Origin of the sequence: Streptomyces oryzae, from assembly GCF_017676365.1 — a bacterium.
GTDB classification, from domain to species: Bacteria; Actinomycetota; Actinomycetes; order Streptomycetales; family Streptomycetaceae; genus Streptomyces; species Streptomyces oryzae.
In genome coordinates, this window is sequence record NZ_JADKMA010000024.1 from 1 (window position 1) to 51,631 (window position 51,631).

A 51,631-nucleotide genomic window follows, 5' to 3' on the forward strand; every position below is an offset into this window, starting at 1 on the left:
GGAGCCGTGTGCGGCGGTCAGGTGAATCCGGAGGGTTCCGCGCTGTATGCGCGGCAGCCGGGGCAGATGCCCGTGCATGCCAGCGAAGAATTTCCCACTCCCCGCCCGTAGTGCCCAGCTGCCGACACTCGCGCTGCTGTTGCTGTTCGGCCTCGCCGAAGCCGTACCCTCCCAGGCGCTCGCCCCGCGCCTGGCGGGGGGCGGCTCGGAAAGAGCAGCCGGGTGCTCCACGAAGGCCGGGCCGCAGCAGGGGGCCGTCGAGCGGTATCTGGGCCTCCCGGTGGACGGCCGGCAGTCGCCGAAGGACTGCGAGGCGATCCGCAACTTCCAGGAGCAGGAGGGTGTGCTGCCCGCGGACGGCTACGCCTCTCCCGCCACCTACCGGGCCCTGTACGTGCGCTGGGCGGCGGGGCACCCGGAGAAGCTGCTGGCGGACAAGCACTGTCCGCCGGCCCGCGGCCGGGTGGCCTGTCTCGACCTGACCCATCAGGTGCTGTGGCTGCTCAAGGGGCGCAAGGTCGTCCTCCGTGCGATGCCGGCCCGCAGCGGCGCCCCCGGGTACGAGACGCGTACCGGACGGTTCCGCATCCAGCGCCGGGTGCGGCACGACTATTCGGCCCCGTACCGGCAGAAGATGCCGTTCAGCCAGTACTTCAGCCGTGGCCAGGCATTCCACGGCACGCAGAAGAACATCTACAGCCCGCCCGGCTCGCACGGCTGCGTCAACCTGCGCTACGACGACGCGGAGAACCTGTGGCGGTGGATGCGGATCGGCGACACGGTCCGGATCTGGGGGCGCAAGCCGCCGACGTGAGGGCGTCTTCCCGGGGGCGGGGGGCTCGCGCACTTGACAGCAGGTGACTCAACTTTTATGCAGGAAGGAAGGGCAGACGAGTCGCGGCGACGGTGGGACCGCAGGAGAGGAGATTGAGGTGGCACGCGCAGTCGGTATCGATCTCGGTACGACCAACTCGGTGGTCTCCGTCCTGGAGGGTGGCGAGCCCACCGTCGTTCCGAACGCGGAGGGTGCCAGGACGACACCCTCTGTGGTGGCCTTCGCCAAGGGCGGCGAAGTGCTGGTGGGGGAGGTCGCCAAGCGGCAGGCCGTCACCAACGTGGAGCGCACGGCACGCTCGGTGAAGCGGCACGTGGGCGAGTCGGACTGGCGCTTCCCGGCGTCCGGCAGCATCGACGGCAAGCAGTACACCGCGCAGGAGATCTCCGCGCGGGTGCTGCAGAAGCTCAAGCGGGACGCGGAGGCGTTCCTCGGGGACGACGTGACGGACGCCGTCATCACGGTGCCCGCCTACTTCAACGACACCCAGCGCACCGCCACCAAGGAGGCGGGGGAGATCGCCGGGCTGAACGTGCTGCGGATCATCAACGAGCCGACCTCGGCCGCACTCGCCTACGGGCTGGACAAGGAGAACGACCAGACGGTCCTCGTCTTCGACCTGGGCGGCGGCACGTTCGACGTCTCGCTGCTGGAGATCGGCGAGGGTGTGGTCGAGGTGAAGTCGACCTCCGGCGACACCCATCTGGGCGGTGACGACTGGGACCAGCGGATCGTCGATCACCTCACCAAGCAGTTCAAGAACAACTACGGCGTCGATCTGTCCCAGGACAAGATGGCGGTGCAGCGACTGCGGGAGGCGGCCGAGAAGGCGAAGATCGAGCTGTCCGCCACGACGGAGACCACGGTCAATCTGCCCTACATCACCGCGTCCGCCGAGGGCCCGCTGCACCTGGACGAGAAGCTCACCCGGGCCCAGTTCGAGCAGCTGACCTCGGACCTGCTCGAACGGTGCGAAGGCCCGTTCCACAGCGCGGTGCGGGACGCGGGGATCAATGTCTCCGACGTCGACCATGTGATCCTGGTCGGCGGTTCGACCCGGATGCCCTCGGTGACGGAGCTGGTCAAGAACCTCACCGGCAAGGACCCGCACAAGGGCGTCAACCCCGACGAGGTCGTCGCCATCGGCGCCGCGCTCCAGGCCGGGGTGCTCAAGGGCGAGGTCAAGGACGTGCTGCTGCTGGACGTCACGCCGCTGTCCCTCGGCATCGAGACCAAGGGCGGCGTCATGACCAAGCTCATCGAACGGAACACCACGATCCCCACCCGCCGCTCGGAGATCTTCACCACCGCGGAGGACAACCAGCCCTCGGTGAACGTGCAGGTCTATCAGGGCGAGCGGGAGATCGCCGCGTACAACAAGAAGCTCGGCATGTTCGAGCTCACCGGGCTGCCGCCGGCGCCCCGTGGCGTGCCGCAGATCGAGGTCGCCTTCGATATCGACGCCAACGGGATCATGCACGTCTCCGCCAAGGACCAGGGGACGGGCAGGGAACAGAAGATGCAGGTCACCGGCGGTTCCAGCCTGCCGAAGGACGAGATCGACCGGATGATGCGGGAGGCCGAGCAGCACGCCGAGGAGGACCGCCGGCGGCGCGAGGCCGCGGAGACCCGTAACCAGGCCGAGGCTCTCGTCCACCAGACCGAGAAGTTCCTCGCCGAGAACGAGGAGAAGGTCCCGGCGGACACCAGGTCCGAGGTCGAGGAAGCGGTCGCCGGACTGAAGGAGAAGCTGAAGGCGGAGTCTTCCGCCGACGGTGACAACACCGCGGCGATCCGTGCTGCCGCGGAGCGCGTCAGCACGGTCAGCCAGAAGTTGGGCCAGGCCATGTACGCGGGAGCCCAGTCCGCGCCTGGCCCGGACGGTTCGGAGCCGGCCGGCTCCGGCGCCGCCGGTGCGGAGGATGACGTCGTGGACGCCGAGATCGTCGACGACGAGAAGCGCGGGTCCGGCTGATCTGCCGGTGAGGGGGTGTCCCTTGAGGTTGTTTGCGGGCTGTGGGGCCGTTTGTGGCTGTGGGGGCGCCCCCTGCTCGAAGAGCTCGGGGGAGCAGTTCCCCGCGCCCCTTCGGGGCGCGCTCACGCGTCGACGGCCAGCCTGACGCCGAGCCCCACCAGCACCGCGCCGGAAATCTGTTCCATGCGGCGGCGGACGGACGGCCGCCGCAGCACGCCGCCGACCCGCCCGGCCAGGGCAACCAGCGGCAGGTACCAGATCAGGTCGGCCACCACCCAGATGACCGAGAAGGCGAGCAGCATCGCAAGGACGGGGGCGCCGTCCGGCACGAACTGCGGCAGGAAGGAGACCGCGAAAACGCCCGCCTTCGGGTTGGCGGCGTTGGTGACCAGGCCCTGCCAGAACGCCCGCCGGTTCGAGACCGGAGCCGTCTGTGCCGGCTCCCCCGCCTGCCCCGCGACCCGCCGCGCCCGCCACAGCGCCCGCGCCCCCATCCACACCAGCACCGCAGCGCCCGTGATCCGTATGACGTCGTAGGCGAACTGCGAGGCCAGCAGCAGGACCGACAGCCCGAACGCCGCGGCGAGCCCCCACAGCAGCACCCCGCACTCGTTGCCCAGCACCGCGGCCATTCCGGTTCTCCGGCCGTCCACCACTGCCCGGCGCAGAATCACCACCGTGCTCGGCCCCGGGACCATGGCGATCAGAAAAGCCGCACCGACGAACGCGGCCAGTGAAGTCAGCATCGGGTCAGCATCGCCAAGCGCGGCCGGCCGCCACAAGCCATTTGCCGGCCCGTCCGGCGGCCGGGAGCACGCTGTCACATCGGGGCGCGCCGACGCCGTACCCCTCCTTTCCGGCCCCCGCGGCGGCGGGTTCCGCGGATTGTCCAGCTCTGCACGTGATGGCCGAACAACGGGCCACCGTAGACGACGAAACCCACGCCGATGAGCCATGACTCGACGATCAGAAGAGTCCCGGCAGCGCCGTAGGAATGGGTGCTGCTGACGAGCAGCGGCGAGAAGACGAAATACGAGAAACCGCGCAGCCCCGCGAGCCCCACCATCGTGGCCACCGCTCCCGGGAGAAGCGCGGGCCACGGCACGCGGCCCACGAGCAGAAAGTGCTGCGCCCACCAGAAGAAGAGCAGTCCGGAAACCAGCGTCAGCGCCACCCGGCCCACACCCTGCGCAGCGCCGTTGCGCAGCACCTCCTCGCTCTCCACCTCGGCGAAGAGGAATCCGGTGAGGACGGCGAGCCATACGGCCTGTCGCCAGACCTTGTGGCGGGTACGGCTCGGCGGAAGGCCCCAGATCTTTTCGTAACCCGTCTGGACGCTCGCTGCGAAAGTCACCCCGAACAGGGCCAGCAGCACGGCGCTCAGCACACTGGTCGTGTTGATGACCTGGCGCGGTGTGGAGAAGAGATCGCGGACGCTCTCCGCCGCTTCGGGGTTCTCCAGGCCCATGCCGTTGACGATCCACCGCTCGAATCCGGCGCTCTGGATCGGGTCGATCGCGGCAACGACGACCAGCAGCGGAACCATCGCGACGAAGGCCAGTACGGCAAAGCTCATGGCCCGGCTGAGCAATTCGAATTCGGTGCCGTGCCGCCACACCCGCCCACCCGCGGACGTGGCCACACGGTGCCTGAGCACCCCCCATCGGCTGGGCACCTGATGACCTCCCACCCAGGCGGATCGGTAAGTCGCCGGGGCACTTCAAGGGGCTGGGTCCGCGGTTCATCCCCGAGACGCGGAACCAGCCCACTGCAGTCAGTATCACAATAAAAGAAGCCGTATAGCTGCATTCCGCACCGAGTAATACCGAGTAATTCTGTTCGGCGGTCACCGAATCCCGGAAGCCGAGCGGCCAGGAGGCGAACAAAGGTGCCCTTGCGACGAAGCGCTGCGAAGAGAACCGACCCCGGGCCGCCGTGGGTGGCCGGGGTCAGGCTGCTGGTGCTGAGCGCCTTCGCGCTCACGGTGGTCGGCCTGGTCGGCGGTGGTGTCGGCTGGGTGTGGCTGACCACGGCGCTGGGTCCGACGGCGTACCTGCTGCTGGCGCACCCGGAGAGCGAGGGGTCCCAGCTCCGCAGCGCGGTGCTGGCACACGCGGCCGCAATCGCGTGCGGGCTCGCCTGTCTGGCGGCCTTCGGGCTGTGGAACCATCCCTCGGTCGCGGAGACGCACCGGGAGAGCCTTCGGCAGACGGGGGCCCAGGCCCTCGCGGTGGGCGTGACGCTGCTGCTGCTGACCCTGCTCCGCGCGCCCCATCCGCCCGCCGCCGCGACCGCCCTGCTCATCACCTCCGGCATCACCCGGCCCGGCAAGCCGCTGTACGGCATGCTGGCGGGACTGGCGCTGGTGATCGTTCTCTCGGCCGTGCTCGCCCGCGTCCCCGGCGCCCGCCCGGAGCGCGGGACGAGCTCGGCCGGCCCGTAGCCAGGAGTCCTCAGGACTGCTGACGGACATCCGCTCCCGCTGCTGTGCGCTGCAGGGCGACCACCGCCGCGTCGTCGCCGAGGCTGCCGCCGCTGTGGGCGATCAGGTCAGCCTTCAGCCGCCGCACCAGCGTCTCGGGGTCGTCGCCCACCCACCGGGCGAGCCGCTCGCCCAGCGGATAGAAGACCCCTGCCTCGTCGCGGGCTTCGATGACGCCGTCCGTGTACAGGAGAAGCAGATCGTCGTCCTCCAGCGGGAAGGCGTCGCCCGGATAGGTGGACGAGACGAACTCGCCCAGACCCAGCGGGGCCTCCTGAACCTCGGACAGCAGTGGCGTGACGCGCCGTTCCCGTCCTCGCCCCCGTACCAGCAGCGGCGGCGGATGACCGCAGTTGACCAGCCGGACCATCCGCTCGTCATCGGGGAGCTCGACGAGCGCTGCGGTGATGAAGTCCTCCTCGATGCCGCGGTCGGCCTCGACGAGTTCGTACAGGTCACGGCTGACGCTCTGCTCCAGATAGCGGGCGAGGGTCGGCAGGTCACCGCGCTGGTGCGCCGCCTCCCGGAAAGCGCCCAGCAGCAGCGCCGCGTCGCTGACCGAGCTCAGCCCTTTGCCCCGTACATCGCCGACGATCACTCTGGTCAGTCCGTCGGTACGGGCTGCGGCGAACAGGTCACCGCCGACCTGGGCCTCCTCCTCCGCCGCCACATAGAACGAGGCGACCTGCAGCGGGCCCAGCCGCGGGGGCAGCGGACGGAGCAGCACACGCTGCACGGCCTCGGAGACCGAACGCACCTGGGTCATCTCGCGCTGCTGACGCTCGCGCAGGTAGACGAAGAGGGCGATCACGGCGGTGACGATCACCAGCGCGAGGATCTGCATCTGGTGATTGAGCGTCAGCCATCCCCGACGGGTCACCCCGATCGCGAGTTGCGCCGCGGTGGCCACCGCTCCCACCGCCACCACCAGCCGGGGTCCGCCCAGTGCAGCGGTGACGGCCGGCGCCGCGACAAGCACGGGGCCGAGGTGAACGTCGGGAGGGGCCAGGAGGTCCACGATCACCACGACGGCGATCAGCCCGAGCGGGAGCGCCAGCAGCACATGGCGCGGCTGCCATGGCCACGCCGTACCCCAAAGGCTCTGCAGACGCACAGTCCCTGTATAACCCCCGTCGCTCCCGACTCCTGCCCCCACACACCGACGCGACGCCCATGCGTACCCGGGCTCTCCGTGGCCGGTGCCGGAGTCCCGCTCCGTTCCCGGGTGCCTCAGATGTGCGCGGGCGCTTCCGTGCCGCGGATCGCCGTGTGGGCAGCGGCGGCGAGCGTCCGCCTGTCCGTGAGGGGGCGCAGCAGGGGATGGGCCATGACGCACACGGTGAGCTCGCGGGCGCTGATCACCCGGTGCAGGGAGGAGCCGAAGGAGTCGTCGCCGACGAACGCCGCCACTGTGCTGGGCAGGCCGCGCTGCCGGTAGCTGACCGTGACCGGCCGGACGGGGGCACCGGCGTCGATCGCCGCCTGGAACATCGCACGCCGGAAACCGCTACCGGACTCGGTGCACCAGGTCGTCCCCTGGGGGAAGACCACCACCGAACGGCCGCCGCGCAAAGTGGCCGCCACCTGCGCCACCGTGCCGGGAAGGGTCCGCAGCCGGTCCCGGTCGATGAACCGCACACCCGCCTGCCGGGCCAGCGCCCCGAACAGCGGCCACCGCGCCACCTCCCGTTTGGCGAGCGTGGTCGCCGGTTCCACCGCGAACAGCGCGAGGGCGTCGAGCCATGAGATGTGGTCCGCCACGATCAGCGCTCCGGGCTCGCCGGGGCGGCGCGGTCGGCTGAAGGCGGCCGTCGAGGTCTCCAGCCCCAGTCCCAGAGCCCGTATCACTCCGCGGGCCCGTACGCGCAGCACTTCCTCCCGTGCCAGCCGCGGCCCTGCCGCCACCCCGTGGGCCAGCGTGGCGGCCAGGGCCGCGTACCGGCGCGCCCGCACCGCAGCCGTGACCGGTGGCAGCCGGTGGCCGGCGCACTGCGCCGTACAGGGCGAGGAGACGGCCCAAGGGCTCACCGCGACTGCCCGAGGAAGTAGCGGCGATAGCGGTCGTCGAGCTCTTCCATGTCGAGGACGACGAAGAAGTCCGCGACGCCGAACCGAGGGTCATGGGCCGGCGGGCCGCACACCCAGGCACCGAGCCGCAGATAGCCGCGGAACAGCGGCGGAAGCTGCGCGTAGCCGGCTGCGGCTGTCCCACCCGTGGACTGCGGTCCGGGTTCCCAGGGGTGCCGGGGGGAGACCGTCAGGCCGGGAGGCGGTGAGTGCCGGGCCGAACACAGCGACCAGGCGTTCGCGGCCGCACGTCCGCCGTCGGCCAGGGGCACCGAAGCACAGCCCGCGAGGTAGCGGTGCCCCGAGAGCAGCACATAGCGGGCGAGCGCGGACCACATCAGGTTGACCACGGCCCCGGAGCGGTGATCGGGGTGCACACACGAGCGCCCGGCCTCGATCAGCGAGGGGCGGATACCGTCCAGCGCACTGAGGTCGAACTCGGCGTCCGAGTACGAGCGCTGGACCCGGCCCGGCGGCAGGAGACGGTAGGTTCCCACCACGTCGCCTGTCGAGGTGTCCGTGACGATGAGGTGGTCCGCGAAGTCGTCGAAGGCGTCCACGTCGTGATGTGCCACGGGGGAGTCGAGGGTCGCGCCCATCTCCTCGCCGAAGACCTGGTGGCGGAGCCGCTGCGCGGCGCGTATCTCGGCGGTGGAATCGGCGAGTGCAGTGACGTATGCGACGTCGGCCTTTGCGATGGATGGAGTCGTCATGGCTGGTCGTGCCTCCTGGCAGGCTCGTGCCGGACTCGTCTCGGGGGCTCGGGGAGCCTCGGGGCCCGATGAGCCTCGAAGACCCGGGAGCTTCGGTGCGCCGCCGATCGTCACAGCGCCGGCCGACGAACGTGTGAGCTGCTCATGAAGCGCATACGACCAATGGCCGATGCGCGGCGGGCAGCCGCCGGCCGGCCGACCGCCGGGCAACGGGGGACCTACGGGGCGGTTGACGTCAGCCGTCGTCCGGGCGTCGACGCCTGCCGGAACGGGAACCGGCACCGGCACCGGCACCGGAGCGGGAACCGACCGGCGCCCGCACCGCACTGGCACCGGCGCCGGCTCCGCCCGGGGCAGCAGAGGAAGCCGAGCCGCTCACCGCACGACGAGGACTTCCAGCGTCCGCGGTCCGTGCACGCCCGCCACCCGTTCCAGTTCGATGTCGCTGGTCGCGGAGGGGCCGGAGACGAAGGTCAGCGGCCGGAGCGGGTCCAGCCGGGACAGCGCTTGTGGAACGGACGCCACCACCTGGTCGGCACGCAGGACACACAGGTGGAAGTCCGGCACCAGGGTCACCGCCCGGCGCCCCTGACCAGGTCCGCCGTCCAGCACCAGGGTGCCCGTTTCCGCAATGGCCAGGGCCGCGGTGGTGACCACGGCGTCGACCGCGTCCAGCTCATCCACCGACAGCGGCGGCTCATCGCTCCGCATCCCGGCGGCGGCCAGCTGGGCTGACCACGCGGGAGGGAACCAGCGCGGCACCACCAGCCGGCTCGCGCCCCGGGAGGCGAGCGTCCTGGCCACCTCGGTGGCGGCACGGCCCGAGCTCACCGTACGCACCGTGGCGCCGTAGTCCGCGAGCCGTTCGGTGAACAGCGCCACGGTCTCCGGTGCGCTCCCCGGCTGGTCACCGCCGGTTGCGTACGCCCGCTTCACCGGGACATCGGCAGGGCGTTCGGATTCCGGGACGTCGGCGAGCGCCGCGCGGACCCGGGCCAGTATCTCGTCGCGTGCGGTGCTCACCTGTGCGTCCTCTCCCACCACTGACGGAAGGGTTCCCCGGCCGGGGCCGGTGCGTCCCGGGCGTCGGTCCAGCCGGCGAGCGGTCCCGGCAGCCGGGCGATCCGCCCCCGACGGGCCACCACGCGGCTGCCCAGGGCCGCGAGGCGCTGCGCTGCCGAGAGCCGCGCCGGGGAGGAGAACACCCAGCGGGCGGCGCGCATCGCCACCGCTTCCGGCGTCGGTGTGTGCCGTCTCCCGCCGGTCTCCTCCACCACCCGGGCGCGCAGATGCACCAGCACCTCGGGGATGTCGATCTTCACGGGGCACACCTCGTAGCAGGCACCGCAGAGGGTGGAGGCGAACGGCAGCGAGCGGTCCGTCTCCGTTCCGGTGCCGCGCAGCTGCGGGTTGAGCACCGCGCCGATCGGCCCCGGGTAGACGGAGCCGTAGGCGTGCCCGCCGGTGCGCTCGTAGACCGGGCAGACGTTGAGGCACGCCGAACAGCGGATGCAGTTCAGCGTCTGGCGCCCGATCCGGTCGGCGAGGGTGTCGGTCCTTCCGCCGTCCAGCAGCACCAGATGGAAGCCGCGCGGGCCGTCGCCGTCCTGCGTCCCGGTCCAGGTGGAGGTGTAGGGGTTCATCCGCTCACCGGTCGAGGAGCGGGGGAGCAACTGGAGGTAGACCTCCAGGTCCTGCCAGGTCGGCACCACCTTTTCGATGCCGACGACGGAGATCAGCGTCTCCGGGAGGGTCAGGCACATCCGCCCGTTGCCCTCCGACTCCACCACCACGGCCGTTCCGGTCTCCGCGACCAGGAAGTTGGCGCCCGAGATGCCCACCTTGGCCCGCAGGAACTTCTGCCGCAGATACCGCCGTGCGGCCTCCGCCAGTTCCGCCGGGTCGTCCCCCACCCCTTCGGCGTCCGGCATCGTGCGCCGGAACAGCTCCCGGATCTCCGCGCGGTTGCGGTGGATCGCCGGCACCAGGATGTGGGACGGCAGGTCGTCGCCGAGCTGCACGATCAGCTCGGCGAGATCCGTCTCGTAGGCGGTGATGCCCGCTGTCTCCAGCGCTCGGTTGAGGCCGGTCTCCTGGGTGGTCATCGACTTGACCTTGACCACTTCCCGCTCGCCGGTCTCCTGGACGAGGCGCGTCACGATCCGGTTGGCCTCCGCCGCGTCCCGTGCCCAGTGCACCTGCCCGCCGGCCGCGGTGACCCGCTCCTCCAACTGCACCAGGTAGTGGTCGAGATGGCGCAGCGTACGCTCCTTGAGTGCGCGGCCGGCCTCCCGCAGCTCCTCCCAGTCCGGCAGCTCTCCCACCACCTCGGCACGCTTGTGGCGGATGGTGCGGGTGGCGCCGGCGAGGTTGCGCCGCTGCTGGGTGTCGGCCAGCGCTCGCCGCGCGGCCTGGGGGAAGGGCGGCATGCCGAGGAAGGCCGAGCTCATCGCGGACCCCCTCCCGTGGCGACGGCGTGGGAGGGGGCGCCCGTGGCGGTCGTACGCTCCGTCGCGGTCGTGGGCTCCGTCGCGGTCGTACGCTCCGTGGCGGCGAGGATCTCCGCGAGGTGCATGGTCCGCACCCCGGTGCGCAACCGGGAGAGCAGACCACCGATGTGCGTCAGACAGGAGTTGTCTCCCGCACAGAGGACCTCGGCCCCGCTGTCCAGTACGCCGCGCACCTTGTCGGCGCCCATGGCCACCGAGGTGTCGGAGTTCTTCAGCGCGAACGTGCCGCCGAATCCGCAGCACTGCGTGGCGTCGGGCAGTTCCACCAGGTCGATGCCCCGCACCGCCCGCAGCAGGGCGAGCGGCCGGTCGGCGACGCCCAGCATCCGCAGCGAGTGGCAGGTGGGGTGGTAGGTGACCCGGTGCGGGAAGTAGGCGCCGACATCCGTCACTTCGAGCACATCGACCAGGAACTCGGACAGCTCGTAGACCGGAGGCGCGGTACGTACGGCCTCCAGGAGCCCCCGGTCACCTGCCACTTCGGCCACTCTCGCGTGGTGGTGGCGGATCATCGCGGCGCAGGACCCCGAGGGTGCGACCACGGCGTCGTAGCCGGCGAACACCTCGCCGAACCGGCGCACCAGCGGTATGCAGTCACGCTGGTAGCCGGTGTTGAAGTGCATCTGTCCGCAGCAGGTCTGCCCGGCGGGGAAGTCCACCGTGCAGCCGAGCCGCTCCAGCAGGGTCACGACCGCACGGCCCGTGGCGGGGTGCATGGTGTCGTTGAAGCAGGTGATGAACAGCGCGGTCCTCATGTTCTCTCCGATCGCGCGAGGGGATTCGGGGGTACGGGGATACGGGTGCGCGGGCGTCGCCGGTCGCCGGTGCGCAGGGTCAGGGGAGCATCCAGGCCAGGAGGTTGGACTGGAGAAAGACCAGCAGGCACATCACCAGCAGCAGGAGCAGACTCCACTTGATCGCCTTGCGGAACAGCTCCGCTTCGTGTCCGAGCAGACCGACGGCTGTGGCGGCGATGGTGAGGTTCTGCGGGCTGATCATCTTGCCGACCACGCCGCCGGAGGTGTTCGCGGCCACCAGCAGCGCCGGGTCGAGCCCCGCCTTCCCGGCCGCGGTCTGCTGCAGCGTGGCGAACAGCGCGTTGGCCGAGGTGTCCGAGCCGGTCACCGCGGTGCCGAGCCAGCCGAGGATGGGGGAGAGGAAGGCGAACGCGGCGCCGGTGCCGGCGATCCAGGAGCCCATGGTGATGGTGAGCCCGGCCAGGTTCATCACGTAGGCGAGCGCCAGCACCGAGGCGACCGTCAGCATGGCCCAGCGCAGCTTGACCACGGTGCCGGCGAACTCGCGTACCGCGACCGAGGGCCTGACCCGGTAGACGGCGGCGACGACGACTCCGCTGAGCAGCAGCAGGGTGCCGGGAGACGACAGCCACGGAAGGACGTACTGCGTGGTGCCGGAGACCTCTCCGCCCGTGGTGAGCAGCTTCCCGTCGATCCCGGGCCAGGGGATCGATACGTCGGTGGAGGCGAGGAACTCCTTGACCGGGTCCCAGAGTTTCGCCACCGAGAAGACGGCGATCACCACGAGGTAGGGCGCGAAGGCCATCGCCACTCGGGAGTTGCTGATCCGCGGCGACGAGGCCAGGGCGTCGCCGTACGCGGACGGACCGGAGCCGGCTGCCTCGGAGCCGTCCGGGGTGGAGCCGTCCGGGCTGGGGCCAGTCGGGGCGGAGCCCTCCGTCGCGTGGGTCTCCGTTTCCGCGGCGCGCTTCAGGTCGGCACGTACCTGCTCGCCGCCCAGCGGGTGCCAGACCCTCAGGAAGAGCACGACGGTCACCAGCGCCACCAGCGAGGCGATGATGTCGGTCAGCTCCACCGACACGTAGGTCGCGCTCACGAACTGCGCCGCCGCGAAGGTCCCGCCGCAGACCAGCGCCACGGGCCAGGTCTGGCGTATTCCGCGTATGCCGTCGACCAGCGCCACCAGCAGCAGCGGGACGAACAGCGCCAGCAGCGGCGTCTGGCGGCCGACGTAGGCGCCCAGATCGGTGTAGGGGATGCCGGTGAGGTTGCCCGCGGTGATGATCGGGATGCCGATGGCGCCGAAGGCCACCGGCGCGGTGTTGGCGACGAGCACCGTACCGGCAGCGCGGAGCGGCGAGAAACCGAGCGCCATCAGCATGACGCCGGTGATCGCCACCGGGGCGCCGAAGCCGGCCAGCGCCTCCAGCAGCGCGCCGAAGCAGAAGGCGATGATCAGCGCCTGCACCCTCAGGTCGCTGCTGACCAGGTTGAAGGAGCGGCGCAGGTCCTCGAACCAGCCGCTGACGACGGTGAGCTGGTAGACCCAGATCGCCGTGAGGACGATCCACATGATCGGGAACAGGCCGAACGCCGCGCCCTCCGAAGCGGAGAGCAGCGCGTAGCCGACCGGCATGCCGTACGCGGTCACGGCGACGGCGACGGCCACGCCCAGCGCGGCCAGTCCGGCCCAGTGGGCCTTGAGCCGCACTCCGCCCAGCAGGACGAACAACGTCAGCAGCGGCAACGCCGCTATCAGCGCCGACAGGGCCAGGCTGTCCAGAACCGGGGAAAGATCTGGCTGGAACATACAACCCTCCGCCTTTGGGGGCTTGGTCAGACCATTGACTGGGCGCTCAAGGTACGGAGCCGGCCACGCGCTGTCCAGGGTTCTGACAGCAACAATCTGCTTGGTCGGACCAAACAATCCGCTGACGGGCTACGATGAACGGGTGCCGAGCTGGCAATCCGCCCGCCGCGAGCTGCACTGATGACCCAGAGTGAAAGGCCGGTCCGTGTCTGAGCCGATAGCCTGGGAGCCGGTTCCGCGCTCCCGTACCTTTGAGCTCGTTCTCGCACGGATCGAGGAGCAGATCCTGACCGGCAACCTCCGGGTCGGCGACCGGCTGCCGCCGGAGCGGGAGCTGGTCGAGCTGCTCGGGGTGAGCCGGGCCGCGGTGCGCGAGGCGCTGCGGGTGCTGGAGGCGCAGGGCGCCCTGCGTCCGCGAGTGGGCACCGGGCCGGCCTCCGGCAGCGTGATCGCCGCGATGCCCAGCGCGGGCCTCACCCAGTTCCTGCGCCTGCACATGGCGCTGGCACACTTCCCCTTCGCCGACGTGGTGGAGGCGCGCGCCACGCTTGAACGCTCCAGTGCCCGACTGGCCGCCGCACAGGCGACCCCCGAGCATCTCGCCGCGATGCGGGAGCAGTTGGACCGCATGGACGATCCCCGGCTGAGCCTGGAGAAGTTCAACGACTGCGACACCGAGTTCCACGCGTCGATCGCCGAGGCCGGCGGGAACCGGCTGATCGCCGATATGACCATCGCGGTGCGCAACGCCGTCCGGCACACCCTGCTGAAGGTCTTCCACGAGCTCGACGACTGGGAGGCCACCGCGGCCCGGCTCCGCTCGGAACACCACGCGATCTACGACGCCATTGCCGCAGGCGACTCCGAGCGCGCCGGGGAGCTCGTGGAGGCCCATATCCGCGGCTTCCACCACGACTTGGTCTACGCGGTCCTGGACGAGCCGGAGCGCGGCGCGGAGCCCGAGAGCGGCACCGGGTCTTAGCGCCGGCGAAGTCCCGCCCCGGCCGCGGTCGGTGGGCCGCTGTCGGGTCCGGCCGCACGTGGTGACAGGATGGGGCGAATGACGGCGAATCGCGATGTTTGCTCACATTCCCCGGTGTCCGAGACCGAGACCGGGCTCTGGTCCGGCCCTGGCCCGGTCCACGCCGACCTGCTCGCCGCGAAGAGGCTGGTCTACGACCCGAACGGGTTCATATGCTCGCAGCCGGTGGCCGAAGCCGAAGGCGCCGAGTACGGGGCGCACGAGCTGACGGTGGACGGTCTGGCGGTGCGGTTCCGCGCCGCCAAGACCACCCCCACCAAGGCCGGCCAGTTCGTCACCGTGTGGCAGAGGTCGGTTCAGGGACCGATCCGGCCGTTCGACGCCGACGACCCCCTCGACCTCATCGTCGTCAGCTGCCGCGACGGTCACCACTTCGGACAGTTCGTCTTTCCGCGGGACGTGCTGTGCGAGCGGGGAATCGTCTCGCGAGGCGGTGTCGGCGGGAAGCGCGCGTTCCGTGTCTATCCGCCCTGGGTGACCACCACAGCCCGGCAGGCCCGCAGCACCCAGGCATGGCAGGTGAACCACTTCCTGCCCGTTCCTGACGGCGGCCCTGCCGATTCCGCCCGTGCCCGGGCGCTGTACCACCCCTGAAGAAACCCCGCACCGGCACACCCCGACCGGAGAGCCGCTACGCGAGCCTGATCGGCTTCAGCTCGTCGAAGCGGTCGCCCGGGCCCGGGTTTGCCGCGCTGGTCTTGCCGCCCAGCTGGGTCATGACGCCCCAGACGGCGTTCAGGCCAGTCGTGACCGCGCCCTCGGCCCAGCCGCCGGTCCAGGACACGTCGTCGCCCGCGAGGAAGATTCCGCGGTGTGCGGGATCGAGGCCGTCCTGCATGAAGTGGGTGTAGAGACGCTCCTGGTAGCGGTAGTGGCCGGGCAGATTGTCGCTGAAGGCGCCCATGAAGTCCGGGTCGTCCTCCCAGGAGATGGTCACCGGCTCGCCGATGATGTGCGACGCGATGTCGACGTTCGGGTAGATCTGCTTCAAGGAGTGCAGCATCAGCCGCACACGCTCGTCGACACCGAGCGGCAGCCACTTGAGCGCGTCGTCGTTCCAGGTGTACGACAGGCAGATCAGCGCCGGCTTGTCAGGGCCGTCGTCCAGCAGATACGTGCCGCGCGTGAGCCGGTCCGTGAGCGTGGTGCTGAGCACATGCCGGCCGGTCCCGGCGTCGACGTCCTTCCAGAAGGGCCGGTCGACGGCGACGAACGTCTTGGACGACTGCATGTAGTGCGTCCGCTCGATGGCAGTCCACAGCTGGTGGCTGAAGAGTGATTCGTCCGTGTCGATCCGGGCGGACAGCAGCCACGACTGGCAGGTGGCGATGACCGCTGGGTAGGACGATGTCCTGCCCCACCGGTCCGTGACCTCGATATGGCTGCTCCCGCCGGCTGCCCGCCGTATGCGCCGTACCGCTCCGCGCGGAGAGCCGCCGTGCAGCGAGGCGAGGCTGGTTCCGGCGGGCCAGTGCGCGAGCTGCCCGGGGGCGTGCTGCCACAGGAGCTGGGGGAGGCGCTGGGCACCGCCGAGTATCCGCTGCTGCTCGTCCTCGGCGCCTACGTAGACCACGCGGAGGATCTCGAGCATCGAGTCGGGGAAGTTGGTGTCCCAGCCACCCGTGCCGAAGCCGACGAGCCCGAACGCCTCGCGGTAGGCGAAGGGGAGGGCGGAGAACGCCTTGGAGGTGGCGAGGTAGTGCGAGAAGGACATGTCGTCCAGCAGCGGCACCAGCTCGTTCCAGAGCTTCTTGACCGTGGCGTGGTCGCGGGCCGCGATCGCCTGCCGCATGGCGCTGAAGTGGGCGCGTTCCTCCAGGCAGTCCTGCCAGGCCGCGGCCACATCGTGGAACATCTGCGGCAGGTCGGCGGGGGTCTCGGCGTAGTGCTTGCGTCCGGCGATCTCGATCACGGTGCTGTCGGACGCCGGGGTGAGGGGGTTCGGGAACGGCTCGGTGCCGAGGCCGAGGAGGTCGATGTAGTGGAAGAGAGCACGGGCGGACAGCGGGAACCGCATGCCGCCGAGATCGGCCACCGGGCGGTCGGTGCCGGGCGGGACGACACCGCGCATCCTGCCGCCGAGTTGGGCGGACTCGTACACGACCGGCTTCAGCCCCAGCTTCATCAGTTCGTACGCGGCGACCAGTCCCGACATGCCGGCGCCGACGACGGCGACCTCCGTGCCGTGGTGCTCGGGCGGGATCGAGCCGAGCCCGTCGGGGTGGGCCAGGTAGTCGTCGTAGGGGAAGGGGAAGTCCGGGATCAGCATGCTGATGCCGCGCTGCGGGGTTGTGTTCACGGGATGTCCTGAAGGGCTCGTGCCGGGAGGGCCCGGCGCGGGTCGGTTGTGCGGAAAATGAGGGGTCGCTTCAAGGCGGGCCGGGCCGGTCAGCGGCGCGGAGAGGTGGCCGTGGCGGGTTCAGCCGCGCAGCGCGAGGTAGTCGGTGTCGCGGCGTGCCGCCTGCAGGAGGTTCCGGCTGACATCGCCCACCACCAGTTCCTCGCGCGTCTCACCTGCTGCGACGCGCCGGCCGTAGGGATCGCTGAGGCAGCTCAGTCCGGCGAAGCCGGGTCCCGTGTGGTTGGCGTAGGCGATGAAGATCTGGCTCTCCAGCGCCCGGGTGGGCACCACCATGCCGGGGACGAGGCGGGTGTCGAACGGCGCGGGGCGCCCGTCGGCGGGTGGGCGCAGCGGAACCGCGGTGGGCACGCACAGCAGCTCGGCGCCGGACAGCGCCACCGCGCGGGTGAACTCGGGGAACTCCACGTCGAAGCAGACGCCGAGCGCCACGCCGACACCGTGCAGGGGAACGACCCGGGGGCGTTCCCGGCCGGGCGTGAAGTACGCGTTCTCCACCGGGCCGAAGAGATGAGCCTTGTGGTATCTGGTCAGTTCGCATCCGCTGCGGTCGAAGAGCGAGGCGCTGATGAACCGTTCGCCACCGTGGCGGTCGACGGTCGAGGCGACGATTGCCACGCCCGCGGACCGTGCCAGGGCGGCGAGCCGCTCGCGCTGTCCGGCTCCGTCGTCGTCGGCGACGGCCGCGGGGTCGTAACCGCTGACGAACAGCTCGGGCGTCACCAGAAGCTGCGCCCCACGCGCCACGGCCTGCCGGGTGAACCTCTCGACGGTCGCAAGGTTGCGGGTGGCGTCCCCGACCACGCCGGTGGCCTGCAGGACCGCCACCCTCAGAAATCCGGGCTCAGTCATCGAGCGCGCCTTCGCACAGCCGTCGTACCACCTCGGTCAGCACGTCGACTCCGGCACACAGGTCGGCGTCCTCGGTGAACTCGCCCTCGTTGTGGCTGACCCCCTCGCGGCTCGGGACGAACAGCATCACCGTCGGTACGACGTCGTTCATGTTGATGGAGTCGTGTCCGGCCAGCGTGTGCACCGGCCGGCTGCTCACCCCGAGAGAGTCCGCGCACGCGCGGGCCAGGCCCACTCCCGCGGTCGGGTACGGACGCACCCCCCACGCGTGGGAAGTGTCGGCCTCGATCCGGACGTTCACCTCGTCCTCGATCACCTTGATGCCCTGCTCCAGCAACTGCTTGGCCTCGGCGAGGACTTCTTCGTCCGCTGAGCGGAGATCCATCGTCAGATCGACCTGGCGGGGGACGACGACAGGAGAGTTGGGCAGCACCGTGAGCTGTCCGACGGAGGTGTGCAGCACCCCGTCGGGGTAGCGGTCGGCCAGCTCGCGCAGCAGGACGACCAGCCGGGACGCGCCGAGGAGGGCGTCGCGGCGGTCGGCGATGACGGTGGATCCGGTGTGCGCCTGCTCGCCGTGCACGGTGACGGTGAACTTCTCCGCCGCCCAGCAGGAGTGCACGAGCCCGATCGTGGTGCCGGACTCCTCCAGGGACCGCCCCTGCTCGATGTGGATCTCGGCGCACGCAGCGGCCACCGGCCCGGCCCCCGAACCGGTGTGCCCGATGGAGGCCAGGGCCTCGGCGACCGTCACTCCGTCCGCGTCCCGGGTGGCGAGGGCGTCCGCCGTCTTCATCTTTCCGGTGAAGACGGAGCTGCCCATCATGGAGGGCGCGAACCTGGACCCTTCCTCGTTGAACCAGTCCACCACCGCCAGGTTGTACGTGGGCCGGTGCCCGGCGGCGCGGCCCACGGCCAGCCGGCGGCCCGCGTGCAGGGCGGCCGCGACACCGTAAGCCCCGTCGAACTTCCCGGCCAGCGGCTGGCTGTCGAGGTGGGAGCCCACCAGCACATACGGCGCTCCGGGATTCCACTCCAGGAGCCCGAAGACGTTGCCGATCGCGTCGACCTCGACAGTGAAGCCGTACTGGCCCAGCAGGGTCGTGAACCAGGCACGTGCCTGGGCGTCGGCGACGGTTGCGGCCTGCCGGTCGACGCCTCCGCCGGGCGTCTCACCGATCCGGCTCAACGAGCGGAAGTCCCGCAGGAACAGGTCGGCGTCGGAACGCGTGGTGAGGTGCTCGCGCATCATGTGCGTAATCTCCTGAGAAGTGGGGTCAGTCGAGTGGGGAAGGAGAAGGAGCCGCCCCGGCTGTGGCGCGGTCGTCGGCGAGCGCGAGAACCCGGCCACGAACGCCGTACCAGCCGATGACGAGTGCCGGGACGATGAGGACCAACGTGCCGACGGTCCAGGTCCCGACGGGGTAGTCGAAGAGCATGAGAACGAGGACGCCGAGCAGGAAGACGAGCGTCAGATACGACGTCCAGGGCGCGCCGAACAGCCGGAACGCGGGCCGGGGCACCCTGCCCTCCTGTGACCAGCGGTAGAGGCGCAGCTGGCAGAGCACGATCGTCGTCCAGGTGCAGAGGATCGCCAGCGCCGTCGCGTTGATCGCGATCTCGAACGCCCTCTCCGGGACGACCGCGTTGAGCCCTACGCCGACGAGCGCGAGCACGGCCGTGAAGAGGACACCGCCGTACGGCACACCCTGCCGGCTGAGGCGGCTCATGAACCGGGGCGCCGCCCCGGTGCGGGCCATCGAACGGTAGATGCGTCCCGTGGAGTACAGACCCGCGTTCAGGCTGGACAGCGCCGCGGTCAGCACCACCAGGTTCATCACCCCGCCGGCTCCGGGGACGCCGATCTTGGCGTAGAAGGTCACGAACGGCGACTCCTCCGGCTTGTAGGAGTCGTACGGGAGCAGCAGGGCCAGCAGGGCGGTCGAGCCGACGTAGAACAACGCGATGCGGACGATGACGGCGTTGACGGCCCGCGGCATCACCTTGGCCGGGTTCTCCGTCTCACCCGCTGCGACGCCGATCAGATCGATGCCGGCATAGGCGAAGACGACGCCCTGCACGATGATCACCGCGGGGAGCAGTCCGTTCGGCAGTACTCCGCCGTGCTCGGCCACCACCGATGCGCCCGCCTCATGGCCGTCCACCGGGAATCCGGCGGCGAGGACGACGCCGCCGACGACGAGGAAGACCACGATCGCGGCAACCTTGATCAGGGCGAACCAGAACTCCAGCTCTCCGAAGAGCCGGACGGAGACGAGGTTGGCGCACGTCACGACGAGGAGCGCGGTGAGGGCCAGCAGCCACTGCGGCACGCTGGTGAGCGCCGGCCAGTAGTGGAAGTACGTGGCGACCGCGGTGATGTCGACGATGGCGGTGAGCGCCCAGGAGACCGAGTACACCCAGCCGGTCACGAAGGCGGCCTTCTCGCCGAAGAATTCACGCGCATAGGAGACGAAGGAACCGGAATTCGGCCGGTGCAGAACGAGTTCGCCGAGCGCCCGGAGAATGAAGAAGGCGAAGAGGCCGCAGAAAGCATAGACGATTGCCAGGGCCGGACCCGCAGAGGCAAGCCGCCCACCCGCACCGAGCAGAAGACCCGTACCAATGGCGCCGCCGATACCGATCATCTGTATCTGGCGATGGGAAAGCCCCTTCCGGTATCCGGGCTCCGCCACATCGGAACCACCCGGGTGCGTTGTTTCCGTGCTCGCTTCCACAGTCACGAGCTCCTCCTTTTTCCGGCGCCGAGGGTGCGCAACCGGAAGATTGGCAGCGGCCCGGTGAACGAACAATGAAAAGTTGCACTGCGCACAGCGGCAAAAATTTGGCGTCTGCACAACGCCGCGGCCTGCGAGAGGGGGAAGGGAGGGCGGTGCCCGGTGTCCAAAGGACCACGTAGAATTCCGGGGCTTGCGCCGGAAGGAAGGAGGCACGCGTGTCCGATGAGCAGGACTGGCGATGGGACGACCTCATCGAGCGGACGCGCGGTCGTTTGGGCGCGATGGTGGAACAATTCCTCGCCCGGACGATGGCGGACCCTTCCTACGCCGATTCCGGCCTGACGGCGGAAGATTTGCGGCGGGCGAGTGTGGAGTCCTTCTCGGCGCTACTGGACAGTCTGCGCTCGGACGGAACCCCCAGCAGACTGATCTCCATCGCCGAGTCGGTGGGCACCCGGCGCGCCCGGCAGGCCGTTCCGCTGGAAAGTCTGCTGCGCGCCGTCCGGCTGGACTTCACGGTGCTGTGGGAGCACCTGGCGGAGCCGTCCTGCGACGCGGACCCGGCCCTGCTGGTGCGCAACGCCGGGCGCGTGTGGAGCACGGTGGACGAGTTCGCGGCGCATGTGCAGGAGCACTATCTCGCGGAGCAGCTGGCCATCGAGCAGGCCAACGCCGATCTCCAACGCCAGTACCTCTCCCAGCTGTTCGCGCCGACGAGGCCGGCCGAAGCCGCCCTGGAACGGATAGCCGGAGCGCTGCGCGTCTCGCCGTCCGGCAATTTCTGCGTGGCCGCCGTCTCCCGGGACGACGGAGTCGTGGTGCGCCGGCGGTTCCGTGGCGCCGCCCGGTGCGCCCACGCCTTCTTCGCCTACGACATGGGCCACCACACCCTGTTCATCTGGCCGACGGACGAGGTGGCACTGGGACGGCTCTCGCCTCCCATGAAAGACCTCTTCGCCGACGTGGCGGTCGCGGTCGCACCGGTGGCCAGAGGGCTGGCACGCGTCCGGGAGTCCGCGGCCGCCGCCCGGGAGATCATGATCGATCTGCCGATGGACAGTTCGGAGGTGGCCACCCTGTCGGACCGCTGGCGTTCGGTGACCCGGCACCTCCTCGCCGGGGTGGGCTGCGACCTGGGCCAGATCGTCTTCCCGTACCTCGAGAGGTGTACGGACCTGGAGCGCAGGAAGATCCTGGAAACCGTCAGCACTTACCTGGAGACGGGCAGCCTGGGCGACACCGGCCGCGTGCTGAAGTGTCACCGCAACACCGTGCTGAACCGGCTGAACGCGTTCGAGAAGTACACCGGCCTCGACGTACAACGGCCCTACGACGCGGCCGCCGTGATCATCGCCCTGGAGTGGCAGGGCACCCGGCCCTGACGGAGGGCGGACGAGCCGACCGGCCGAGCGGCTGACCGGCGGCAACCGGCCAACCGGCGTGGGCGCCGACTGGACTGGGGGGCTTACGACGCAGTGGCGCGGGCCCGGTGTTCGCGGATCTCCTCGTAGTGGTCGGAGGCCCAGCGGACGAAGGACATCGCGATCTCGTGGAGACCGCGTCCCAGGGGAGTGAGGGCATACTCCACGCGCGGCGGAACTTCCGCGTAGGCGGTTCTCGTGATCAGTCCGTCCTGCTGGAGCTGGCGCACGGTGAGGGTGAGCATCCGCTGCGAGATGCCGGGGACCGTGCGCAGCAGGTCGCTGTAGCGCAGTGGCCCGCTCTCCAGTACGGCGATGACCAGCAGGCTCCACTTGTCGCCGACGCGGTCCAGCACCTGCCGGATGAAGCTCATCTGCTCGGCGGGAATCCCGGCGCACGGCCCCCGGTCTGCTGCTGGGCCTGATCCGGCTGCGGCATCCATGGCGCACATTCCTCTCCGGCACACACAGCGATGTGCCTTTTGTACGGCCTTCCATACTGCCCCATCCTGGGGGCACGCACAAAGAGTAGGAATTGGAAGGAGCCCCCATGTCCAAAGTGATCGCGATCTTCGGAGCCGGTCCCGGCCTCGGCGCCTCCGTGGCCCGCCGGTTCGCCCGCGAGGACTTCCGCGTCGCCCTGGTCGCACGCCGCAGGGACCGCTTGGACGCGCTCGTCGAACAGCTCACCGGTGACGGCATCGAGGCGGCCGGCTTCACCGCCGACCTGTCCCGGCCCGCCGAGGTGCCCGCTCTGATCGCGGCCATCCGCGGACGCTTCGGCCGCATCGACGTCATCGAGTACGGCCCGATCAGCGGCGACCAGGGCTTCTCCCCGGCCACCCGGCTGGACGCGGCCACGCTGCAGAAGGACAGCCCGCTGCTCCTGCTCACCCCGGTGGAGGTGGTCCGCGCCGTGCTGCCGGAGTGGACCGAGCGTGGCGACGGCGCCTTCCTGATGACGACCGGTCACACCGCCGTGGTACCGAGGCCGTACCTGAGCGGCGTGGGCCCGCTCATGTCGGCGGCCCGCAACTGGCTCTACTCCCTCAACGGCGAACTGGCCGAGGTCGGCGCCTACGCAGGCACCCTCTCCATCGCGGCCTTCATCGCCGGCAGCGAGGTGGGGGAGCTGGCCGCCACAGCGATGCCCGACGGGTTCGGCCCGCTCGTCGACCCGGACGACCTCGCCGCGCACTACTGGGAGATGTACACCAAGCGCGACCGCGTCGAGCAGGTCCACCCCGAGCCGTCGGCCGACTGAGAAACCTGTCCCGCGGGCGTGCTGACTTCTTGAGCTGCGCTTCGTCCAGGCGGTGATCGGCGATGCTCGCTCGGCTCTTGCATCTCTGTATGACTGTATAGCAGAGTGACTGTCTTGCTCGGCCGACGACATCGCCATTCACCGAGGAGGAAGCCATGTCCGAGATCCGCTGGGCCACGTTCGACTGCTTCGGGACGCTGGTCGACTGGCGGCACGGCATCAGCAACGGCATCGACCTGCTGTTCCGGGGGCAGGGGGCCCGGCTGCTGGAGAACTACAACCGGCACGAGGCCGCGGTACAGGCCGAGATGCCCGACCGTCGCTACCGGACCGTGATGACCGAGGCGCTGCGGCGTACCGCACGCGAGGCCGGCCTGTCGCTGCGCGAGGACGACGCCGCAGTCCTCGGCGCCACGATCCCGTACTGGCCCGTGTTCGACGAGGTCCAGGAGGAGCTCACCAGTCTGCGGGACGCGGGCTGGCGGATCGCGCTGCTGACCAATTGCGACCAGGACGTGATCGGCGAGAGCCAGCGCCGGCTGGGGGCAAAGGTGGACGCGGTCGTCTCTGCCGAGATGGTCGGGGCCTACAAGCCCCGCCACAACCACTTCAACCGGTTCGAGGAGAGCTTCTGGGTGAGCCGCAACAACTGGGTGCACGTTGCGCAGAGCTACTTCCACGACATGGAGCCCGCACACGAACTGGGCCTCGCCCGGGTGTGGATCAACCGGCTCGGCGACCCGGACCCTCGCTCCATCGTCAAGCACCAACTGCCGGACCTGCGCGGTCTGACCGACGCCGTCGAGGCGGCACACGCGGAGCGCCTCGCAGCCCGCTGACCGACGGCCGGGAACGCTTGCGCGCTCACCCGGGCATCGCGTACGGCCTGCCGGTTCCGGGGCGGATCACGCCGGGGGAGTGCTGCGCCCGCTGGCTAAACTGTCATACAGCCGAGCTGTTGCCCCGCCGCCGGGAGGACCACCGTGCCGCCGCTCCAGACGACGACGACACGCGACGCCTTGGTCGCCGAGATCCGTCGAGAGATCCTCAGCGGGGATCTGGCGCCCGGAACCAGCCTGACCGAGGTCGGGCTGGCCGGTCGCTACGAGGTGGCGCGGCCGACTGTGCGCTCTGCGCTGCAGGAACTCGGCCGGCGGCACCTTGTCGTCTCCAACGGCGGCCGGTCGCCGATCGTGCCCGTGATGACCGACGAGGACGTGCGTGATCTCTTTTTCGTCCGCCGTCCGCTGGAACTCGAGGCAGTGGCCCGGATCGTCGCCGACGGACGTGACCTGGGCGCGGCCGAGCAGCGGCTCGAGGACCTGCGTCGCCTTCCTGGGGACGCGAGTTGGGGCGAGCGGGTCGAGACCCACACCGCTTTCCACATCGCGCTGATCGACTGCGCCGGCAGCGCGCGCCTGAGCAGGGTGTATCCCGGCTTGCAGGAGGAGATGCAGCTGTGCCTGGCCCAGCTGCACGCCTCGTACCCGGGCTCGCAGGATCTGTACCGTGAGCACCGGGTCCTCCTCGACGCGATCCGCTCCGGCTCCCGCGAGGACGCCCTCGCCGAGCTGAATCTGCACCTCGACCGCGCGCTCGGGAAACTTTCCGACGTCCAGCAGCGCTGACCCAGGTAAGCCCTGGTTCGCAGGGAGCGGCGAACGCACTGCAACCGCAACGAGGAGGGTCCATGGCCGGGCAGCCCAAGATGATCAGCACCGCCGACTACCACACCGCAGGCGAGCCCTTCCGGATCGTGCTCGGCGGTGTACGCGCGCCGCAGGGTGCGACGATCCTCGACAAGCGCGACGACGCCATCGCCCGCCTCGACGGCATCCGCAAGCTGCTCACCCTGGAGCCGCGCGGCCACGCGGACATGTACGGCTGCTTCGTCACCGAGCCCGACGACGCCGGCGCCGACCTCGGCCTGATCTTCTTCCACCGCGAAGGCTTCAGCACCGCCTGCGGCCACGGCTCCATCGCCGCCGCCGTGTGGGCCGTCACCACCGGCTACGCCGCTCCGCGTGAGGATGGCACCCTCGTCCTCGACGTCCCCTCGGGCCGGGTGACCTGCCACCTCAGCGACGAAGCCGGCCACCCCCGGGTCCGCTTCGTCAACGTCCCCTCCTATCTGCACGCCCGGGACGTCGAGGTCGCCACAGCAGAGGGCGCCACGCGCGCCGACATCGCCTACGGCGGTGCCTTCTACGCCATGGTCGACGCCGGCAGCGTCGGGCAGCAGGTCACCCCCGCGCACCTGCCCCGCCTCATCGAACTCAGCGCCCAGATCAAGGCGGACATCCTCGCGCGGCACCAGCTCGCCGGACCCGAGGACGACCGCGTCAACGGCCTGTACGGGGTGATCTTCTACGACCGGCTGGCCACCGAGGCCGGACGGATCGAAGAGCGCAACGTGGCCGTCTTCGCCGACGGACAGGTCGACCGTTCCCCGTGCGGCAGCGGCACCTGCGCCCGCTTGGCCACTCTCCATGCGCGCGGCGAGCTCGGGGACGGCGAGCTGGTCAACCGCAGCGTCATCGGCACCGTCTTCACCGGCCGCGTCGCCGGAACCACCACTGTTGCCGGATACCCGGCGGTCATCCCTGAGGTCGCGGGCACCGCCCGTCTCACCGGCTACCACACCTTCGTGGCCGAGCCCGGCGACGAACTGCCCCACGGCTTCCTGCTGCCCACCACCGCGGCCGACCGCTGAGCCACGAGACCACCCTTCTCTCCCCGGGTTCAGCGGGCGAGCCAGCCGCCGTCGACGGTGAGGACGTGGCCGCACACGTAGTCCGAAGCCGGGGCGGCCAGGAACACCGCGGCTCCGACCAGGTCCTCGGGGGTGCCCCAGCGGCCGGCGGGGATGCGGGACCTGATCTCCGGTTCGCGCACCGGGTCGGAGCGCAGGGCCCGGGTGTTGCTGGTGGCGATGTAGCCGGGGGCGATGGCGTTGACCTGGACGCCTTTGCCGGCCCATTCGTTGGCCAGGGCGCGGGTCAGGCCCGTCACGGCGTGCTTGCTCGCCGTGTATCCGGCGACGTTGATGCCGCCCTGGAAGGACAGCAGCGACGCTATGTTGATGATCTTCCCGGAGCCGCGGGCCAGCATCCGGGTGCCCGCTGCCCGTGCGAGCGTGAACACCGCGTCGAGATTGGTGGTCAGGACGGCTTCCCAGTCCTCGTCCGCCATCTCGGTGGCCGGGGACCGGCGGATGATGCCCGCGTTGTTGACGAGAATGTCCACCGGCGTCTCGTCCAGCACGGCGCCCGCCTCCTCGGCGAGGTGCTCGGTGCTCGACAGATCGCGGATCCACCGACGGGCGCTCCGGCCGGCGGCCTCGACCCGTCGCGCCGTATCGTCCAGGTCGTCGTGGTGGCCATGGAGGACCAGGTCGGCGCCGGCCTGGGCCAGGCCGACCGCGATCGCCCGGCCGATGCCGGTGCGGGAACCGGTCACCAGGGCTGTACGGCCGCGCAGGTCGAAAAGAGGGTTGGGCAGCGGGCTGGGCAGGGGGGTCATCGCAGCTCCGTGATCGGATACGGCTCGACGTCGGTGTAGTCGGTGTTCTCGCCGCCCATGGCCCACACGAAGGCGTAGGAGCTGGTGCCGAACCCGCAGTGGACGGACCAGGAAGGCGAGATCACGGCCTGTTCGCCCGCGACGATCAGGTTGCGGGTCTGGTCCGGGCGGCCCATGAGGTGGACGACGCGCTGCTCGGGGTCCAGGCCGAAGTACAGATACGTCTCGGTGCGCCGGTCGTGCAGGTGGGCCGGCATCGTGTTCCACATGCTCCCGTCGGCGAGTTCGGTGATCCCGAGGACGAGCTGGCAGCTGGGGATGCCGTCGGAGTGGATGAACTTGTAGATGGTGCGCTCGTTGGACGTGCGCTGTTCGCCGAGGTGCACGGGGGTCGCCTCCGCCAGGCCCGCCTTGCGGGTGGGGTGGGTGGCGTGCGCGGGGGTGGATACGAGGTAGAAGGCCGCGGAGCCGTCACCGGTGAAGGTGACCTCGCGTGTGCCCCGGCCGACGTAGAGCACCTCCTTGGCGGCCAGTTGGTGTTCGCTGCCGTCGGCCGTGACGGTTCCCGGGCCGCTGCCCACGTTGACGACGCCGAGTTCCCGGCGGGCGAGGAAGTGGTCGGCGCGCAGCGGATCCGCCGTACGCAGCGGCACCGGCGCGCCGGACGGCCTGACGCCGCCGATGACCATCCGGTCCTCATGGGTGTAGACGGTCCGGACCTCGTCGGTGCCGAACAGGTCCTGGACGAGGAAGCGCGAGCGCAGCGCCTCGGTGTCGAGACCGGGAACCTGATCAGGTCCTGTGGTGTGCCTGACCTCCATGGATGACCTCCGTCGTGTCGTCAGGGGCGGTGCCGCGCCCGGTCGGTGAGCGCGGCGGCGTATGCGTGCAGGGCGAGGCCCTGGCCCCAGGGCTGGATGGTGTCGTTGCGGATCACGGAGTAGCCGAAGGGGACGAGCTGCAGGACCGTGCCCGCGCTGGTGCGGGTGAGGGTGCCGTCCTCGGCCACGTACGGATGCAGACCGGCGAGCGCGCGCCAGGCTGCTGCGCGCAGGCGCTCCGGTTCGATGCCGAGTGCCGCTGCGCGGAACATCGCGGCCGCGATGCCTGCCGTGCCGGAGGTCTCGAGGATGCCGCGGTTCTCCGGCTGCCCGTCGACCAGAACGTCCCACACGCCGTGCGCGGGCTGATGATCGGCGAGCGCGAGGAGTTGACGGCGCAGCAGGGCGCGAATGCGGTCGCTCGTCTCGCGCATCCGGTCGCCCATGTCCGGGTCGGCACCGGCACCGGCCGCTTCGAGGTATTCGACGGCCGCGAGTGCCGTCCAGGCGTTCGCGCGGCCCCAGAAGCACCAGATGGTGCGGCCCTCGTGGGAGCCGTGTGCGTAGAGGCCGGTGCCGGGGTGCTGCAGTACCCCGGCGTGCGCGAGGATCTGTTCGCCGGCCTCGGCGACGAGTTCCGGCCGGCCGGTGTGCAGGCCGCAGTGGATGAGGAACGTGCCCGCCATGAACGCCGTGTCCGCCCACACCCCGCCGGGCCAGTGCTCCAGCGCCCCGCCCGGCGCCCGGGTGACCTCGGGGGCGTGCCGCAGCCAGTGCAGCAGCCGCCGGCACCCGTCGGCGTAGTGCTCCTGCTGCGTCATCCCGTACAGATCGGCGCAGGCGGCGCCGGGCGCGAGATGGTTGACGTGGTCGAGCCCGACGCCCTCCCGCAGGTGCCGGTCGACGAACGCGGCGACGAAGGGGCGGGCGGGCGTTCCGGTGGCCTCGGCGAGGCGCAGCATGCCCTGAAGGACGACGCCCTCGCCCCAGAACCACTGGGTGAGGCCCATCGCCTCGGCCCGGTCGGCGATACGTGCGGCGGTGGAGGCGAGCAGTGCCGGCTGCAGCTCCTCCGGGTCGGCGGGCGGCAGCGGCGCTTCGGCCAGTGCCGCCTGGCTGGTGTCGAGGCCGCGCGCGGCGGTCACTGGCGTCATGCGTCCTCCGTTGCTGTCACCTGGCGGCCCCACTGGAGGTCGATGACGTGCGGTGCCGCGCCCGCCGGTGCCGGGGGAGCGATGGTGAGCGTGCGGTCCCCGAACTCCAGGCGGGCGCAGGGGTTGTCGAGCTGCGGGACGGGGGCGACGGTGCCGTCCTCGGCGAGATCGGCGGGGCGTCCGTCCACCGTGAACGGCCCGTCCCAGCTGAGGTCGAGCTCGGTGCCCTCCGGGGTGCGGAATCCGACCCGGCCGGGTCCGAACCGTGGTGTGGCGAGTGCGCGGGCGAAGTCACCGAGCTCGCCGTGGAGGGCGCGCCGCCCGATGGTGCACACCCAGGCGGTGCCGGGTCCCTTCGGGCGCAGCTCCTGCAGCGCTTCCGGTCCCGTGTCCGTCAGCAGCGCGCCCCCTTCGGTCGCGAGGGCCACATAGCCGTCCCCCTTGCGCCCCACCGTCCACACGCCGTACTGCAGCCACTCGTCGAACTCCGCGACCGGGAACCACGCGTGTGTGTAGCCCATCGCGTCGTCACCCGGTATCCGGTACAGCGCCAGGACCGTGGCCTCGTGCTGGCGGGCTCTGGGGAGGATGCGGTTGCCGGCCCAGGCGTTGGGCCGTGCCGAGGGCGAGGTGGAGGTGTTGGGCGCGTGGGTGACGTAGACCTGTGTCTCGGGGCCCAGCGTGGCGCCCCAGATGTGCTCCTGGAGTCCGGGCAGCCCCGGACGGTAGTCGCTCACGCAGGAGAGCATCGCGTCGGGGGTCTTGCAGATGGTGAGGTCGGAGGCGTACGGGCGCGCGAGGAGGTCATGGGTGGGCCGGTACTCACCCCGGTAGCTCTGCCGCCCCCACCAGCGTTCCGGCAGGTGGTGGGCGGCCTCCCGGATGGCGTCGGGCATCCGGTAGCGGACCGCGGTGGCGACGGCGGCAGCCGGCAGCACCGCGTCGTTCAGCGCCCCCGTGCCGAAGCACACCCACATGATCGGGGCTGTCTCCTCCAGCCGTGAGGAGCGCAGGGTGGACACGTACGAGCGGCCGTGTGCGCAGCCGTGGATGCCGCGCCACGAGTTGGCCGCCAGGCTGAAGAGCACCCGGTCGGCGACCCCGGCGGCGAGCTGGACGACCGCCTCGTCCTTCGCGAACTCCACCAGGGTCACCAGCGCGAGCAGGTCGATGGCGAGGTAGGCGTTGGAGTCGAACTCGCTGAAGCCGCCCGCGAGCTTGCGGCGCATCCATGCGATCGCCATGCCCCGGGCGTGGGCGGCGTGCTGCGCGCCGGTCCAGCCCGTGTTGCCGAACGTGTCCCCGGCCAGCTCCGAACCCCACAGCAGTTCGGCCGTGTGCCAGACGAGCTGGTGGTTCTCGGTGAAGTAGCACATGGCGTCGAGGCCCGGCTGGTCGATCCAGAACTTGAAGCCCAGAATCGCGTCGCGCACGCGTGTGCGCAGCCCCGCCTCCCAGCGGTCGGCGGGTATCCGGTGCCAGAGGTGGAGAAGGCCGACGGCTTCGAAGTCGGCGCAGTCCGCCCGGTTGTCGATCATCCACAGGGCGTGGGACACACCGGAGGCGGTCACCCGGTACGCCGGATCTGCGAGGGCGCGGGCGAGTTCGCCTGCCGTTCCGTCCGCACGCGCGGCGTGCCGCAGGAACTCCGCACGCCGCTCGGCGAGGGGGCCTTCGGGAGCCGCTCGGTAGCTGCGCGGCAGTACGGCGACGGGGAACTCCCGGTACACCGGGGAGCGCTCGTCGTCCATCGCGATCCGCAGCACGGTCGTTCCGGTGGAGAGCATGGAGGCGCTGCCGGTGCCGTGGTCGCCGTCATGGCCGCTGTCGGGGCCCTCGTCGTGCTCGCCGTCGTCGAGCCGTACGGTCGCGCGCCCGCCGGTCAGCCGGATCCGCCGCGTGCGCCCGGCCACGTCCACCCGCAGCGCCGCACCCTCCGGGCCGGTGATCTCCACCTCGCCGCTCGTCGTTCCCCCCCGCGGGACGCCCACCGCGTCCAGGATGCGCTCGGCGACGGCACCGGTGTGCTCGCAGGCGCCCTCGCCGGGCACCACGACCCGGACCGGCAGGCCGTCGACGCGCAGCCGCACCACATGGCGGCACTCCCGGAAGGCGACCTGCCACGAGGCGACGACCACCGTTGAGGTCCCGGAGGGCAGCCAGACCCGTACCGCCTGCTCGGCGGGTTCCATGTAGGTGACCGTGCCGGACTCGCCCACCAGCTCGCCGTTCACGAACAGCAGCACGGGGCCCGTGGCGGCCAGGCGCAGGGTCCGCCACTCGGCCTGGTCGACCTCCAGGACACAGGCTGCCAGGGCCGTCCGGTACTCCGGGGTGAAGCAGAACTCGCTCCAGTCGACCAGTCCGTCGGCCGGAGTGTGGACGCGCCGCCAGGTCCCGGTGTGCTCGGTGCCGTCCGGACCGGTGCAGCGGACCGGGCCGCCCTCCACGGGCGGCGTCGCGACGGGGTCCCTCCGCAGCGGGCGGTGCCGGTGGAGCTCTTCCTTCAGGGGGGTGACGTCGGGTCCGTTGGTCAGCCGCCACCGGCCCTGCTCCCCCCAGGGGTCGCCCTCGGCGGCCAGGTGCTTGCCGAGGTCGTCGGCCGGTGTTCCCCACACGGGGCTGATCAGCCAGTCCCGCACGGTTCCGCGCGCGTCGAGCGCGTGCACTGTGCGCCCGGCGTCCGCCGGATGCCGGAGACCGGCGTCACCGGTGTCGTTGCCTTCCTGCATACGTGGACTCCTTGCTCGGGCTGCGTCGCCGTACTGGGCTACGGCTGCTTCGTTGCCGTACTGGGCTGCCGGCTACTTCAGGCCGGTGCTGGCGATGCCGCGGACGATGTGGCGCTGCAGCACCAGGAAGATGATCACGACGGGGAGCATGCTGACCACGGACATGGCCAGGATGTAGTTGAATGGTGCGACGAGTTGGGAGTTGAACTGGGCCAGGGCGACGGGCAGCGTGTACTTCGACTGGTCCTGGCTGATGATCAGCGGCCAGAGGAAGTCGTTCCACCGCCACATCACCGAGAAGATCGTCACGACGGCGATGGCCGCGCCGCTCAGCGGCACCACGATCCGGGTGAAGATCCGGAACTCCCCGGCGCCGTCGATCCGGGCCGCGGCGATGAGTTCGTCGGGGATGGTGAGCATGTACTGGCGCAGCAGGAACACCCCGGTCGGGGTGGCAGCGGGCGGAATGATCAGTCCCCACAGCGAGTTCACCAGCCCCAGCTGCGCGGCCATCTGGTAGACCGGAATGAAGATCAGCTGCAGCGGGATCATGATGGTGCCGAGGACGATCAGGAACAGCAGGTTGCGGCCGCGGAAGTTGTATTTGGCCAGGCCGTAGGCGCACATCGTGTTGATGACGACGGTGAGCAGCGTCGCCCCCACGGTCACGATGACGCTGTTCCTGAGATAGAGCGCGAAGTCGAAGGAGCTCAGCGCCCCGGTGTAGTTCTCCGTGCGGAGCGAGGAGGGCAGCGGCGCCGGTGGGGTCTGGGCGAGCTCGCTCTGCGACTTGAAGGACGACAGCACCGCCCAGACGACAGGCGCCAGGACCACGATGGACAGGCCGATCAGTACGGCATAGGTCAGGACGCGCCCCGCTGTCGGGGTGGGGCCGTCACCGATCGAAGTCCACCGCCGGGTGCCGCGGGTGTCACGGGCGCCGCGGGAGCCGCGCAGGGCTGTCAGGCTCATGCCGACTCCTTCCGCTGGTTGTACAGGTAATTGATCACCGTCAGCGCGAACACCGCGCAGAAGAGGACAACGGCCGCGGCTGCGGCGGCGCCGTACTGGACGGGGGACTGGAAGGCGTGCTCGTAGATGTACTGGACCATGAGCGTGGTCCCGCCGACCGGGCCGCCGCCGGTGAGCGTCCAGATGTAGTCGAACGCCTGGAAGCCGTTGATGAGGCTGAGGATGACCACGACCATCGTGGTCGGCCGCAGCAGCGGCAGCGTGATGAGCCGCAGCTGCTGCCAGCCCGAGGCGCCGTCCATCCGGGCGGCCTCGTAGTACGTGGAGTCGATGCCCTGCAAGCCGGCCAGCACGATGAGGATGTAGAAGCCGACGTGCAGCCAGAGGCCGACGAAGATCACTACGGCCATGGCCAGGGTGCTGTTCACGAGCCAGCCGGGCTGGCCCAGACCGGCGCCGCCGAGCAGTGAGTTGAGCAGCCCGTTCTTCCGCTCGAAGATCCATCCCCAGATCAGTCCCACCACGACCGGCGAGATCACGACCGGGAGGAAGAACACGGTGCGGAAGAAGGCCCGGCCCTTGATCTTCTGGTTGAGCAGCAGGGCGAGGCCGATCGACACCACGGTCGTGAGCGTCACGAAGCACACGGCGAAGATCACGGTGTGCCGGGCCGCGCTCCAGAACTCGCTCTCGCTGAGCATCTCCTGGTAGTTGCTGCCGCCGACATAGGTGAAGTCGCGCCCGTTGCCGCTGTCGTACAGGCTGATGTTGAAGTTGTTGATCGCCGGATAGATGACGAACAGCCCGAAGATCAGCATGTTGGGCAGGACGAACAGATAGGGCGCCAGCCGCTGGTTCCACGGCTTGACGGACCTGCGGCGGTGGCCGGACCCGCGGCGGCCGGACCCCGGCATGGTGGGGCCGGCCGTCCGCGGGGGCGCCGTACGGGCCATCGCGGTCACTGCGCGTCCTTGAGCGCCTTTTGTGCTTCCGCGCGGATCGCCTCGACCGCCTCCTTGGGCGAGCTGTCACCGGCGAGCACCTTGGCCAGTTCCTTGACGGACGCGTCGGCGGTGGCGCCGAAGGCCGGGCTGTAGGCGCTGGCGTAGGCCGTCTGCGGGGTGCGCTTCACGTCGTCGAGGAAGGTCTGCATGTCGGCGTCGCGCTTCGGATACTTCACGCCGGAGGAGATCAGATCCTTGCGGGTGGGCAGGAAGTTCGCGTCCTTCGCCAGCTTTTCCTGGGACGCCTTGGAGTTCATGAAGGCGATGAACTCCGCTGCCAGCTTCTGGTGCTTGCTCTGCTTGAACGACGCCATGAACTTGCCGCCCGGGAAACCGCCGCACGTCTTCTGGCAGGGATTCGGCGCGGCGGCCCAGGTGAACTTGGCGTCCTTGGCGAATGCGCTGACCTGCCAGTTGCCGCTGAGGTACACCGGGGTCTGCTGGGCGAGGAAGATTTCGTTGGCGGCCTTGTACTTCGTGCCGGCCTGCAGCCACAGGTCCTTGGGCATCGTCCCGGAGGCGTTGAGCTCGGCGAAGCGCTTCACCGCGGCCGTCGCCTTCCCGGTGTCCAGCCCCGGCTTCTTGCCCGTCTTGTCGAAGAAGTCGGTGCCGTACTGGCTGAGCATGGTCGAGAAGCGGTGCCCGGAGACATCCATGGCGATCGCGTTCTGGGTCTTGTTCGCGGCCTGCACCTTCTTGGCGTCCTTGACCATGTCGTCCCAGGTCCAGGGCTGCTTCGGGTCAGGAAGCGGCACGCCGGCCTTCTTGAACTGGTCCACGTTGATCAGCGGGCCGTTCATGGTGAGGTCGCTGGGCACGGCGAGCAGTTCGCCGCTCTTTCCGGTGATGTAGGAGTCGGCCCCCTTGAGGAACTTCCCGTTCAGAGCACCCTTTTGGAACTTGTTCAGATCGAGGAGATCAGTGCGGAAGGGGGTGATGTCGGTCAGCCGCGCCACATCCGGCGCATTGTTCCCCGACAGCCGTGCCTGCAGCCGCTGTTCGAGATTGTCGAAGGGGACGATCTGCAGATTGACCTTGGCGCCGGTCTTCTTCTCGAACTCGTCGATCAGATCGCGGGTCGCCTGCTCGTCCGGGCCGTCGGTGAAATAGAGGTACGTCAGCTTCTTGTCGTCGGCCTGCTTCGTATCGCCGCCGTCCGAACTGCTGCCGGGGGCACAGGAGGAGGCGAGGAGGGTGATCGCTGCCGCGGTGACGGTGACCGTGAGCGATATGCGTGCGGATCTCATGAGGAACTACCTCCGAAACTAACGGCGTTGACCTGACCCACGAAGCCCAGGCGACGGGATATCGCCAGCGCCACCTCAGCAACGCGCTGAGCTGCCATGTCCTGCTTGCCGAGCATCCGCTCCCGCGGCCCGGCAACGCTGATCGCGCACAGTGGCCACCCGCGCTCGTCACGGATCGGCGCCCCGAAGCACAAGACGTCGGGCTCGTTCTCGCTGTCGTCGATCGAGAACCCCCTGGCGCGGGTCTCGTCCAGCTCCGCACGCAGCCGGGCCGGGTCGGTGAGCGTGGTCGGCGTGTACGCGGGCAAGGGGATCCGGTCGACCAGGGCGTCGGCCTCGTCGAGCGGCAGAGCGGCCAGATACGCCTTGCCCAGCGAGGTGCTGTGGAGATCACGCCGCACTCCCAGCAGCCTGCGGACCGCGATGGAGTGGTCGGTGACGTCCTCGTGCGCGATGTACACCATCTGGTCGCCGTCACGTACCGCCATGAGCGCGGCCTCGGACAACTCCCGCGACAGATCCCGCAGGTGCGCCTGAGCCGCCAGAAACGGATCGAAGCCGCTCAGCGCGGCCATACCGAGGGTGACGGTGCGCTGCCCGAGCACGATGTCGTCCGCGTTGCCCTGCCAGTCCACGTAGCCGTGTTGCCGCAGCGTTCCGAGGATCCGGTACGTGGCACTGCGGGACAGGTCCAGCCGCTCCGCGACCTGGGCTGCGCTCAACGAGCGCTCCGTGCTCAGGAGTTCCAGGATCGCGAGTCCGCGCTCCAGCGTCCCCGGCCGGCGACCCAGATCAGCGGATCCCGACTGATGGTGGTCCTCACTCATTTCCACCCCCATGCTCACCCGATGAGCGGGTGATACGTTCGATGAATGGGATGGAAGCTAGCTTCGCCGGTCAGGCGTGTCAATGGTTGGCGCAAGCGCTGACCGCTCGGCCCGTCCCGGCGCGGTTCTCGACTCCGCGCAGGCGGCAGTCGCAAATGGGGCGAAAAGGTAGATTTCCCCAACCGGTCTCAGGTGTGAGCCGCCGGCGCCCTCCCAGGCCGGTGACGGCCCCGATCAGCGGCTGGGGCTAGGGTCACCGGTGTGAGTGACTACTACGACCTGTTCCTGGCGGTGGACCTGCCGCCGGACCTGCCGGAGCCGGTGCTTCTGGAACTGAGGTGGCTCCTGGGGCAGGCGGACATGCCGACAGAGTTGACGTCGACCGACTGGGACTCATGGGGCGGCCCCTGGCAGGCCTTCGCCGGTGGCTCGGCGAGTCACTCGTTCGACGGGGCCGATGTCTCCCTGCTGGTCCGTGCCGTGGACAGGCCCCACTTGGACGGCAGCGAACCGTGGGCCCTGACCGTCAGGACGTGCGTCCACGAGGACGACTTCGGGGTGACGATGGACGTCGTCGGGTGGCTCCTTCGACACGCGATCACGCAAGGGTGGGTCGGGTTCGTCCGTGACTCCGGCCTGGGTCAGGTCCAACATCTGGTGCGCCACGAGGACGGCTTCGACCTTGTCGATGTCCGCCCGACCGGCCGGCAGAAGCGTGTGCCCTGGCCGTCGCGGTAGCCACTCGCAGCCGGCCGGCAACGCCGGCGGGCCCCAGGGCTCCGAAGCCCGTACTTCACCCTGGCCTGTGTCCGCCGTCATCAGGTGTGCCGGCCCAGTTCTCGGCGACTTGGACGAAGCCGCGTACCAGTGGGCTGCGTGCTGCCGTCCTCGGCCAGGCCACGACGAGATCACTGGGCGGGCGGTCGCTCAGCGGGACGACGACCAGACCGGCCGGCAACGGCTGATCGAGGGGAGCGAGAGCCGAAGTGCCGTTCCACAGGACCGCTTGCAGGCACTCCTGGATCGTCCGCATGACCGGCGACGCGTCGTTGTCCCCACCTCCGGTCCAGTACGCCGTCCACACCGGATCGGCGCCGTCCGGCAGCCGGACCCATCGGCGGCCGGCGAGGTCGGCAGCCGAGACCGAGGCGTGACCGGCGGCTGGATCGTCATCGCGCATCACGACGCCGACGGGTACCGAGCGCAGGACGCGGGTGCTGATGCCGGTCAGGTCGAAGGGGGTTCGGGTGAGTGCCACGTCGGCCAGCCCGGCGCGGAGTCCGGCCGTCGGGTCGCCGAGATCGGTTTCGTGCAGGGTGACGTGGACGTGCGGATGGCGGGCCCGGAAGAGTGGGACCAGCCGGCCGCCGACCTGCTCGGCCGCGTCCGCCAGGGTCCCGACGGTGAGGGGCGCCGTACCCGCCGCAGCGGCCACGCGCCTGCGGATCCGGTCCGCTCGCCCCAACAACGCCTCCGCTTCGTCATACAGAACCTTTCCGGCGGGCGTGAGGGTGACGCCCTTGGCAGTGCGCTCGAACAGGAGGACGCCGAGTTCGTCCTCGAGCTGCCGGATCGCGCGGCTCAGCGGCGGCTGCGTCATGTGCAGGCGGTGCGCCGCCCGGCCGATGTGACGCTCCTCGGCGACGGCGTGGAAATACCGGAGCGAGCGAAGGTCCACCTCGAGCACGATACCCACGCGGCATCGGGCGTTCCGAACGGGTCTTGGACAGCGGACACCGCAGCGGCCAACGATGGAAGCAGCCGAGCCGACGAAGAGGAGTATTCATGGCCGCCCCCGCTCTCACGGTCGGGTGCTTCCCGTACGACACGACGCGGGCGCTGTTCGACGGGACCGTAAGCACCGACGGAACCGACGGAATCGACGTCACGATGAAAACCGCAGCGACCCTGCCGGAGATCTTCGACCGGCTGATCCGCGGAGACGAGTTCGACGTCGCCGAACTCGGTCTCACCTTCTACCTTCGGTTGCTGGGGACCGGACTTCCGTTCGTGGCGTTGCCGGTCTTCCCGAACCGCGTGTTCCGCCACTCGTGCATCTTCGTCAACGTCCACAGCGGGATCGCGGAACCGAGCGATCTCGCGGGCAGGACCATCGGCGAGTTCGGCGTCTACGGCCAGGACTCCGGTGTCTGGGCCAAAGGGATCCTGATGGACGAGTACGGATTCAAACCAGAGGAGAGCCGTTGGGTGATCGGCGGCCTCGAGCACCCCGCGCCCCCCTTCGACTTCATCCCCCATCCGCACCCGGCCGACGTCGACGTGCGGGCCGCACCCGAGGGAAAGACACTGAGCGCGATGCTCGACGCCGGTGAGATCGACGCGCTGTTCTCGGCGAATGTCCCGCAGTGCGTGCTCGACGGATCCCCGAATGTCACCCGGCTGTTCCCCGACTTCGAGCCGCTGGAACGCGACTACTACCGGCGCACCGGCATTTTCCCGATGATGCACACCATCGTCATCCGGCGGGAACTGCTGCGGGACCATCCAGGACTCGCGCACGGCGTCTACCGCGCCTTCTCCCGGGCGAAGGACGCCGCTGCCGAGCGCTACCGCCGAAGCCGCAGGCTCTACCAGGTGCAGACCATGATTCCGTGGATGAACGCCCTGGTGGATCGCAACGGTGAACTGTTCCCCGAGGACTGGTGGCCCTACGGCATCGCTGCCAACCGCGCCGCCCTCGACGCCTGCCTGCGCTACCACTACCAGCAGGGTCTGACCAGCCGGCAGTGGAGGATCGAGGACGTCTTCGCTGCGGAATTGCTCGACACATAGCCGCCGTCCCCAGGAACCGACCCCGGGCCAAGGCCGGATGAGACAGGTGATGAGACAGGTCAGGAGATGAGCGAGCGGCCTGTGGGTGCCAGCCGCAGGGTCCGGGGGGCTGCTGTCTGTTCTCGCTCGATGCCCGGCAGGATCTCGTCCCGTGCAAGGGGATGGGCCAGTACCTCGGCGAGGTGCTGTCGGTGAGCGCTCTCGTCGGGGTACGACGTGACGACCACGGCGACGTTCTCCCCGGTGCGAACCGGCAGCCTGGGAAAGGTGTTGTGTGCCGTCTCGGTGGTGAGGGCGGCGAGCGGCGCGGGTCCCGTCTTGTCGAGTACGGGGAGGAGACCGTCCCGGATCAGTGCGATGCCGTCGTGCCGTCCGGGAGGGAAGGACCACACGGTGGCGGACACGAAGCGGTCCGGTGCCGGAGTGCCGTTCCGGGGCCGCCCGGACGGGGGGACGGCGAAGCCGCTCCCTTCCGACAGCGGGCGCAGGAGGAGGACATCGTCGGAGTCGAGCATGGTGGCGTTGGCCTGGGGGCCGTGCTCGGCCCAGACGGGGCCACCGTAGAAAGCCGTCAGTGCGTCGTGCCGTACCGCCATGTCCCCGAACCCGCGCAGCCAGACGAAGCGATCCGGATCACCGAGGTCACGGAACTGGCCGAGCACGACCATCCCGGCCTCCTCCTGGGGCTCGACGAACTCACGGTCGAACAACTCGACGAGTTCGTCGCGCCGACCGGATCGCAGCGTGTACTGGCGAAGCTCGATCACCGCGGGACGTACGGCGTCGTCGGCGGAGGGCATGGCAGGCTCCTGTTCAGTTCTTACGCACGGGGGCGGGTTTCTTCCGGCTCGTTCGGCCGCAGCCGGGTGTGAGCCGACGGTAGGGGAGCCGTGTGCCAGGGGCTGTCAGGGTTTCCGGGGAGAATGCGCCCATGTCTGCCGGTCGACTGCTGTCGGTGCTGCTGTTGCTGCAATCCCGCGGCCGCGTGTCCGCGCGGGGGCTCGCCGATGAGCTGGGCGTGTCCGTACGCACCGCCTACCGTGACGTGGCGCGCCTGCAGGACGCCGGGGTCCCGGTGTATGCGGAGCCGGGTCGCGGAGGCGGCTATCAGCTGGTCGAGGGCTATCGCACCCGCCTGACCGGGATGAGTGAGGGCGAGGCACGGGCGCTGTTCTTCGCCGGGCTGCCAGGACCCGCCGCCGACCTGGGGCTCGCGGCGGAGGTGACGGCAGCGCGGCTGAAGCTGCTGGCAGCGCTGCCGACGGGACTGCGTGAGGAGGCCGCGCGGACCGCGGCGGTGTTCCACCTGGACGCTCCCGGCTGGTACCGGGAACCCGAACGGACGCCGTATCTGCCGCTGTTCGTCGACGCGGTGCTCACCCAGCGAGCGGTGGACGTGCACTACCGCCGCTGGCGCGCGCCGCAAGAGGTGCACCGTCGCCTCCGGCCCTACGGCCTGGTGCTCAAGTCCGGGGTCTGGTACCTCGTGGCCGACGCGAAGAACCGCATCGCGACCTACCGGGTGACCCAGGTCCTCGACGCGGTGCTGAGCGACGAGCGGTTCGACCGACCGCGGGACTTCGACCTGGGCGCGTACTGGACCTCCTACCTCGACGATTTCCGGACACGCCGCTACACCGGCACAGCCACCGTCCGCCTGTCCCCACGAGGACGCCGGCGCCTGCCCGACAACGTCCCCCCGGAGGTGGTGCGGGCGGTCGACGCCACCGCGACCGTCGTCGGCGACAAGGGATGGGTCGAGGCGGTCATCCCGACCGAGAGCACCGAGCACGCGTGCGGCGAGTTGCTTCGGCTCGGTACCGACGTCGAGGTCGTCGCCCCGGCCGGACTGCGCCGAGCCATGGCCGACACCGTGGGCGTACTCGCCAGGGCTTACGGATCCGCGCGGTAAGCCTGCCCCCCCCCGAAACCATCCAGTTCAACCCGTCCCGTACTGCGCCGCGGCGGGTCCGGGCCGGTGCGCGCGCTCGTTCCGGGCCGTGACCACCCGGCAGGGCGGCAAGGGCAGCCGCTCACCCGCCGGCGACCAATCCGCACACAGCTCGTCGATCACGCGGCGGGTCACGTGCGGCATGGCGATCAGCTGTGCCCGCTCCCCCTCAACCGAGAGACGCCAGCGCCTGCGCACCTCCTCCGGTGGCCGGTCGAAGGTGACCGTGAGCGCGTGCGGCTGCCGCTGAGGGCGCGCCCCCACGGCGGTCAGCGACGACTTCGCGTACTCGGCGGTGTCCTGGCAGCGGTGCACCAGATCGCGCAGCCCGGAGGTGCCCAACTGGCGAAGCCGCTTCCACAGCAGCACAGTGGCCAGTCCGCTGCGGGAGCAGGCCAGCGTGTGGTCGCGGGTGCCCACATACTCACCCACCGGAGAGCTCGGCAGCAGGCTCCGCCGGGCCAGTACGATGCCGCACGGCACCGGGGCGCCGAGGAACTTGTGACCGCTCACCGAGACGCTGTCCGCGCCGTCCCGGAAGTTCCAGGGAGGCCGCGGAGAGCTGAAAGCCGCCACGATGCCGCCCAGCGCCGCGTCGCAGTGCACATAGCAGGGACCCGCCGCGCCGGCTGCCTCCCGGAGCGCCGGGACGTCGTCGAACGCTCCGCCCATGGTCGTACCGGCCGTGGCGAGCACCACCGCGCCCCGGGGCGGGCGTCCGGCCGCGGCGTCCTCCCGGCGCTGGGTCCGGCACAGCGCGCCCAGCGCCTCCGCGTCCATGGTGCCGTCCGGTCCGCAGGGCACGGAGACCAGACGCATCCGCAGCAGTTCGGACGCTTTGCGCACGCTGTAATGCGCCTGCGAGGAGGCGTAGAGGGGCGCGTGCTCGAACTGCTCGCGCCCCACGTACAGCCCGAAGGTGACGCCTTCGCTGCCACCGCTGGTCACATACCCGTACGTCGTGCCCGGATCGCCCTGTGCCAGCTCGGTGAACCAGGCGATGACCTCCCGCTCGAAGTCCTTCGTGTGCATCCCTGAGGCGTCCTCGCTGTCGGGGTCGCCGACGTTGTTGGCGAGGGTGGCCAGCAGATGCCCGCTGTCGGAGTCGTCGAAGGCCATGTTGCCGGGGAACCCCAGGAAGTGTTCCCGGGCTTGCGACAGCTGTCGGGAAACCTCCCGCAGTGCCGACACGGTCTCGTCGGCGGGACAGGGCTTCTCGCCGATGGTCAGGTTCGGGTGCGACAGTACGCTCAACTTCAGGTTCTTCCTCGCGTCAGCGCCGGATCGTGGAATGCAGGGCCGGGCATGGGTGGGTTCACCGGACATCGGTGGGTTCAGTGGTCACTGACCGGGGGCCGCTGGAGCGCCCGTCGGGAACCGGCCGGCACGCTGCTCTTTTCAGAGCGAGGGTGCGTCAAGGCGGCTCAGCGGTTGGTCCGGAGCCTCCGCTGCGGCCTCCAGCAGCCGTACCCAGCACGCGAAGAGGGCCTCGATCGTCGGTCGTTCGAACACGTCGGTGCTGAATTTGATCATTCCCTCCAGACCGGCGGGGGTGCCGTCAGCACTCCGGCGTTCCGTCAGCCCGATGGAGATGTCCTCGTGCGCGGTTCCGGCGTCCACGGGAACCTCCCTCACCTGCAGCCCGGGCGGCTCGAACTGGTCTTCCGGGAGGTTCTGCAGGATGAGCATGACCTGGTACAGGGGGCGTTGGGAGAGGGATTGTGCGGGGTCGTCGCCCGCCACCAGATGATCGAAGGGCACATCCTGGTGGGCGTAGGCGGCCAGTGCCGTATCGCGGACCTGCTCGACGAGTTGGGTGAAGGTCGGATCACCGGAGGTGTCGGTCCGCAGAACGAGGATGTTGACGAAGTATCCGACGAGGTCGTCGAGCGCCTGGTCGGTGCGCCCGGCGATGGGGGAGGCCACGGGGATGTCGGTGCCCGCGCCGATCTTGGTCAGCAGGGCGGCCAGACCCGCGTGCAGCACCATGAACAGGCTGGCGCCGGACCGGCGCGCCAGCCGTGCGAGAGCCGTATGCACGTCCGCGTCGATCCGGACCAGGACGTCGGCACCGCGGTGCGAGACGGCGGCGGGGCGTGGCTTGTCGAACGGAAGCTTCAGCTCACCGGGCATCCCGCTCAACGCGCGTGCCCAGTGGGCGAGCTGACGGTTCTGGAGGCTGTCGGGGTCGGCCGGATCCCCCAGCAACTGCCGATGCCACTGCGTGTAGTCGGCGTACCGCACCGGCAGCGGGTCCCATACGGGCTCCTCACCCCGGCTCCGGGCGACGTAGGCGGTCGTCAGGTCCCGGGTCAGCGGCGCCATCGACCAGCCGTCGGCCGCGATGTGGTGGACGACGATCAGCAGCACGTGCTCTGCCGGCCCGAGGGCGAACAGTTGTGCGCGCAGCTGCGGTTCGGCGGCCAGATCGAATGCGTAACGGGAGGCTTCCGTCAGCCGCTCCGGCAGCTCCTTCTCACCAACTGCGGTCACCTGCAGCCGGGGCCGGGCCACTTCCGCGTCGAGTACGTCCTGGAAGGGCTCACCGCCGGACTCGGGGAACACGGTGCGCAGGGGTTCGTGCCGGGTCACCACATCGGCCAGGGCCCGCTCCAGCGCCTTCTCGTCGAGCCGGCCGGTCATGCGCAGCGCCAGCGGGATGTTGAACGTGGGGCTGGGCCCCTCCAAGCGGTGCAGGAGAAGCATCAACTGCTGCCCCGACGACAGCGGCATCCTGGCGGGACGCGGCATGGGAGTCAGCGGGCTGCGTGCGGGCTGCGTGCCGCCGCCGAGGCACGCAGCCAGGTCGGTGACGGTGGGAGCTTCGAACAGCGCGCGCACGGTGAGCTCGGCGCCGAGCGTGGCCCGGATGCGGCTGGTCAGCCGGGTCGCGAGCAGAGAGTGACCGCCCAGCGCGAAGAAGTCGTCGTCGACGCCGACGTCGGACACCCCGAGCACCTCGGCGAACAGCTCACACAGCACCTGCTCTTCCGGCGTACACGCACTCCGACGCGGCCCCGCGCCAGCAGTGGCATCCGGGGCGGGCAGCGCGGCCCGGTCCAGCTTCCCGTTCGGCGTCAACGGCAACGCGTCCAGCCGCACGAAGGCCGTCGGCACCATGTGCTCGGGGAGTCGCTCGCGGAGGAAGGCACGCAGCTGGTCCAAAGCCGCCTCGGCCCCGGGAACGGGCACGGCGTAGGCGGCCAGACGTACGTCGCCCGGGCGGTCCTCACGGGCGACCACGGCGGCCTGGGCCACCTGCGGGTGGAGAGTCAGCACCGTCTCGATCTCGCCCGGCTCGATACGGTGACCGCGCACCTTGACCTGGTCGTCCACCCGGCCGGCGAATTCGAGCCACCCCTCAGGACGCCGGCGGCACAGGTCGCCGGTGCGGTACATCCGCGTCCCCGGCGGCCCGTACGGATCGGCCACGAAGCGCGCGGCGGTCGGGCCCGGCCGACGCAGGTAGCCGCGCGCCAATCCCGCACCGGCCACATACAACTCGCCGACCACGCCCGGTGGCACAGGCCGCAACGCCTCGTCCAGCACGTAGGCACGGGCGCCCGCGACCGGCAGCCCGAGAACGGGGGTCGCCGCATCGTCGAGCCGTGCGCGTACGGCGTCCACGGTGCATTCGGTCGGCCCGTACATGTTGTGGGCCACCAGCCCCTCCACAGCCCGCAGCTCGTGCCACAGCCGCTCGGGCAGCGCCTCGCCGCCGAGCACGGCAACGCTCGGCCGCCATCGCTCGCTCGTGAACAGTCCGTGGTCGATCAGAACACGCATGTACGAGGGCGTGACGTCGACGGAGTCGATCCGGTGGCGGAGGAGCCAGGCTGCGAACCGTTCCCCGTCCGCGTAGGTCGCACCGTCGGCCACATGCAGTTCGTGCCCGGTCATGAGGGCCGCCAGCTGGGCCCAGGACGCGTCGAAGGAAACCGAGGCGGTCAGCGCCACCCGCAGCCGCTCCCTTCCTGCCCGCGCGGCAGCGGGGGTGAACACCTGCTCCCCGTACTGGGCCACCGTCTCGGCCACGCCGGCGTGCCGGGCCACCACGCCCTTGGGTTCCCCGGTCGTCCCCGAGGTGTAGATCACGTACGCCAGTTGGTCGGGCAGCAGCCCTGCGACCGGGTCGGCCTCGCACTGCGCCGCCAGCTCCCGGGCGGTCCCGGGCGCGTCGAGCAGCAGGTGCGGCAGACGGGACCCGGAATCCACTGCGTCGACGGTGGCCGTATCCGACAGCAGCAGCACGGGTCGCGCGTTGTCGAGCATGCCCGTGAGGCGGGCGGTCGGATGGCCGGGGTCGAGGGGGAGGTAGGCGGCACCGGATTTGAGCACGGCGAGGATCGCCACGACGAGGTCGGCCGAACGCGGCAGAGCGAGGGCGACCACATCCTCGGCTCCGACGCCGCGAGCGGTCAGAGCATGGGCGAGCCGGTTGGCCCGGACGTTCAGGTCACCGTAGGTGAGGGTGGTGCCGTCGGCCACAACGGCGACCGAGTCGGGGGCGGCGCTCACCTGCTCGCGGAAGACTTCGGGGAGTGTGCGCGCACGCTCCCGCGTCACCCTCTCCTCCGCGGTTCCGCCCAGGGCGCGGCGCCGCTCGTCGGCCGACAGGACGTCGATGTGGCTGATCGGCCGGTCCGGGTGCTGCACGGCCGCCTTCAAAAGCCGCGTCCAGCGCACGGCGATGTCCTGGACCGTGGCGTGGTCGAACAGGTCGGTGGCGTACTCGATCGCCCCCGTCAGACCGAGGCACTCGCCGTCCCCAGAGTGCTGCTCGGAGACGACGATGTCCAGGTCGAACTTGGCTGTCGGCGTCGCCACGGGTGCAGCGGTGGTTTCCAGACCCGGGAGGCAGAACGCATCGGCCTCGTTGGTGTCGATGGAGAGCATCACCTGGAACAACGGGTGCCGGGACGGTGACCGGGCCGGGTTGATCGCCTCCACCAGATGGTCGAAGGGCACCTCCTGGTGGGCGAATGCGGCCAGTGCGGTCTCACGAACGCGTTCCAGGAGCCGGCGAAAGGTCGGGGCGCCGGAGGTGTCGGTGCGCAGCACCAAGGTGTTGACGAAGAAGCCCACCAGATCGTCGAGGGCTTGGTCGGTCCGTCCGGCGATGGGGCTGCCGACAGGGATGTCGTCACCCGCGCCGAGCTTGGTGAGCAGGGCGGCCAGTCCCGCGTGCAGCACCATGAACAGGCTGACCCCCGAGCCGCGTGCCAGCTCCGTGAGAGCCGTGTGCAGTTCCGCGTCGATACGGAGGGGGACATCGGCGCCGCGGTGCGAGGCGACGGCCGGGCGGGGCCGGTCGGTGGGGAGCGGGATGCCGTCGGGCAGGCCGGCCAGCGCTCGTGTCCAGTAGGCGAGCTGACGGTTCAGCAGGCTGCCGGGATCGGCGGCGTCGCCCAGCAACCGGCGCTGCCACAGCGTGTAGTCGGCGTACTGCACCGGCAGCGGCGCCCACCCCGGCTCCTCCCCCCGGCGACGAGCGGCGTACGCCGTCGCCAGGTCCCGGGCCAAAGGCGCCATCGACCAGCCGTCGGCTGCGATGTGATGGACCACGAGCAGCAGTACATGTGCGCTCGGGCTCACGGCGAAGAGCTTGGCGTGCAGCGGAGGTTCGGCACCGAGGTCGAAGGCGTGCTGGGCGGATTCCGTGAGCCGCGAGGGGAGACTCTCCTTGTCCACCTCGACGACCGGAAGCAGCGGACGCGCCGCCCAGGGCTCCAGGATCTGTTGCCGGGAGACGCCTCCGGCCTCCGGATAGACGGTGCGCAGGGTCTCGTGCCGGATGACCACATCCAGCAGCGCCTGCCTCAGCGCGGTCCGGTCGAGCTCGCCGGAAAGACGCAACGCCAGGGGGATGTTGTACGTCGCGTCGGGCCCCCGCATCCGTTGCAGGAACAGCAGCCGCTGCTGCGCGTACGACAGCGGTACGGGATCGGGCCGTTCGAGGGCGGTCAGGGCCGGGGGCTTCTCCTCCGCGCTGTGCAGCCGGGCCGACAGCCGGGCGACGGTGGGTGCCTCGAACACGGCACGCAGATCCACGCCGGTGCCGAGGGTGGCCCGGATGCGGCTGCTGAGGCGGGTGGCCAGGAGCGAGTGGCCGCCGAGTGCGAAGAAGTCGTCGTCCACACCGACGGCGGGAAGACCCAGCACCTCGGCGAACAGCTCGCACAGCACCTGTTCATCCGGCGTACGCGGAGGGCGGCCGGTAGCTGCGGTCGTGGTGACGGCGGGCGCGGGCAGCGCGGCCCTGTCCAGCTTGCCGTTCGGGGTCAGCGGCAGTTCCTCCAGCGCCACGAAGGAGGAAGGCACCATGTGGTCCGGCAGCCGGTCCCGCAGACGCTCGCGCAGGCGATCGCGCATCGAGGCGATATCCGCCTCGGCCCCGGACGCCGGCACCACATAAGCCACCAACCGTCCCTCCCGCACCTCGACGGTGGCGGAAGCGACGCCGGAATCGCTGACGAGAGCGGCCTCGACCTCGCCGGGTTCGACGCGGTGACCGCGCACCTTGACCTGCTGGTCGCCGCGCCCTGCGAACTCCAGCACTCCGTCGGAACGCCACCGGGCCAGGTCACCGGTGCGGTACATCCGCCGCCCCGGAGGGCCGAACGGATCGGCCACGAAACGCTCGGCCGTCATCCCCGGCCGCCTCAGATAACCACGCGCCAGCCCCACCCCCGTGATGTACAGCTCACCCACGGCGCCAGGCGGTGTCGGGCGCAGCGCGCTGTCCAGCACATGGACACGGGTGGCGGGGATCGGCGTCCCGATCGGTGGCTGGGCGCCGTCAGGTGCGAGCGGCTTGCTCATGGTCGCGCACACGGTGGCCTCGGTCGGTCCGTACGCGTTCACCATCCGGCACTTCGCGGACCAGCGGTCCACCAGGCTCGGCGGACATGCCTCTCCTGCTACCACGAGGGTGCTCACGGCGGCCTGTGTTTCGTCCACCGCGGCCAGCGCTGAAGGCGGCACGGTCGCATGAGTGACCGACACGTCCGGATCGGTGAGGGCGGCCACCGGGTCAGCGGTGGGCGGGAGCACCAGGGTTGCGCCGGTCAGCAAGGCGGTGAACAGCTCCGATACGGAAGCGTCGAAGCTGGGCGGGGCGAACTGGAGGACGCGGCTGTCCGCGTCGATCGCGAAGCGCTCCGCCTGGGCAGCGACCAGGTTCGCCACGCCGGTGTGGGTGACCACCACCCCTTTGGGCAGGCCGGTCGACCCCGAGGTGTAGATCACGTACGCCGGGTGGGGCGGGTCCACCAGGCGCCCCGGATCGGTGTCGGGCCGGCCCTGAGCCAGTTCGGCCACCGCCCGCGGGTCGTCGATCACGAGGGTCGGCCGCGCGTCGGTGAGCAGATACGCGATCCGCGCCGCCGGATACGCCGGGTCCACGGGCAGGTAGGCCGCCCCCGCTTTGAGCACCCCCAGGATCGCCGCCACCAGTTCCTGGCTGCGTGGCAGCGCCAGGGCCACCACGTCCTCGGCGCCGATTCCCCGGGCGATGAGTGCGTGCGCGAACCGGTTCGCGCGGCCGTTGAGTTCGCCGTAGGTGAGGGCCGTATCAGCGGCACGTACCGCCACTGCCCCTGGTGTGCTGCGCACCTGCTCCTCGAACAGCGCCGGTACGGGAACGGCGGTCGCCCCGCGGGCCGGTGCTTCCCCTTCGCCGGTCAAGCGCTGCCGCTCGTCGGCCGAGAGGAGATCAACCATGCCGACCGGGAGACAGGGTTCGCATTCCGCCAGGTCCGCCAGCAGGCGCAGCAGCCGCTGCTGATGGTCCGCGAGGGCCGCCTCGTCGTACACCTCGGGAGCACCGCGGAGTTGCAGTTGAGGGCCTTCGCCGTCCCGGCGGTCCCACACCGCGATCATCAGGTCTGCGAACAGGCCGGCGGATGTCTGGTGCGCGGTGCAGCGGTGGCCGTCGAAGGTGAAGTCGTAGGGGAAGCCCATCAGATTCACCACGGGCGAGAACGCCGTGCCGGCGGCACGGGGCAGACCGAGTTCCCGATGCAGGTCCTCGCCGCGATAGCGCTGGTGCGCCACCGCCTCCCTCACCCGGTCGTCGACCTGGGCCAACAGGCTGCCCAGCGACATGTCGGGCCGCACGGTCAGCCGCAGGGGCACCCCGTTGGCCAGCATTCCAGGAGTCGTGCGGGAAACGTGGTCAGGACGGCCGGAGACGGCCAGCCCCACGACGATGTCCCTGGTACCGGTCAGCCGGTGGATGTAGAGCGCCACCGCCGCGATCACGAAGCGGTTCTGAGTGATGTCGGCGCGCCGCGCTGCCGCACGCAGGGCCTGAGGGCGCAGGAAGGGACGCACCTCCGTCGTGCGGGCCGTCCCGGGAGCCGGGTGGTGGGAGGGCTGCTCAGTTTTCGGCACGCCGTGACCCGCTGTCCCGAAGCCGAGGCGGGGCGGGATCGCCGCCGCCCGCTCCCAGCCTGCCAGTTGCCGGGCCCAGTACTCCCGGTCCTCGGCGTACTCCAGGGACTCCCGGTACTTCCGATCCGCCCGGACCAGGGCCGACAGCGGGCCGAAGGGGCTGCGGCCGATCCGCCGTCCGCGGGCCAAGGCGGTGTAGACCTCCGCGGTCCTGCGTGCCACGAGGGAGCGGCCGAAACTGTCCATGACAGCGTGGTGGTACGTGTGGGACCACCAGAACCGGTCCGGCGCCAACTTGAGCAGAGCGAAGCTGAACAGCGAGCCTTCCGCCAGCTCCATGGGCCGGGCCAGTTCCTGGGCGATCCACGCGCGTGCCGCCGCCTCCGGGTCGGGTTCGTCGCCGACATCGACGACCGACAGGGACCAGGGCAGCTCAGGCTCCAGGGTCTGTACCGGGCCGTGGTCGCCCAGCACCAGACGGGCCCGCAGCGCGTCGGTTTCCGCGACGACCTGGCGCAGCGCCGCCTCGAACACTGCCGGATCGACCGGTCCCCAGATCTCCAGGTACTCCCCGACGCGTAACGCGGCGCCGGCCTGTGGAGCGTGCTGCTCGGAGAACCAGATCTCGCGCTGGGCGGCTGTCAGCGGCAGGGCCTCCGCCGACGGATCCGCCTCGTACTGCGCGGCCGGCGCCGGACCGTCCTCCTCAGCGGCAAGCTCATGACGGGACACGGGCAACCTCCTGCAATGTCCGACGACCTCCACCCACCCTCCACACCCGTCGGCGCTGAGCCGACCGACGGGCACATGCAAACGCCCGCCATGGTTCGGTGGGACGACACCGCGCCCGGTCGACAGAACGACAACTGGCATGCTGTGCGCAGCCCGTCGGCGTGACCGGTTCTGTTCAGCAGGCTCATCGTGCCAGCCGGGACCGCGCGCTCCGGCCGTGGAAGATCATTCCTACCCAAAGGGATGAAATCCTGCTCCCGGGGCATGGCCGCGCGACCGGCACGCTCCTCCAACTCACGCTGGTGCGGGCGCAGTTCGTCGATGAAGTCTCCGTAGCCGAGTGCGGCCGGGCCTGCCTCTGCGGCTGGCCATGGCGCTGCGTGGATCTGGCTACCGGCGGTCCCGGGCACCGGCAACCGGGCCGGACTGCTGTGCCGGTGAGCAGCCGCAGCTGTGCCGGAGGACCAGACCGGCCTGTGCGGCGGGCCGGGGGGAGGTGCCGTCGAGGAGCAGGTCGACGGCTTGCTGCGCCATGGAGCGCAGAGGCTGTTCGGTGACCGTGAGGGCGGGGGCTGTGTAGGCGCTGTCGGGTGTTCCGTCGAGGCTGACGACGGCCAGTCGGCCGGGTACGGGCACTCCGGCGGCGTGAGCCGCGGCGAGGACTCCGATGGCCTGCTCGTCGCTGCCGGTGATCAGGGCCGACGGCATGGCGTCCTCGTTGATCAGCTGCCGGGTCAGGGCGGACGCCGCGGCTCGCGAGTATGCGCAGCGCAGGAGCGGGGATGCGGTACCGGAGAGCGCCGTCTCCCAGGCTGCGCGGCGTCGGCCGACAGGTCCGGCGTCGTCGGGCCCGGCAAGGAAGGCGATGCGGGTGTGCCCATGAGTGCGCAGATGGCTGACAGCCTCGAGGACAGCTGCGTCGTTGTCGGCCGTCACGGCGAAGGCTCGCCCGGTCCTGGGTGATTCCGGTGCGTTGTGGACGTAGACGGTGGGTACTCCGGCTGCGCGGGCTTCCACGGCGACGTCGGCGGCGCCGTCGGCCGAGACGATGACGAGTCCGTCGACCTGGGCGGCGAGGAAGCGGTCGGCGAGATGCTGCTGCCGATTGGCCGAGTAGTCGGCGTTGCCGATCAGGGTGAGCTTTTCGCGCTCGTCCAGTGCCTGTTCGATGTGCCGGGCCAGGGCCCCGAAGTAGGGGTTGGAGGCGCTGGCCAGGATCAGGCCGACAACGCCGGTGGTGCGTGAGCGCAGGGCGCGGGCAACGCGGTTGGGGCGGTAGTTGAGTTCAGCGGCGGCGGCGAGGACTCGTTCGCGGGTCTCGGGCGCGACCGGTCGGGGGCCGTTGTTCATCACATAGCTGACCACCGCTGTCGAGGCGCCCGCCTTGCGTGCCACGTCCGCAAGGGTCGCCGCCTTGCCTGCTCGTTTCGTCATAGCTCTTGCATTCTCCCTGTCTAAACGATTAGACAGTCAGCGTGAACGTACCCACCACCGGCCGAGTCGTGGCCGTCGGATCGGCGAACACCGACCCGATGCCGCGCCGCACGGCGCTGCCGTCGCCCGGCGAGTCGCCAACTGGTTGCCTCCTTCACGGAAGTCCGCTCCCGTGAGCTGGAGCGCCTCCTCCACCACGCACTTGCCGGGCCACACATCCCGCCCCCGTGATCTCACGTGACGCTCATGAACGCTCATCGACGCGCATGACTTGTTCTGAAAGGAGCACGGCCGTGCCGGCGCTTCCCCTGATCATCGACACCGACACCGGATCCGACGACGCGGTCGCGCTGCTGATGGCCGCGGCCAGCGGGCTGGGCGACATACAGGCGGTCACCACGGTGGCGGGCAACGTGCCCGTCGAGACCGGCACGCGCAACGCACTGATCTCCTTGGAGACGGCGGGACGCACCGACATCCCTGTCCATCCCGGCTGTATCCGGCCGATGGTGCGGGACCTGTCCACCGCCCAGCATGTGCACGGTGAGGACGGCATGGGCGACATCGGCCTGCCCGATCCCACAGCCCGCCCCAAAGAAACCCACGCGGTGGAGGTGTTGCTGTCCCTCCCGCGTGCACGTCCGGGAGAGTTGACACTGGTCACTCTCGCCCCGCTGACCAACATCGCTGCCGCCCTGCTGCGCGATCCCGAACTGTTCAGCCGCTACCGGCAGGTGTACTGCATGGCAGGCGCCGCCGACCTGTGCGGCAACATCTCGCCCACCGCCGAGTTCAACGTCTGGGCCGACCCCGAGGCCGCCCGAATCGTCACGCAGGCCGCAACCCCCGGACGAGTCACCTGGACAGGCTGGGACGTCTCCCGGCGAAACGCCGTCATGACACCGGCCGACCAGCAACGGCTGGAGGAACTGGACACGCCCATGGCGACTTTCGCCCACCGCATCAACCGCACCGTCGCCGACTGGGCCCGCGAGGTCACCGGGCTGGCCGGTTACGACCTGCCCGACCCCGTGGCCATGGCCGTCGCCCTCCAGCCGGATCTGATCACCGAGCAGGAACAGGCCCACGTCGACATCTCGGTCGCCGACGACACCCGCGGACAGATGGTCATCGACCGGCGCGTGTCCGCTCCCGCCCCCAACCTCACCCTCGTGCGCGGTGTGAACGAGGCCGGTTTCAAACAGCTCCTCTTCGACAC

Annotated in this window: 41 protein-coding genes; 14 read left to right on the plus strand and 27 right to left on the minus strand. The window is 70.3% G+C overall.

The genetic code is table 11. The features are described from left to right. Positions 1–76: 76 nt before the first annotated feature. Together ITI46_RS07275 and dnaK are read left to right on the plus strand one after the other, a co-directional pair. A complete protein-coding gene (locus tag ITI46_RS07275) occupies positions 77–814 on the plus strand; it encodes a L,D-transpeptidase family protein (RefSeq protein WP_209238591.1) in 738 nt (245 codons plus the stop codon). A gap of 118 nt (positions 815–932) precedes the next feature. Then, entirely contained in the window at positions 933–2,810 is a 1,878-nt protein-coding gene (gene dnaK / locus ITI46_RS07280; protein ID WP_209238592.1) for a molecular chaperone DnaK, read from the plus strand. 122 nt (positions 2,811–2,932) lie between these two features. On the opposite strand, the gene ITI46_RS07285 is transcribed toward dnaK, so the two are convergent. Next, a complete protein-coding gene (locus ITI46_RS07285) occupies positions 2,933–3,556 on the minus strand; it encodes a LysE family translocator (RefSeq protein ID WP_209238593.1) in 624 nt (207 codons plus the stop codon). 74 nt (positions 3,557–3,630) lie between these two features. Next, positions 3,631–4,452, minus strand: a complete 822-nt coding sequence (locus tag ITI46_RS07290; protein WP_307808086.1) for a YhjD/YihY/BrkB family envelope integrity protein — start codon at positions 4,450–4,452, stop codon at positions 3,631–3,633. A gap of 246 nt (positions 4,453–4,698) precedes the next feature. Here ITI46_RS07290 and ITI46_RS07295 point away from each other — a divergent pair, with 246 nt between their 5' ends. Next, a complete protein-coding gene (locus tag ITI46_RS07295; protein WP_307808087.1) occupies positions 4,699–5,253 on the plus strand; it encodes an HPP family protein in 555 nt (184 codons plus the stop codon). A 10-nt stretch (positions 5,254–5,263) separates the two neighbouring features. Here the strand turns inward: ITI46_RS07295 and ITI46_RS07300 are convergent, their stop codons facing one another. The 7 genes from ITI46_RS07300 to ITI46_RS07330 all read right to left on the minus strand — a co-directional run bounded on the left by ITI46_RS07300 (position 5,264) and on the right by ITI46_RS07330 (position 13,150). Then, entirely contained in the window at positions 5,264–6,406 is a 1,143-nt protein-coding gene (locus tag ITI46_RS07300) for a PP2C family protein-serine/threonine phosphatase (RefSeq protein ID WP_307808088.1), read from the minus strand. 116 nt (positions 6,407–6,522) lie between these two features. Continuing rightward, complete coding sequence (locus ITI46_RS07305) at positions 6,523–7,320, minus strand: lysophospholipid acyltransferase family protein (RefSeq protein ID WP_209238594.1); 798 nt, start codon at positions 7,318–7,320, stop codon at positions 6,523–6,525. Continuing rightward, positions 7,317–8,072, minus strand: coding sequence for a GNAT family N-acetyltransferase (locus ITI46_RS07310; protein ID WP_209238595.1), 756 nt, complete (start codon positions 8,070–8,072; stop codon positions 7,317–7,319). The genes ITI46_RS07305 and ITI46_RS07310 overlap by 4 nt, the downstream gene beginning before the upstream one ends. A gap of 375 nt (positions 8,073–8,447) precedes the next feature. Then, entirely contained in the window at positions 8,448–9,095 is a 648-nt protein-coding gene (locus ITI46_RS07315; RefSeq protein ID WP_209238596.1) for a LutC/YkgG family protein, read from the minus strand. Beyond that, a complete protein-coding gene (locus tag ITI46_RS07320; protein WP_209238597.1) occupies positions 9,092–10,522 on the minus strand; it encodes a LutB/LldF family L-lactate oxidation iron-sulfur protein in 1,431 nt (476 codons plus the stop codon). The genes ITI46_RS07315 and ITI46_RS07320 overlap by 4 nt, the downstream gene beginning before the upstream one ends. Further along, positions 10,519–11,337: a (Fe-S)-binding protein gene (locus tag ITI46_RS07325; protein WP_209238598.1), complete on the minus strand. Its 819-nt coding sequence runs from the start codon at positions 11,335–11,337 to the stop codon at positions 10,519–10,521. The genes ITI46_RS07320 and ITI46_RS07325 overlap by 4 nt, the downstream gene beginning before the upstream one ends. Before the next feature lie 79 nt (positions 11,338–11,416). Beyond that, positions 11,417–13,150: an L-lactate permease gene (locus ITI46_RS07330; protein WP_209238599.1), complete on the minus strand. Its 1,734-nt coding sequence runs from the start codon at positions 13,148–13,150 to the stop codon at positions 11,417–11,419. Between the two features lie 205 nt (positions 13,151–13,355). Between ITI46_RS07330 and ITI46_RS35730 the strand changes: the two genes are divergently transcribed. Together ITI46_RS35730 and ITI46_RS07340 are read left to right on the plus strand one after the other, a co-directional pair. Then, on the plus strand, positions 13,356–14,132 hold the full coding sequence (locus ITI46_RS35730; protein WP_209238600.1) for a FadR/GntR family transcriptional regulator: 777 nt from the start codon (positions 13,356–13,358) through the stop codon (positions 14,130–14,132). A gap of 114 nt (positions 14,133–14,246) precedes the next feature. Continuing rightward, positions 14,247–14,786, plus strand: coding sequence for a MepB family protein (locus tag ITI46_RS07340; protein ID WP_372451861.1), 540 nt, complete (start codon positions 14,247–14,249; stop codon positions 14,784–14,786). A 37-nt stretch (positions 14,787–14,823) separates the two neighbouring features. On the opposite strand, the gene ITI46_RS07345 is transcribed toward ITI46_RS07340, so the two are convergent. The 4 genes from ITI46_RS07345 to ITI46_RS07360 all read right to left on the minus strand — a co-directional run bounded on the left by ITI46_RS07345 (position 14,824) and on the right by ITI46_RS07360 (position 20,147). Beyond that, the gene (locus ITI46_RS07345) at positions 14,824–16,461 is read right to left on the minus strand and encodes a flavin monoamine oxidase family protein (protein ID WP_209238629.1); all 1,638 of its coding nucleotides are present in this window, start codon (positions 16,459–16,461) and stop codon (positions 14,824–14,826) included. Positions 16,462–16,611: 150 nt separating this feature from the next. Then, positions 16,612–17,403 carry a nitrilase-related carbon-nitrogen hydrolase gene (locus ITI46_RS07350; RefSeq protein ID WP_209238602.1) on the minus strand — a complete coding sequence of 264 codons (792 nt, stop codon included), beginning with the start codon at positions 17,401–17,403 and terminating at the stop codon, positions 16,612–16,614. Further along, positions 17,396–18,655 (minus strand): M20 family metallo-hydrolase, encoded by a 1,260-nt coding sequence (locus ITI46_RS07355; RefSeq protein ID WP_209238603.1) that lies wholly within the window; start codon positions 18,653–18,655, stop codon positions 17,396–17,398. The genes ITI46_RS07350 and ITI46_RS07355 overlap by 8 nt, the downstream gene beginning before the upstream one ends. Before the next feature lie 25 nt (positions 18,656–18,680). Continuing rightward, positions 18,681–20,147: an amino acid permease gene (locus ITI46_RS07360; protein WP_307808089.1), complete on the minus strand. Its 1,467-nt coding sequence runs from the start codon at positions 20,145–20,147 to the stop codon at positions 18,681–18,683. 212 nt (positions 20,148–20,359) lie between these two features. Here ITI46_RS07360 and ITI46_RS35735 point away from each other — a divergent pair, with 212 nt between their 5' ends. Then, complete coding sequence (locus tag ITI46_RS35735) at positions 20,360–21,526, plus strand: RsbRD N-terminal domain-containing protein (protein WP_209238604.1); 1,167 nt, start codon at positions 20,360–20,362, stop codon at positions 21,524–21,526. Between the two features lie 83 nt (positions 21,527–21,609). On the opposite strand, the gene ITI46_RS07370 is transcribed toward ITI46_RS35735, so the two are convergent. Beyond that, entirely contained in the window at positions 21,610–22,008 is a 399-nt protein-coding gene (locus tag ITI46_RS07370; protein WP_209238605.1) for a winged helix-turn-helix transcriptional regulator, read from the minus strand. 107 nt (positions 22,009–22,115) lie between these two features. Between ITI46_RS07370 and ITI46_RS07375 the strand changes: the two genes are divergently transcribed. The 4 genes from ITI46_RS07375 (at position 22,116) to ITI46_RS07390 (ending at position 25,542) form a co-directional block, all read left to right on the plus strand. Then, complete coding sequence (locus ITI46_RS07375) at positions 22,116–22,829, plus strand: SDR family NAD(P)-dependent oxidoreductase (protein ID WP_209238606.1); 714 nt, start codon at positions 22,116–22,118, stop codon at positions 22,827–22,829. 155 nt (positions 22,830–22,984) lie between these two features. Next, positions 22,985–23,668 carry an HAD family hydrolase gene (locus ITI46_RS07380; RefSeq protein ID WP_209238607.1) on the plus strand — a complete coding sequence of 228 codons (684 nt, stop codon included), beginning with the start codon at positions 22,985–22,987 and terminating at the stop codon, positions 23,666–23,668. A gap of 144 nt (positions 23,669–23,812) precedes the next feature. Beyond that, positions 23,813–24,457 carry a GntR family transcriptional regulator gene (locus ITI46_RS07385; RefSeq protein ID WP_209238608.1) on the plus strand — a complete coding sequence of 215 codons (645 nt, stop codon included), beginning with the start codon at positions 23,813–23,815 and terminating at the stop codon, positions 24,455–24,457. Positions 24,458–24,519: 62 nt separating this feature from the next. Beyond that, positions 24,520–25,542, plus strand: coding sequence for a proline racemase family protein (locus tag ITI46_RS07390; protein WP_209238609.1), 1,023 nt, complete (start codon positions 24,520–24,522; stop codon positions 25,540–25,542). 29 nt (positions 25,543–25,571) lie between these two features. Here ITI46_RS07390 and kduD read toward each other — a convergent pair whose 3' ends face one another. The 8 genes from kduD to ITI46_RS07430 form a co-directional block, all read right to left on the minus strand. Then, a complete protein-coding gene (kduD, locus tag ITI46_RS07395; RefSeq protein ID WP_209238610.1) occupies positions 25,572–26,351 on the minus strand; it encodes a 2-dehydro-3-deoxy-D-gluconate 5-dehydrogenase KduD in 780 nt (259 codons plus the stop codon). Further along, entirely contained in the window at positions 26,348–27,172 is an 825-nt protein-coding gene (kduI, locus tag ITI46_RS07400; protein WP_209238611.1) for a 5-dehydro-4-deoxy-D-glucuronate isomerase, read from the minus strand. Before kduI ends, kduD begins: the two co-directional genes overlap by 4 nt. A 20-nt stretch (positions 27,173–27,192) precedes the next feature. Then, the gene (locus ITI46_RS07405) at positions 27,193–28,326 is read right to left on the minus strand and encodes a glycoside hydrolase family 88 protein (RefSeq protein ID WP_209238612.1); all 1,134 of its coding nucleotides are present in this window, start codon (positions 28,324–28,326) and stop codon (positions 27,193–27,195) included. After that, on the minus strand, positions 28,323–31,058 hold the full coding sequence (locus tag ITI46_RS07410) for a hypothetical protein (RefSeq protein WP_209238613.1): 2,736 nt from the start codon (positions 31,056–31,058) through the stop codon (positions 28,323–28,325). The genes ITI46_RS07405 and ITI46_RS07410 overlap by 4 nt, the downstream gene beginning before the upstream one ends. 72 nt (positions 31,059–31,130) lie before the next feature. Next, entirely contained in the window at positions 31,131–32,030 is a 900-nt protein-coding gene (locus ITI46_RS07415; RefSeq protein ID WP_209238614.1) for a carbohydrate ABC transporter permease, read from the minus strand. Then, complete coding sequence (locus tag ITI46_RS07420) at positions 32,027–32,983, minus strand: carbohydrate ABC transporter permease (RefSeq protein WP_247745621.1); 957 nt, start codon at positions 32,981–32,983, stop codon at positions 32,027–32,029. The genes ITI46_RS07415 and ITI46_RS07420 overlap by 4 nt, the downstream gene beginning before the upstream one ends. A 5-nt stretch (positions 32,984–32,988) precedes the next feature. Then, complete coding sequence (locus ITI46_RS07425) at positions 32,989–34,281, minus strand: ABC transporter substrate-binding protein (RefSeq protein WP_209238616.1); 1,293 nt, start codon at positions 34,279–34,281, stop codon at positions 32,989–32,991. Further along, positions 34,278–35,108 (minus strand): IclR family transcriptional regulator, encoded by an 831-nt coding sequence (locus tag ITI46_RS07430; protein ID WP_209238617.1) that lies wholly within the window; start codon positions 35,106–35,108, stop codon positions 34,278–34,280. Before ITI46_RS07430 ends, ITI46_RS07425 begins: the two co-directional genes overlap by 4 nt. A gap of 261 nt (positions 35,109–35,369) precedes the next feature. On the opposite strand from ITI46_RS07430, the gene ITI46_RS07435 reads away from it, so the two are divergent. Beyond that, positions 35,370–35,846, plus strand: coding sequence for a hypothetical protein (locus tag ITI46_RS07435; protein WP_209238618.1), 477 nt, complete (start codon positions 35,370–35,372; stop codon positions 35,844–35,846). A 55-nt stretch (positions 35,847–35,901) separates the two neighbouring features. Here the strand turns inward: ITI46_RS07435 and ITI46_RS07440 are convergent, their stop codons facing one another. Next, the gene (locus tag ITI46_RS07440) at positions 35,902–36,786 is read right to left on the minus strand and encodes a LysR family transcriptional regulator (protein ID WP_209238619.1); all 885 of its coding nucleotides are present in this window, start codon (positions 36,784–36,786) and stop codon (positions 35,902–35,904) included. Between the two features lie 107 nt (positions 36,787–36,893). Here ITI46_RS07440 and ITI46_RS07445 point away from each other — a divergent pair, with 107 nt between their 5' ends. Next, positions 36,894–37,901: a substrate-binding domain-containing protein gene (locus ITI46_RS07445; RefSeq protein ID WP_209238620.1), complete on the plus strand. Its 1,008-nt coding sequence runs from the start codon at positions 36,894–36,896 to the stop codon at positions 37,899–37,901. Positions 37,902–37,960: 59 nt separating this feature from the next. Here ITI46_RS07445 and ITI46_RS07450 read toward each other — a convergent pair whose 3' ends face one another. Next, positions 37,961–38,701 (minus strand): NIPSNAP family protein, encoded by a 741-nt coding sequence (locus ITI46_RS07450; protein ID WP_209238621.1) that lies wholly within the window; start codon positions 38,699–38,701, stop codon positions 37,961–37,963. Positions 38,702–38,832: 131 nt separating this feature from the next. On the opposite strand from ITI46_RS07450, the gene ITI46_RS07455 reads away from it, so the two are divergent. Beyond that, the gene (locus tag ITI46_RS07455; protein WP_209238622.1) at positions 38,833–39,813 is read left to right on the plus strand and encodes a helix-turn-helix transcriptional regulator; all 981 of its coding nucleotides are present in this window, start codon (positions 38,833–38,835) and stop codon (positions 39,811–39,813) included. Positions 39,814–39,840: 27 nt separating this feature from the next. Here ITI46_RS07455 and ITI46_RS07460 read toward each other — a convergent pair whose 3' ends face one another. The 3 genes from ITI46_RS07460 to ITI46_RS07470 all read right to left on the minus strand — a co-directional run bounded on the left by ITI46_RS07460 (position 39,841) and on the right by ITI46_RS07470 (position 50,412). After that, complete coding sequence (locus ITI46_RS07460) at positions 39,841–41,106, minus strand: pyridoxal-dependent decarboxylase (RefSeq protein ID WP_247745612.1); 1,266 nt, start codon at positions 41,104–41,106, stop codon at positions 39,841–39,843. Between the two features lie 144 nt (positions 41,107–41,250). After that, positions 41,251–48,978: a non-ribosomal peptide synthetase gene (locus ITI46_RS07465; protein WP_307808090.1), complete on the minus strand. Its 7,728-nt coding sequence runs from the start codon at positions 48,976–48,978 to the stop codon at positions 41,251–41,253. 390 nt (positions 48,979–49,368) lie between these two features. After that, the gene (locus ITI46_RS07470; protein WP_209238625.1) at positions 49,369–50,412 is read right to left on the minus strand and encodes a LacI family DNA-binding transcriptional regulator; all 1,044 of its coding nucleotides are present in this window, start codon (positions 50,410–50,412) and stop codon (positions 49,369–49,371) included. 293 nt (positions 50,413–50,705) lie between these two features. Here ITI46_RS07470 and ITI46_RS07475 point away from each other — a divergent pair. After that, positions 50,706–51,631 (plus strand): nucleoside hydrolase (locus ITI46_RS07475; protein WP_209238626.1); only part of this gene is annotated, 926 nt, incomplete at its 3' end.

Excerpts from the sequence above, each read along its gene's own strand:
- ITI46_RS07275 (WP_209238591.1), top strand. The coding sequence starts at position 77 with ATGCCAGCGAAGAATTTCCCACTCCCCGCCCGTAGTGCCCAGCTGCCG.
- ITI46_RS07285 (WP_209238593.1), bottom strand. The coding sequence starts at position 3,556 with ATGCTGACTTCACTGGCCGCGTTCGTCGGTGCGGCTTTTCTGATCGCC.
- ITI46_RS07310 (WP_209238595.1), bottom strand. The coding sequence starts at position 8,072 with ATGACGACTCCATCCATCGCAAAGGCCGACGTCGCATACGTCACTGCA.
- ITI46_RS07320 (WP_209238597.1), bottom strand. The coding sequence starts at position 10,522 with ATGAGCTCGGCCTTCCTCGGCATGCCGCCCTTCCCCCAGGCCGCGCGG.
- ITI46_RS07325 (WP_209238598.1), bottom strand. The coding sequence starts at position 11,337 with ATGAGGACCGCGCTGTTCATCACCTGCTTCAACGACACCATGCACCCC.
- ITI46_RS07330 (WP_209238599.1), bottom strand. The coding sequence starts at position 13,150 with ATGTTCCAGCCAGATCTTTCCCCGGTTCTGGACAGCCTGGCCCTGTCG.
- ITI46_RS07345 (WP_209238629.1), bottom strand. The coding sequence starts at position 16,461 with ATGCTGATCCCGGACTTCCCCTTCCCCTACGACGACTACCTGGCCCAC.
- ITI46_RS07350 (WP_209238602.1), bottom strand. The coding sequence starts at position 17,403 with ATGACTGAGCCCGGATTTCTGAGGGTGGCGGTCCTGCAGGCCACCGGC.
- ITI46_RS07355 (WP_209238603.1), bottom strand. The coding sequence starts at position 18,655 with ATGATGCGCGAGCACCTCACCACGCGTTCCGACGCCGACCTGTTCCTG.
- ITI46_RS07370 (WP_209238605.1), bottom strand. The coding sequence starts at position 22,008 with ATGGATGCCGCAGCCGGATCAGGCCCAGCAGCAGACCGGGGGCCGTGC.
- ITI46_RS07375 (WP_209238606.1), top strand. The coding sequence starts at position 22,116 with ATGTCCAAAGTGATCGCGATCTTCGGAGCCGGTCCCGGCCTCGGCGCC.
- ITI46_RS07380 (WP_209238607.1), top strand. The coding sequence starts at position 22,985 with ATGTCCGAGATCCGCTGGGCCACGTTCGACTGCTTCGGGACGCTGGTC.
- ITI46_RS07390 (WP_209238609.1), top strand. The coding sequence starts at position 24,520 with ATGGCCGGGCAGCCCAAGATGATCAGCACCGCCGACTACCACACCGCA.
- kduD (WP_209238610.1), bottom strand. The coding sequence starts at position 26,351 with ATGACCCCCCTGCCCAGCCCGCTGCCCAACCCTCTTTTCGACCTGCGC.
- kduI (WP_209238611.1), bottom strand. The coding sequence starts at position 27,172 with ATGGAGGTCAGGCACACCACAGGACCTGATCAGGTTCCCGGTCTCGAC.
- ITI46_RS07405 (WP_209238612.1), bottom strand. The coding sequence starts at position 28,326 with ATGACGCCAGTGACCGCCGCGCGCGGCCTCGACACCAGCCAGGCGGCA.
- ITI46_RS07410 (WP_209238613.1), bottom strand. The coding sequence starts at position 31,058 with ATGCAGGAAGGCAACGACACCGGTGACGCCGGTCTCCGGCATCCGGCG.
- ITI46_RS07415 (WP_209238614.1), bottom strand. The coding sequence starts at position 32,030 with ATGAGCCTGACAGCCCTGCGCGGCTCCCGCGGCGCCCGTGACACCCGC.
- ITI46_RS07420 (WP_247745621.1), bottom strand. The coding sequence starts at position 32,983 with ATGGCCCGTACGGCGCCCCCGCGGACGGCCGGCCCCACCATGCCGGGG.
- ITI46_RS07425 (WP_209238616.1), bottom strand. The coding sequence starts at position 34,281 with ATGAGATCCGCACGCATATCGCTCACGGTCACCGTCACCGCGGCAGCG.
- ITI46_RS07430 (WP_209238617.1), bottom strand. The coding sequence starts at position 35,108 with ATGAGTGAGGACCACCATCAGTCGGGATCCGCTGATCTGGGTCGCCGG.
- ITI46_RS07445 (WP_209238620.1), top strand. The coding sequence starts at position 36,894 with ATGGCCGCCCCCGCTCTCACGGTCGGGTGCTTCCCGTACGACACGACG.
- ITI46_RS07450 (WP_209238621.1), bottom strand. The coding sequence starts at position 38,701 with ATGCCCTCCGCCGACGACGCCGTACGTCCCGCGGTGATCGAGCTTCGC.
- ITI46_RS07455 (WP_209238622.1), top strand. The coding sequence starts at position 38,833 with ATGTCTGCCGGTCGACTGCTGTCGGTGCTGCTGTTGCTGCAATCCCGC.
- ITI46_RS07470 (WP_209238625.1), bottom strand. The coding sequence starts at position 50,412 with ATGACGAAACGAGCAGGCAAGGCGGCGACCCTTGCGGACGTGGCACGC.